The sequence below is a fragment of the Chryseobacterium culicis genome (assembly GCF_900108365.1).
Taxonomy (GTDB): domain Bacteria; phylum Bacteroidota; class Bacteroidia; order Flavobacteriales; family Weeksellaceae; genus Chryseobacterium; species Chryseobacterium culicis.
Genome location: NZ_FNWQ01000006.1, coordinates 230686 through 271797 on the forward strand (window position 1 = coordinate 230686; position 41112 = coordinate 271797).

The 41112-nt window shown below is 36.0% G+C and carries 36 protein-coding genes (1 of these 36 only partly in view); 24 read left to right on the plus strand and 12 right to left on the minus strand.

Going from position 1 to position 41112, the window contains the following annotated elements:
* The 3 genes in view from BLW74_RS19245 to BLW74_RS19255 are tightly spaced (at most 14 nt apart) and all read left to right on the plus strand, a layout consistent with a single transcriptional unit that may run on beyond the window.
* On the plus strand, window positions 1-506 hold the 3' portion of the coding sequence (locus BLW74_RS19245; protein ID WP_089695135.1) for a hypothetical protein. It extends 850 nt beyond the left edge of the window; 506 of the gene's 1356 nt are visible here — the last part of the coding sequence; its start codon lies beyond the left edge, outside the window; it ends in the stop codon at window positions 504-506.
* Between the two features lie 14 nt (window positions 507-520).
* The gene (locus BLW74_RS19250) at window positions 521-1102 is read left to right on the plus strand and encodes a DUF6705 family protein (RefSeq protein ID WP_089695139.1); all 582 of its coding nucleotides are present in this window, start codon (window positions 521-523) and stop codon (window positions 1100-1102) included.
* Complete coding sequence (locus BLW74_RS19255) at window positions 1102-1671, plus strand: DUF6705 family protein (RefSeq protein ID WP_089695142.1); 570 nt, start codon at window positions 1102-1104, stop codon at window positions 1669-1671. The genes BLW74_RS19250 and BLW74_RS19255 overlap by 1 nt, the downstream gene beginning before the upstream one ends.
* Before the next feature lie 74 nt (window positions 1672-1745).
* Here BLW74_RS19255 and BLW74_RS19260 read toward each other — a convergent pair whose 3' ends face one another.
* From BLW74_RS19260 to BLW74_RS19285, 6 genes are read right to left on the minus strand one after another with little or no spacing between them, the layout of a single operon-like run.
* Window positions 1746-2894 (minus strand): beta-ketoacyl synthase N-terminal-like domain-containing protein, encoded by a 1149-nt coding sequence (locus tag BLW74_RS19260; protein ID WP_089695145.1) that lies wholly within the window; start codon window positions 2892-2894, stop codon window positions 1746-1748.
* Window positions 2891-3319, minus strand: a complete 429-nt coding sequence (locus BLW74_RS19265) for an acyl-CoA thioesterase (RefSeq protein ID WP_089695148.1) — start codon at window positions 3317-3319, stop codon at window positions 2891-2893. The genes BLW74_RS19260 and BLW74_RS19265 overlap by 4 nt, the downstream gene beginning before the upstream one ends.
* Window positions 3309-4577, minus strand: a complete 1269-nt coding sequence (locus tag BLW74_RS19270; protein WP_089695151.1) for an ABC transporter permease — start codon at window positions 4575-4577, stop codon at window positions 3309-3311. The genes BLW74_RS19265 and BLW74_RS19270 overlap by 11 nt, the downstream gene beginning before the upstream one ends.
* Window positions 4564-5322, minus strand: a complete 759-nt coding sequence (locus tag BLW74_RS19275) for an ABC transporter ATP-binding protein (RefSeq protein ID WP_089695154.1) — start codon at window positions 5320-5322, stop codon at window positions 4564-4566. Before BLW74_RS19275 ends, BLW74_RS19270 begins: the two co-directional genes overlap by 14 nt.
* A gap of 1 nt (window position 5323) precedes the next feature.
* Complete coding sequence (locus BLW74_RS19280) at window positions 5324-6319, minus strand: BtrH-related acyltransferase DarH (protein WP_089695157.1); 996 nt, start codon at window positions 6317-6319, stop codon at window positions 5324-5326.
* A 51-nt stretch (window positions 6320-6370) separates the two neighbouring features.
* A complete protein-coding gene (locus BLW74_RS19285) occupies window positions 6371-6775 on the minus strand; it encodes a flexirubin biosynthesis protein DarG (protein ID WP_089695159.1) in 405 nt (134 codons plus the stop codon).
* A 301-nt stretch (window positions 6776-7076) separates the two neighbouring features.
* Here BLW74_RS19285 and BLW74_RS19290 point away from each other — a divergent pair, with 301 nt between their 5' ends.
* Complete coding sequence (locus tag BLW74_RS19290) at window positions 7077-7256, plus strand: bacteriocin-like protein (RefSeq protein ID WP_089695162.1); 180 nt, start codon at window positions 7077-7079, stop codon at window positions 7254-7256.
* 484 nt (window positions 7257-7740) lie between these two features.
* Here BLW74_RS19290 and BLW74_RS19295 read toward each other — a convergent pair whose 3' ends face one another.
* From BLW74_RS19295 to BLW74_RS19315, 5 genes are read right to left on the minus strand one after another with little or no spacing between them, the layout of a single operon-like run.
* On the minus strand, window positions 7741-8184 hold the full coding sequence (locus tag BLW74_RS19295; RefSeq protein WP_089695164.1) for a hotdog family protein: 444 nt from the start codon (window positions 8182-8184) through the stop codon (window positions 7741-7743).
* 6 nt (window positions 8185-8190) lie between these two features.
* Window positions 8191-8622: a hotdog family protein gene (locus BLW74_RS19300; protein WP_089695167.1), complete on the minus strand. Its 432-nt coding sequence runs from the start codon at window positions 8620-8622 to the stop codon at window positions 8191-8193.
* A complete protein-coding gene (locus tag BLW74_RS19305) occupies window positions 8622-9761 on the minus strand; it encodes a dialkylresorcinol biosynthesis protein DarB (protein ID WP_089695170.1) in 1140 nt (379 codons plus the stop codon). Before BLW74_RS19305 ends, BLW74_RS19300 begins: the two co-directional genes overlap by 1 nt.
* Before the next feature lies 1 nt (window position 9762).
* Window positions 9763-10677 (minus strand): hypothetical protein, encoded by a 915-nt coding sequence (locus tag BLW74_RS19310; RefSeq protein WP_089695175.1) that lies wholly within the window; start codon window positions 10675-10677, stop codon window positions 9763-9765.
* Between the two features lie 42 nt (window positions 10678-10719).
* The gene (locus tag BLW74_RS19315; protein WP_089695178.1) at window positions 10720-14373 is read right to left on the minus strand and encodes an MMPL family transporter; all 3654 of its coding nucleotides are present in this window, start codon (window positions 14371-14373) and stop codon (window positions 10720-10722) included.
* Between the two features lie 192 nt (window positions 14374-14565).
* Between BLW74_RS19315 and BLW74_RS19320 the strand changes: the two genes are divergently transcribed.
* From BLW74_RS19320 to BLW74_RS19415, 20 genes are all read left to right on the plus strand, one after another.
* Window positions 14566-15570 carry a hypothetical protein gene (locus tag BLW74_RS19320; RefSeq protein ID WP_089695182.1) on the plus strand — a complete coding sequence of 335 codons (1005 nt, stop codon included), beginning with the start codon at window positions 14566-14568 and terminating at the stop codon, window positions 15568-15570.
* Between the two features lie 2 nt (window positions 15571-15572).
* Window positions 15573-16712, plus strand: coding sequence for an EpsG family protein (locus BLW74_RS19325; RefSeq protein WP_089695184.1), 1140 nt, complete (start codon window positions 15573-15575; stop codon window positions 16710-16712).
* A gap of 20 nt (window positions 16713-16732) precedes the next feature.
* On the plus strand, window positions 16733-17782 hold the full coding sequence (locus BLW74_RS19330) for an acyltransferase family protein (protein WP_089695187.1): 1050 nt from the start codon (window positions 16733-16735) through the stop codon (window positions 17780-17782).
* Window positions 17783-18022: 240 nt separating this feature from the next.
* Window positions 18023-21487: a T9SS type A sorting domain-containing protein gene (locus BLW74_RS19335; RefSeq protein ID WP_089695190.1), complete on the plus strand. Its 3465-nt coding sequence runs from the start codon at window positions 18023-18025 to the stop codon at window positions 21485-21487.
* A gap of 161 nt (window positions 21488-21648) precedes the next feature.
* Window positions 21649-22797 (plus strand): hypothetical protein, encoded by a 1149-nt coding sequence (locus BLW74_RS19340; RefSeq protein WP_089695194.1) that lies wholly within the window; start codon window positions 21649-21651, stop codon window positions 22795-22797.
* 55 nt (window positions 22798-22852) lie between these two features.
* Window positions 22853-25426 carry a type I DNA topoisomerase gene (gene topA / locus BLW74_RS19345; RefSeq protein WP_089695198.1) on the plus strand — a complete coding sequence of 858 codons (2574 nt, stop codon included), beginning with the start codon at window positions 22853-22855 and terminating at the stop codon, window positions 25424-25426.
* Window positions 25427-25746: 320 nt separating this feature from the next.
* A complete protein-coding gene (locus BLW74_RS19350) occupies window positions 25747-26121 on the plus strand; it encodes a hypothetical protein (protein ID WP_089695202.1) in 375 nt (124 codons plus the stop codon).
* A gap of 222 nt (window positions 26122-26343) precedes the next feature.
* A complete protein-coding gene (locus BLW74_RS19355) occupies window positions 26344-27414 on the plus strand; it encodes a formimidoylglutamase (RefSeq protein ID WP_089695205.1) in 1071 nt (356 codons plus the stop codon).
* Between the two features lie 3 nt (window positions 27415-27417).
* Window positions 27418-28419: a glycosyltransferase family 2 protein gene (locus BLW74_RS19360; protein WP_089695207.1), complete on the plus strand. Its 1002-nt coding sequence runs from the start codon at window positions 27418-27420 to the stop codon at window positions 28417-28419.
* A 116-nt stretch (window positions 28420-28535) separates the two neighbouring features.
* Complete coding sequence (locus BLW74_RS19365; protein WP_089695210.1) at window positions 28536-29660, plus strand: glycosyltransferase family 4 protein; 1125 nt, start codon at window positions 28536-28538, stop codon at window positions 29658-29660.
* 29 nt (window positions 29661-29689) lie between these two features.
* Window positions 29690-30553, plus strand: a complete 864-nt coding sequence (locus BLW74_RS19370) for a polysaccharide biosynthesis/export family protein (RefSeq protein WP_089695213.1) — start codon at window positions 29690-29692, stop codon at window positions 30551-30553.
* 2 nt (window positions 30554-30555) lie between these two features.
* Entirely contained in the window at window positions 30556-33054 is a 2499-nt protein-coding gene (locus BLW74_RS19375; RefSeq protein WP_089695217.1) for an exopolysaccharide transport family protein, read from the plus strand.
* 213 nt (window positions 33055-33267) lie between these two features.
* Window positions 33268-34158: a type IX secretion system protein PorG gene (porG, locus tag BLW74_RS19380; RefSeq protein ID WP_089695221.1), complete on the plus strand. Its 891-nt coding sequence runs from the start codon at window positions 33268-33270 to the stop codon at window positions 34156-34158.
* A gap of 1 nt (window position 34159) precedes the next feature.
* Entirely contained in the window at window positions 34160-34909 is a 750-nt protein-coding gene (locus tag BLW74_RS19385; RefSeq protein ID WP_089695224.1) for an isoprenyl transferase, read from the plus strand.
* A gap of 28 nt (window positions 34910-34937) precedes the next feature.
* Window positions 34938-37472 carry an outer membrane protein assembly factor BamA gene (gene bamA, locus BLW74_RS19390; RefSeq protein ID WP_089695226.1) on the plus strand — a complete coding sequence of 845 codons (2535 nt, stop codon included), beginning with the start codon at window positions 34938-34940 and terminating at the stop codon, window positions 37470-37472.
* Between the two features lie 8 nt (window positions 37473-37480).
* The gene (locus BLW74_RS19395; protein ID WP_089695280.1) at window positions 37481-38035 is read left to right on the plus strand and encodes an OmpH/Skp family outer membrane protein; all 555 of its coding nucleotides are present in this window, start codon (window positions 37481-37483) and stop codon (window positions 38033-38035) included.
* Window positions 38036-38101: 66 nt separating this feature from the next.
* Entirely contained in the window at window positions 38102-38605 is a 504-nt protein-coding gene (locus tag BLW74_RS19400; protein WP_089695233.1) for an OmpH/Skp family outer membrane protein, read from the plus strand.
* Between the two features lie 70 nt (window positions 38606-38675).
* Window positions 38676-39161 (plus strand): acyl-CoA thioesterase, encoded by a 486-nt coding sequence (locus BLW74_RS19405; RefSeq protein ID WP_089695236.1) that lies wholly within the window; start codon window positions 38676-38678, stop codon window positions 39159-39161.
* A gap of 47 nt (window positions 39162-39208) precedes the next feature.
* On the plus strand, window positions 39209-40072 hold the full coding sequence (gene rfbD, locus BLW74_RS19410) for a dTDP-4-dehydrorhamnose reductase (protein WP_089695239.1): 864 nt from the start codon (window positions 39209-39211) through the stop codon (window positions 40070-40072).
* A 7-nt stretch (window positions 40073-40079) separates the two neighbouring features.
* Window positions 40080-40760: a hypothetical protein gene (locus BLW74_RS19415; RefSeq protein WP_089695242.1), complete on the plus strand. Its 681-nt coding sequence runs from the start codon at window positions 40080-40082 to the stop codon at window positions 40758-40760.
* Between the two features lie 163 nt (window positions 40761-40923).
* Here the strand turns inward: BLW74_RS19415 and BLW74_RS22715 are convergent.
* The coding region (locus tag BLW74_RS22715) for a hypothetical protein (RefSeq protein WP_228424973.1) at window positions 40924-41112 on the minus strand (189 nt) is incomplete at its 5' end.

The window sequence follows — 41112 nt, forward strand, 5'->3', positions numbered from 1 at the left end:
CTACACCCACTACCCAGAATGGTGATCACAGTGTTAACTTTGGAGATCCCTCTACCATGAATGGAGCTTACCACAACCATACAGGAACAAAAGTAGATATATTTTCTGCAACAGATATTGCTACTTTAGTAGAAATTGCCAGATATCAGAATGTGGGAAGTGCAGGGAATGGATATGTTGGAATTATGGCCCCAGGTGGCATACATTATGTAATATATTTCAATGGAGGTTATGTTGACTATCCATTAAGTGCCTATAATGAGTTAGATCTCTTAGCATGGGATACTCAACAATTGATATTAATGTATGGATTAATGAAAAATAATTCTTTTGTTAGTGGACAAGGTACATTGAATTTTAAGGGATTAGAACAAATATTCTTTGCTACCTTAGAAAAAATGGGATTACAAAATAAAGTTACTTTACAAAAAATAGAAGATACTAATCCTTCTACAGTAATTCAAAATACTGATGGAACGACAACAGATATTCCTTGTAATAATTAATAATTTAATAATTTATGAAAAAAATATTATATATAATAATTTTATTGTTTCTTACAATAGATTTTTTTAAAGCTCAAAATATTTTACCATTAAACAATTCAGATTATGCTGCTGTTGAAAATTCGTATTTTAAAGATATAAATAATGAATTGGATCCCTATATTGGAACATGGAAAGCATCTTTTCAAAATAAAATAGTGACTTTATTTATAAATAAAGAGTTTAAAAGAGCTTATGAAGCTTGGGGTAAGAATTTTTATAAGGACCAGCTTATTATGAAATATGAAATTAGAGATAATATGGGATTCATTATCGAAAGTAATTTAAATATTAATTACTCTGAAGATAATTTAAAATATTTTATACAAAGCTTAGGTACTAATATAAAAGGGAATAATGAAATTGATTTTCTTTTTTCTGGCGGAAATTGTGGTATTGGTTTAGGTTTTATATATGTGAAAAAAATAGCTGCTAATCGAATTAATTGGAGCTATTATCCAGGAACAAAAACTAGGAATGATATTAATTGTCCACCAAATCTAGATTATACAATTTATCTGCCAGAGACAGAGAACTTAATATTTATCAAGCAATAATGAGAAATTTATTGTTGATATTAGGCATTTTGACATTGTTATCATGTAAAGCACAAGAGCAGGTGCTTCCATTAAATACTTCAGTATTTGGAGCTGCTGAAAATTCATATTTCAAAGATTTAAATGATGAATTAAATCCCTATGTAGGTACATGGAAAGCCTCTTTTCAGGATAAAACTATTACTCTACAGATTTCAAAACAAATAAAAGTAGCAACTAAAAATTTCAATAAGAATTATTACACAGATCAGTTATTTGCTAGATATGAGGTTAAAAAGAATGGTGTTGTATTAGAAAGTACATTGAATAAAGATTTTACAAATGATATAGGACTTTCTATGAGAAGCGTCTATACTCAGAATAATGGAAATAGTGTTACTTTACTTTTTTCCGGAGGAAATTGTAGTGTTGGAATCGGAACTATTGTTTTGAAAATGAAAGGTACTGCTCAGTTTTTTTGGGGGTATTATCCTGGAACAACAACCCGAAATGATATCAGCTGTCCACCTAATCTTGATTACACAATATATTTGCCAGAGACAGAGAATTTGATATTTACAAAGCAATAATGAAAAAATATATTGGTAATAATTTGCATTAAATAAAACAATGAAGGATGTCTTTAAAGACATCCTTCATTGTTTTAAAAAATTACTTTTTCAAGCACAACAGCCGCGTTACATCCTCCAAAACCAGAAGCGGTCTTTAGAATATATTTTATTTCTGCAGTTTTGTTTTCTTTAATGATATTCAAAGGCTGGGTAACTCCCGTTTCTTCAAAATTCTTTGAGGGAAGTACAGTGCTGTGAAGAGCGCTTTCCATAGAAATAATACTTTCCAGAAGTCCGGATGCACCCAGGCAATGGCCATAATATCCTTTCATACTGTTAAGAGGAATATTCTGGAGATCCATTCTGTTGAAGGCAATGGCTTCCATTTCGTCGTTATATAAAGTTGCGGTTCCGTGGGCAGAAATAAAATCAATCTGTTCCGGAGAAACATTCGCTTCATTCATTGCATTTCTGATGCTGGCATATAGGCCGTCTCCCGTTCTTGAAGGCCCGGAAATATGATTGGCATCGTTTACAGAAGAATCTCCAAGTACTTTAAATCGTAATTTTTCGTTTTCAGAAGGTTCTGAAGTGATATAAGCTGCAGCTGCGGCTTCACCGATATTGATTCCGTCCCTGTTTTTATCATAAGGTCTGCAGGCTCCGGAGCCGATGGCCTGAAATGAGTTGAATCCTGAAATCACAAATTCAGAAAGCTCATCACCTGCGATAACGAAAGCATCTTTATATTTTCCTGCCTGAATCATGTTTTTAGCGACGGAAATAGCCATCACCCCTGAAACACAGGCATTGGAAATGATGATTGGTTTTGTTTTGAATCCAAAGAAATCTGCAGTTTTTTCTGCTAATTTAGACAAATAAACCCCTTCCGGTAATTCAGACTGGTTTTTTAGCAGGCTGATATTTCCTTTGGTGGTGGAAAGGATGAAAGCTGTGTCTTCTGATATGACATGCTTCTCAACAAGAGGCTGTAAGCTTATAAGAAGCATTTTTTCCAGTCTTGTGAAATCATTATTGTTATTTCGGGAGAAGATTCTGTTGAATTCTTCATTCAGTTTGTCAGAATCAATCATGGACGCATAAAAAGCATCCTGATTGTCTATGATTTTATGTAGAGCAACTCCGGACTGTCCTTCTGAAAGGGCTTTCCAGTTTGAACTAACATTGAAACCCAACGGAGTGACACAATTATAGTCTGTGATATAGATTTCCTTCCTCATGATAATCCCATTTTATCTTTCCAGTTTTGAAAAAACTCCGGATTGTACAGGCACAAACTCCCGTTGCTATCAAGAAATACCTGAATGGTTTCTCCACTGCATACCAATTGGTCTTCCTGATTAAAAAGCTCGTACCGGTAAATTAGTTTTGCGGAAACAGAATTGATAAAAGTGGTCACAATTCTGAATGTTTCTCCATATTTTAAAGGAAGAAAATGCTCACACGTACTTTTTACAATGGGCGTTACAAATCCTGCATTCTGAATATCAAGATAGGTAAGACCATGCAGACGTCCGAAAGCTTCTCTTCCGTCCTCAAAATACACGATATAATGCCCATGCCAGACAATTCCCAGCGGATCTGTTTCATTGAATCGTACTCTTATTTCTTCAGTACAGGTTAATATATTTTCTTTAGACTGCATTTTGTTTTTTTTCGTAAAAAATAGAAATGGCTACGGTGGCTATGTAGAATAAGAAAAGGAAAACCAGTTCTTTGGCAATTCCGCCAATTCCGCTATTTCTTAAAATAATATCATAATAAGCATTCAAGCCCCAGTTCATGGGAGAAAATCCGGCAATAGTCTGCATGAATTCCGGCATGAGAAATACAGGTACCCAAATTCCGCCCACAGCAGCTAAAACCACTACAGAAGTGGCTCCAAATGGGGCAGACTGTTCCTGGGTATCAGCAACAGTTCCTAATAAAACGCCAAAGCCTATCGCTGCCAATCCTGCAAAAAGAGTGACAATTATAAGCTGGAACATTTTTCCGGACACGTCAAAAGCGGGAAGATCCATATAGGGAAAAAGATAAATTCCTACGGCAACCATCAGTAAAAACTGAATGATACAGATGATCAGATAGGTGAACGTTTTTCCTAAAATATGGACAAAATACGGGGTAGGGCTTATTCTGGCTCTCACACTTGTTCCCTGGCTTTTTTCTTTCACAAGGTTAATGGATAAGGGCACTACAATGAAGAAGATTGCAAAAAGAGTCCACGCAGGGACATTATGCTGAACGGAATTCGGCATGACATCCATGGCTCCTTTTTTGGGTGTAATTTCTTTAAAGCTGATCAGGTTTTTATTTTCCTCAATATTTTCTGTGGTTCCCAGCTGATCCTGAAATGCTTTATAGATCTTTTTATTCTCAATCTCAAAAACCATTTTGTTGACAGAGTTCATCACAGAATTCTTAAATCCGGCATTGGTAGCAGGGTCAAAGTATAAATGAATTTCTTTGGCCTTTGGAACCGCTGTTTTTGCTTTTGCAGAATCTCCTTCCAGCCCAAATGAGCTTACAATAGTCTGAACTTTAGAATCAATATTGGAATTTAAATCTTTCGTTAAATTTTCCGGAATGACAATCGCCATTTGATATTCTCCTGAAAAAACAGCATCCTGAGCTGATTTTTCATTAAAATTGGTGAGCAGTTGGAATGTTTTGCTGTTTTCCAGTTCTGTTTTTATATTTTTTGAAACTTCAGATTTGTCCTGATCAATAAAGATAATAGGAATCTTTGAGCCTTCAAGGTTTTTAAAGGTAGAATCCTGAATAAGGGTAATGGTGACAATCAAAAGCAAAGGCATCACAAAGATGATGACGATTCCTCCGATATCTCTTTTCAGCAGAAGAATTTCCTTAATAAAACTTCTCCACAGTTTATACAACAACATCTCTTAATTCTTTTCCGGTTAATGAAATGAAAACATCTTCAAGGTTTTCAGCGCTTGCTACTCTGTTCACGAGTTCTTCAGGGGTTCCTACAGCATGAATTTTTCCATGATCGATGATGGCAATTTTTGTACAGAATTCTTCTGCTTCAGAAAGGTGGTGGGAAGTATAAATGATACAGGTTCCCTGTTTATTTAAATCTAAAAGATAATCAATGATTGCTTTTTTAGACTGAACATCTACTCCTACAGTAGGCTCGTCCAGGAATAAAACTTTAGGATTATGAAGTGTTCCGGCGATGAGGTTACAGCGTCGTTTCATTCCTCCTGAAAATTGGCCTACCTGCTTGTTGGCAAATTTTGACAGTCCCATAATTTCCAGGGATTCATCAATTGCTTTTTTAAGCTGATTATGCTTTAAACCGTAAAGGCTTCCAAAAAACATAAGATTTTCTTTCGCTGTCAGGGTAGGATATAAAGCATATTCCTGCGGAACAATACCGATAATCTGCCTGATCTTAAAACCTTCTTTCTGCGGAGACAGGCCATCAATGGTAAACTGTCCCGAAGTAGGTTTGATCAATCCTGAAAGCATTGAAATCAGTGTTGTTTTTCCAGCACCGTTAGGTCCCAGGATTCCGTAGATTTCATTTTTGCTGATGCTTAACGAAATATCATTTACAGAAAACTCATCAGAATTTTTATATTTCTTGTATAAGTTTTTGATCTCAATCATATTTTCTGCCATATCAGATCGCTTTTCTCAGTTTTTTATAGAAAGCCTCTTCCAGATCTGCAATGTGGAGCATTGTTTTGGAAAGTTCGTTGTAAATATTGCTTTTCGAGTTTCTGTTTTTATAAACGCGCGCAATATCCACGGCGAAATCTCTCCAAAGATCACCAATGGAAGTAATTTCTTTTGATAATTCCTTCAGCTCATCATTTTTAAGAACAATTGCTGCTTCCTGAAGAAATGCTCCATAAATAAACCTGAATCCTCCACCACCGGTTCCAATTTCCTCCTGCATTCTGATCAGCTGTCCCAAATAGTGATTTGTTACTTTGGTTCCCTTCTTTTCAGCCCATTTCGGAATGCTTTTGGCTACCCATCTCATTGCTTTTACTCCAATAATCGGTACGGGTGCGAGCATATTTTTACAGGTATCTTTAATTCCTTTTTTGATGGCTTCCTCAAGATTTACATTATCCGGTACATAAATAGGATAGTACATATGGCCTTTCGGAGGGAGTGCTCCTTTGGCATATCTTACTTTTTCCAGCTCTGCTTCAGAAAGAGTGGTTACATAATCCATTACCGGGTCACTGATGAGGAATTTTCCGTCTTCTTTTCCATACACCACAAGGTTATGGGCATTGAAGTGAAACTTATATTCTTCTGGGAAATAAGTAAGGTTGAAAACGCCCACCTGAAGTCCCGTAGGGATATTTTGTTCCAGATTTCTTTCAAGAGCTTTTTGGGCATCTTTAGGATTTGAGAATTTTTCTCTTTTGATTTTAATTCCTAATCTTTTGGCTGCTTTGCTGAAAATAGCACCCGGCATCGGACGATAGCTGAAGCCCGGCGCAAAATTCACCTTTAAAAAAGGAAGATAGACAAAAAACAGCCCGGAACCGATCCCGAAGATCATGGGTTCGCTCAGTTTCAGTCCTTTATTTAGCAGTAGATTAGAAGCAACACCGTTTTCGCAATGCGCAGTCTGATGGTGTTCAAAGTTTAATTTCATTCGCTGATTGTATCTTTTCGCTGGTCAAATGAATCGGGCATTCCCGTTTCATTATTTTCCGTTGAAGTTTTTTAATTCATCCACTGAAATACCGAATGCATCGGCGTATTTTTTCAGTGCATTTTCGCTTAGTGTTTTGAATACTTTGGGTTTAAAATGTCTTTTCACCCTCCATTGCCACATTCCTACATAAGAAGCAAGGACCCCCAGATCCATTTTGTTCAGTTCCATAAAATAGGCAATTGGACTTGCTGTATTATTGGCAACGTTTTGTTTTGCTTCCTCAATTCTTTCATAAATAAGTTCCATAGATTCATCCAGAGCAGCTTTCTTGGCATCCCAGCCCGTACTGTTTGCTGTCGTGTAGTTGTCATTCTCATCCGTTACATACAGAACTTCGGTCATGTTGGCGGATTTCAGGTTACTTTCGTCTTGAGGCAGGTCTTGTTTTTTCATCTAAATAATGTTCATTTTTTTAGATTACAGATGGGAAATAATCACCTGTTTTTTGATTCTTTTAATCAGGTGGCTAAAATAGTGAAAATACATTATATGGTTATCGTAATTACGAAAATCAGGTATTATTACCTTTTTAAAGTGTAATTATCTATGAGGTTAATACTGTAGTGTATTAGGATATGTTAAATTATAAATATTGTTAAAATAGTTGATGATTAATGATTTTTTGCTAATTTTTTTGGTTATTTTAATTATATTTGGTGGTCTCAATAATTAAAAAACTAATAAAACAAAAACCATGAAAAATTTAAGACAACTTACAAAAAATCAATTAAAAAAAGTAAAAGGAGGTTTAACTGCTTATATCTCGTGTGCCAACGGAACAAATGGGCAGATACGTAATGTAGGGGTTAATACCGATATTGCCACTGCCGCTGAGCAGATTTGCGGTGGAAATGATTACGAAGTTATTATCTAAAAAAGAAATTAAGTAAACTTCAATAAAGAAACATGCTGCTTAGATTTTAAGCAGCATGTTTTCTTTTATACTGATTCTGAAGAATTGTATACTAAATTTTGTGGTTAAAACTGTTTCTCTCTAAGGATCAGAGTTTCACGGATTTTGTGAATGTTTCACGTGAAATAATTCATCTGATAATGAGATTTTGCTAATTGTACTAAATTGATTATCAGTTGATTTATGAAGAGGTAGTGAATGTGTAAATAAACAAAAAACGGACTTTTTTATCTAAGGTTTTTATAATCAATTCAATAGGAGTGGGCTTTAGCCCACTTATAAAAATGAGGATCTCAGATGGCTTTAGCCAAAACCTATATTTTAAACACAAATAGCACAAATGAATGACACAAATTTTCACAAATCTATTATAGAATATGAAATGAATAACTAGAAAAAGCTGCACAAAAAGTACAGCTTTCTATATCTATGTTCAATTGAATTTTTACGATTTTACTTCCTGAATAAACAAGTTGATTTCCGCTCTGATCAATAATTCATCATTAGTAAAGGTCTCACAAAAAATGTGGCAGATGTTTTCAAACTGTGAAATAAGAGAGGCTTTGGAAATGATTTTGTCATTCACTTTGGGAAGGGCAAATATCTCAATCTTCTTAATATTGGTAATAAATCCGATTACTTTTGTGTCTGCTTCGGGATTTTCGAAGAAGCTTTGCCCAAGAATGGAAGAGCAGGTTTGTGCGAGGTTTTCAATTAATCCGGCTTCTGCGAATTCATTGTTATGAACAAATACATTGTCTTCTTTTATTTCAAAGGAAGTCACCACTTTTTCCTTGGTCAGTTCCAGGATATAATCCGCCATCAGCATCGGTTCGCGATGCGGTAGAAAGTTGTGTATATTAATGATATTTTCTTCCTTTATTTCCATTCCAGTTTATTTTACAGCGGTTTTCATTTGAGATTTTGCAATTACTTCACCGTTTAATGTCGTAACGATATCCACAAGGGTAACGCCCATCACTTCATTGAGGATGGTTACCTCAGATTTCAGATGATCTCCTGTTTCAGGTAATGTAAAAGCCTCAAAGGATTTAATGGCTCCGATATATCCCGTAGGCGCATCTTTCCCCAGAAGATAATATTTATATCCTGTGTGCAGCGCAACGCTCTGTGCCTGATGCTCAATCAGCCCTGAAGCCTGAAAGAATCCGTCCTGTATAAAAAGGCTGTCTTCTTTTATTTCAAATCCGGATAGAAGATGATTTTCAGAATATTCTGATAATTCATGAACCATCACAAAAGGGAAACGCTGCGGAATAAGACTTTCTACAAAATCTTTATCGGATGTGGGCAGTATGTTCTCCATTAGCAGACGGTTAATAAAGCACAAGAATAAGCAAATCTTCCACTCTCAGGAACACAAAGAAGCACTTTTTCTCCTTTTTTCAGTTTTCCTGAATTCATCAGTTCTTCCAAGGCAATAAAAATAGATCCGGCTCCGATATTTCCCACCTCGGAAAGATTATAGAACCATTTCTCTGCAGGGAAATCCATACCTTTTTTAGCAAACTCTTCTTTCAATCCGTCTTTGAAATATCCTGAAGAAATGTGAGCCAATACGTGGTCAATTTTTTCCGGATCCAGATTGTGTTTGTCAAAAGAAGATCGTAAACTTTCTGCTCCTTTTACAAGGATGTATTTATCAAGGATTTTTGTATCCTGTTTGATTGCGAAAATGGACTGTTTCAGCCATTCGTCAGAAGGATAATCTGCCCATGACTTCAGGCTTCCGTCTTCGAGTTTGTCACATCCCGCATACATACATGCTTCAATTTCGTGAGCATAGGAATAGAAATCTATGAATTCTACCTTTAAGGAAGTGCTGTTTTCTCTGGGTTTGTTTTCTAAGAGGAAAGCACCTGCTCCGTCAGAAAGCATCCATCTCAGGAATTCTCTTTTAAAAGCGATGATCGGTCTTTCTTCCAGTAATTTTAAATTTTCAGCTTCGTGGTTGAATTTATCTGCGGTCATCCATGCAGACATTCTTTCGGAACCTGCACACACTGCATTTTCCTGTACTCCTGCCTTTACCGAGAGAAATCCGTAGTTAAGGGCATTCATCCCCGAGTTGCAAAGTCCTGTTGATGTATTAATCTCAATAGATTTTCCGATGTTCAGCTCACCATGTACCATAGAAGCGTGAGACGGCTGAATCTGGTCTGGTGAAGTAGTTCCTACAGATAAAAGCTTCATGTCTTCCTTTTTAAAGTTTTCGTCAAAAAGTCCTTCTATAGCTTTTGCAGTAAGCTGTGCGTTAGAGTGTGTAGGGTTTCCTTCTTTGTCTAAAGCGTAATATCTTGTTGTGATTTTATTGTTTCTCAGGATAAGTGATTTTGCTTTAGATGGCGCATCATTGATAAGCCCAAGATAAGTCTCCATTTCATCATTCGCTACCGGCTCATTGGGTAAGTATTTTGATGCTTTTGTTATAAATACGTCGTACATTCTATTTTAAATTAATTCCTTGTAAATATCTTTTTTGTTTTTGTCTTTTAAACCAAAATATAGGGGTGGTAAGCAGGTGTAAAACCAAAACGACAGGGGAGATAATCCATATCGCTGCCATCAAATATACCTTAAAGAATTTTATCAGCAATGGACGTTTCTCTTTTTTCTTGATAATCAGGTTAGACCATACTGTAAAAATTTTGTTTCCTACCTTTTCTACCCGTACCAGAAATGCACGGATTTCAATGGCTCCTTTTTTCACAAGCTCGGGCTGTACATTCTTAAGATCATTATTCTTAAAATGTCTTTCAATAATCTCGCCATACTTTACCGATCCTGAGATTTCTTCATCGGAAACACCTGCTGCAGGCAGCCATCCTGATTTTTCTTTCTGTCCTGTGGTGAGCCATCGAAGAATGGTCAGTACGCTGGTATAATTATCATGCCTGTCTACCAAAGCAATGTTGCCTACAAGCTGAGCCTGTAAATCTCTCAGATAAACTTTTAATTTTTCCTGGGAAAGCATCCACATATTTCTGGTTCCGGAAATGGTAACTACAGGAGTATCTTTAAGGATACGTGATGCGTAGTCACTTTTTAAGAATGAAATTATAGGAATTGATGGTGTGAGATACCATACCTGGTATCCAAAAAGAATAAGGTCATACTTTTTGTTCAGAATCTCTTCTGAAGGCGGTACGATTTCTTTGGGAATCTGTAAGTAAGACTCAGGAAAAGTATTGAAAAAGACGTCCCCCGGCCACGGAAAAGGAAAGTCTTCCTTTAGCCGGATGTTGTAATATGTAATATCATAAGCATCCTTTTGAGCTTCAAAAGGTTTGGCTATGTTTCTCACAATATCTTCGAGCTGCCCGGTTTGTGAATAATATATGACAAGTATATTTTTCTTCATTAGTTTTCGTTAGTGTTTACAAAAGTATGTTTTTCCTATTTATTATTTAGGTTTAAATACCTTTAATGATTCAGAATGAAATTCCAGTGTATAGTTATCAATTTCAGGTAAATTATTTTTTGTATTTACAAAAATGATTTTTTCAGGAAAAACATGAATATCATTCATCGTAAAATGATCATCCGAGACCAGAAGTACATCAATCTTTTTATTTACTTCAGAAAGGTCTTTTATATAGTGTATTTTTCTTCTTTTTACCAGATAGCTATGCGCTGCTGTTGCTCTTTTATCATCATTTTTTATCAGAGAAAAAACTCTCCGGCCGGCCTGGTATAAAGTTAATAAAGCATCTTTCTGTCCAAAATCATCCGCTATATGCAGAATGTTGGCTTCTTTTGGAATGTGCTTATTCAGTTCGAAATATACTGATTTATTGGCATTAAAGTCTTTTTTTACATCTTCTACCACATCACCGTCTTTATAAAGATAACTCAGGAATAATTTGTTTTTAAAATAATTTTCATCCTCAATCTCCGCCCTCATTTTTGCAAACTCCTCCCTGAAATAGGCATTAATCTTCTTTGTCCTTTCAGAATAGCTTTGGCCGAAGCTCATATCATCTTTGCTGATTCTGTTTCCTACTTTTACGGTAATGCTTCCGTCATAAATAATAAAATCTCCTTTCGGCAGTACTTCAGCGTTTCCATGAATATAAAGCGGTACAATATCCAGTCCGAACTGTTCAGCAAGATAAAAGGCTCCTTTGTGGAATCTTTTTACATCATTGGTGTAGGAGCGTTCTGCTTCCGGAAAAACGACAAGAGAATATCCCTGTGCAATTTTTTCTTTCAGTTGATCCATTCCGTTTTCAATTCCCTGTGAAACAGGATAAAAGCCTAGTGCCTTAACCAGTTTCCCAAAGACAGGAGAATCATATACCCAGTCATTCACAAGATAGATAATCTTATGGGTGGTCATTGCTATGGCTAATGTATCCAGGAAAGACGTATGGTTGGCAATAATGACAGCCGGCTTACTGAAATCTTCATTTGTATTTTTAATGATCTTCTTCTTTACAAATGGATTAGAATAAAGGACAGAAGTTAAAAATCTGGCTAAAATAAGTTTGATCATATTCAGCGTTTTCCCTTGGGAATTTTTAACGAAGAAGCTTCCGAAGGCTGAAAATAGAAGTCCTCCAACTCCATAATATAAAAATGAAAAGACAGAGTTAAGGAACAGTCTCAAAGTAATAGGAGACAGACCTTTTTTTGCCCGGTTGGTGATGAATAATCTGAACCAGAAAGGGTATAGGGTGGAGGTAATAATAATCACAGAGAACATTCCTATCAGGGCAACTAATGCTAAAGAATGCAGTGCAGGATGCTTGGCAAAGATGAGTGATCCGATAGAAAGAATCGTTGTAAAGACTGCAAGAATAATAGAAGTTCTGTAGGTGGGTAATTCATTTTTTCCTGTAGTGTGTTCTTTTTGCATGGCCTGTGTAAGGAAAATACTGAAATCATCGCCCACTCCAAATACCAATGTGCATACAACGGTACTGAAAATATTCAATTCCAATCCTAAGAAATAAAGAATTCCTGCTGTCACCACTCCGGTTAAAACAATCGGAAACATGGTAAGCACTGTTAATTCAAAATTTCTGAAAAATACAATAATGGTCAGAATAATTGCCAAAAGAGAGTAATTGATCAGCGTGTTGAAATCTCTTTTCAGTAATCCCAGAAAATTTTCGTTCATCTGCTGGCGGTCAATGGCAATCGCGTCATGTTTCTTCTCAATATCTTTAATGAAAGCGTCTCTTTTATTCTCGTCTACTTTTACCACATTCGAGACTGTATAAAAACCATTTTCATTGTTCATGAATTCTGAGATCTGAAGGGCTTTTACTTTTTCATATTCTTTCAGAGTAAGTGAAGAGTAATGTTTAGACAAGACTTCATTGAAGTTATCGAAAGCGCTGCTGTTAAACCCAAATTTATTTCCGTTGCTGATCAGCTCAGAAAGAGTTTGTTTTTTCTTGGTGTCATCCCAGAAGCTGTTCCATTTCTCAATCCTTTTTTGCTGGTCTTTTTCGGAAAGAACAATACTTCCGATGGAGTTGTAGCTTAATATTTTGCCCTCCTTCTTTTCTTTTTCAAGGAAGCTGCTGAGTGCAGAGTTTCGGCTCAGTGCCTGTTCTTCAGAATCACCATAAGAAATGGTATAAATAGATTTTGAAGTGATATCAGAAAGCTTCTGCAGTTTTGCTTCGCTTATTTTCAGTTCTTTTGGAATGTAATTCAGATCACCAATATCTTCATTGAAGCCCACATGCCTGAATCCGAAAAGACAGGCAAGAATTATAACAGAGCATACTATGATGAGCGGTTTGTTTTTCTCATAAGGATAAGATCCGATTTTGTCAATAAAATTGGTATTAAGGTGCTCTCCCTTTTCTTTGGGTTTATAGAGCTGAGGGACAATAATTAAAGCTGAAACTGAAGACAGAATGACTGTAATAGCGGCGAAAAGCCCAAGATCCTTTAAGGCTTCAGAACGTACAAAAACCAGGCATAAGAATGAAACTGCTGTGGTTGCACTACTTAATACGATAGGTTGTGTAATTTCTTTATACAGTTCCTCAATATTATTATTGTGCTTATAATGCGTAAGAATATGCAGGGCATAATCTATTGTAATTCCAATCAGGATAGCCCCTACACTTAATGAAATGGCTGAGATTTTATCTTTGATGAAATAAAGAACCAGTAAGGCAAGCAGTACGGAAAATACGGTGGGCAGAAAAACAATAATCGGAGTAAAGATGTTCCTGAAATAATAGATCAGAAGAAGCAGAAGAACTGTCATAGAAATGACTACCGTATTCTGAATATCTTTTTTGATTTGTTTCGCATTGGCAACAGCAATCACCGGAGAACCGAAATAACTGATTTCTGTTTTTCCATGAAACTGCTTATTAATTTCGTCTTTTACTGTCTGGAGCTGATCTATAAATGCTTCATTGGCCTTCGTATCATTGCTTTTGTTTTTAGGATCAATGAAAAGCAGCAGGTTTTTTCCGTCTTTGGTTACAATATAGCTGTCTTCCAGTTTGAAATCTTTACTGATGTTCAGGGCATTCAGTTTTTTGATGCCTAAAAAAGTAAGCCCCAGCGGATCTTTTTTAATGAATTCCTTTGTAACAAGACTTGTGGGAGAAACCAAAGAGATATAGTTATCCTCTACCTGTCTGGCAATGCTGTCTTTCTGAAGCTTTTGCGCAATTTCCCCGTAATCATTTTCGTTAAGGAATAAAGGTAAATTCTGATTAACAAAATCAAATGTTTCCGATATTTCATGATCATTCACTTTGCCTTGCACTGAACCTATATATTTCTGTAAAGGTTCTATTTTCTTCAAAAATGTATCTGCAGTTTCAGAAAGCTGAAAATGGTCCTCGCTGGATTTGTTTTCTATGATAACAATGATCTTGTCCGAAAAATTAAGCTGTTTTAGCACCTTTGCTGTGAGATCGGATTTTTCATTTTTAGGAATAATCTGATTAATGTCTTCTTCAAAATTGATCTTTGACGCAAAAAAAAGGCATAAAACGGCCATGCCCAATGCTGTGAGTGCCGACAGGATTTTATTTTTGGAAATCAGATAATATAAAAATATAAAAAAGCGATGCATTGCATTTAAATCAAGTCTGCAAATTTAATTTTTTAAGCATTAGATCAAAATAGTTCTAGATAAGTTTTGACTGAAAATCAATAAAATATTCTGTAAAGAATAAAAAAATACTCTACTTTTGCAAAAGTTCCCTTTTAAAAAAATGTATTTTAAATCACAATTATTATTAAAGAATAAGAATCTGTTTTAGATATGTTGAAAAAAAATGATGAAAAAATAAACGGATTTCTATTTGTAATAGTACTTCCGCTGCTGTTGTTTTCCATGTCCTACTATGGATTTGAAACGTCCTATGTTTTATGGATAAAATCAGCAGATAAAGCTCCTGATTTTATATTTGAGTCAGTATATGCCTACAGGGTTATTCCCAATTTTCTCAGTGTGTATGTTACTGAAGCATTCACATTTATAGTAGAAAATCATCTTCCGTTCCTGAAAGACTTTCTTTCGAAAAGCGGTTCTTATTTTTATCACAGTACTTTTATCATTAATGCTTTCTTTTTTATGCTTTCCTGCAGTATGCTGGATAAAATAGTAAAGATGAAGCCCGTAGAGCTTTTGATGAATGTACGGGTGAGAAGACTGGTGCATTTCGCCGCGGTTTTCTTCATGGTTATTGTACAGTATGTTCCAACGAACTGTGATTCTATTGCGGTTTTCTTTTATTTGTGGGGTGTTCTTCTTACCCTCAGATATTTACATGAGAAAAAAAAAGTAAACCTGATCGCCTTATGTGCTGTTGTATTTATTTCAACGTTTGTAAGGGAGACTTCCTGTCTGAACATTGCTTTTTTTGCTGCTGTTTTTCTGGATTGGAGACAATTCAAAAATAAAGAGTACAAATTTGTTAAGGATACAGTCTGTGTAGCCGGTTCTTTCTGTCTTGCTTATATAGGATTAAGAATGACAATTCATCAGGCGGCTTCTTTTATGGAAGGAATTTATATCGTTAAAAACTTCACAAGTCCGTATAATTTGGCAGGGCTGCTTTTTGGTGTGCTCGGTATTTATTTTACTTATCAGCTGTCTTCCGAGGAAAGTTCTCAGTTTATTCTTAAAAAATATTTATTTTTCTCGCTGCCGTATCTTTTTATGATTACTTTAGTAGGGCTTTTTTGGGAAACAAGACTTTTTATGCCACTTATTCTTACGGGGATTGTGGCATCTACACACCAGTTTAAAAATTTCATACCGTAACGATGAGTTTATTACACCCTTATTATATCATTGCAATCATTTATATGGTGATTTTTAGTTTTCACGAAGTATATTCCGGGAAGACTAATAAAACGGCACTTTATATCCTGGCCGCATATCTTGTTATTCTTGCTGGGTTTCGTAATGACGTAGGACCGGATTATGGAAGTTATAAAGGTATTTATATATATTCTGACACCAAAGATTATGTAAGTATTATTCTGGCAGCGCTTTCACTTAAAGGTCCTCAGATCGTTGAGCTGGAATGGCTGTATGTGTTAATTAATAAAATTTTACTCAATGTTTTTAATGCGCCCTTTTATATGCTCACTTTTGTTGTGGCTGCGCTTGTAACGTTTTTTAAGACAAAATTTGCTGAAGAGAATTCATACTATCCTTTTACATTTCTGCTTTTTGTTTTTATTCCCGGATTTTTTATCGGAGAGAGTGGGCAGATACGACAAAATTTAGGATGCTTTATAGCCTATTATGCCATACGATATATTAAACAGCGAAGAGTTTGGATGTATCTTTTCTGGATCTATCTGGCAGCCGGAATTCATAATGTGTGTTATCTTATGATTCCGATGTACTGGATTGCCCGTGTGCCGCTTAATAAGATGTGGATGATTCTCTTTATCTTAGCCTCAATATTCATGTCGCCATTCGAAGTTTATAGATATTTTGGAGATTTTCTAGGTAATATTGCATCAGAAAGTGCTTTGGTAGAGGGTTTTAACGGATATGTGGATGAAAGTGTACAAAGACTAAATGGTGGATTTGGTGTTCCTGAGGCTATGCTGGCTATTTCAACATTTTTCCTTTTTGTGTTTGATACGAAAATGAAAGAAAAATATCCTTACTACGAGTATCACAGAAATTATACCGTCATTGGGATCTGTTTCTATTTTATTTTTAGGAATAACCCTATTTTCTCTTCCAGATTAACAGGAGCTTTTCTTGCGTTCTCTTATATACTGATTCCAAATACAATGTTTGTGGTTTCTGCAGAAATGAGAAAATTAATCCATGCATTCATTATGGCCCTGGTTATTTTTAACTTTGTAGTATTCTCATCTTTTAGAAATATTAAAGCCGGTCGATTTACAATAGAGCTTTACAAGAACCATATTCTTCCTTAGGTATTTTATCTTTATTATTTATGTCTGTTCAGAAAAATAGAATTTTAGTTTTAGATGGTTTAAGAGGACTTGCTATTTTGTTGGTTTTTCTTTTTCATGGGTATTATATTTGGGGTAAAACCTATCCTTTCGGAGATTTATTTAAGGATAATATTCTTGTGAGGTATGGAGACCTTGGGGTTCAGTTGTTCTTTTTAATATCTGGTTTTGTGATTCTTATGTCATTGGAAAAAACGTCCGGTTTCATAAAGTTTATCAAAAACCGCTGGATACGGCTTTTTCCAAGCATGCTTATCTGTTCTCTGATTATTTTTTTTACCGCCGGTTTTTTTTCTGAGAGACCTCTGGGTATTCCGGGTTGGAAATCTTTACTGCCGGGGATTCTGTTTGTTGATGAAGGCTTGCTGGAACGTATTTTTAAAACTGATTTTCCCGTTTTGGAATCTTCATTCTGGTCTTTATATATAGAAGTGAAGTTTTATGCCATTTTCGGAGCATTTTATTATATGTTTAAAAGGAATCTTGCGCTGCTGGGCATTTTTATAATTTATCTGGTTGCTGTTTCCTATCAAATTTTAGAGTTCCACCATCTGCTGCCTGCCGGATTACTTCCGTTTAAAGCATATATTGGAAATTTTGTGTATTTCGGATGGTTTGTGTCTGGAGCTTTGATTTACATTTATTATAATAGCCGGGATAAAAGATACTTATATGCATTTGTAGTGGCTACAATATGTGCCATGTTTTATATGTACAGGCTGCAGGATATGACACGAAATCTCTATCTGATTGTTTTGATTCTCATTTTTCTGGGAGCCCTGTTCTGGAAGCCTATGGAAAAGTTTTTCTCGATGAGGCTTTTCACTTTTGTTGGTTTTGTGAGTTATCCCGTATATCTGCTTCATGAAAACATGATGATTTCGTGGATGCTGAAGATCAATAGGTATGTTCAGATCCCCTATTCGGTTTTACCGGTTATTTCTTTCGCACTGGTCATTCCTGTTGCTTATGTGGTTGCAGAATATCTGGAACCACCTATTCAGAAGAAATTAAAATCTATTCTTAAATAGTAATCATTCATTTTGCCGCCAAACCCTTGTACGGGCTTTCCGAAAGCTTTCTTATCAGAGCGCTTAAATGATGTTTTTATCTCTTGTTAATTTTGAATTATTAAATTGTTATTAATAATATTTTTTTTGGTAGATTGTTGTTCATGTAATTAATTTATGTTGTAATTATTTATATTATGAATTGATATTTTATATCAAAGGCGCAAGAATTGTATTCGCTTTTGTTTAAAATTCAGTCGCATGAAAAAACCGGTATTAAAAAAAATAGCAGCAATTATTTGCTTAGTGTTGGTGTGCATCTTCTCTATCAATGCCATAGAGTTTAAAAAGCAGGAGAATCTGACAGAAAAAAAACGGTTAGCTTCTCAGGATACTATGATTCCCCGAAATTCTGAAACCCCTGCAAAAACAGACATTCAAAGGGTTTATTTTGATGGAAAAGACTGGGCCAAAGCACCTAACAGTTATCTTTTTGATCCCAAACAAAACAGCGAGGGCCTATATATTCCTGTAAGAAAGGCTTATGTTATGTGGAAATATGATCAATTTCTGGGAGGTGTAGGTGTTCCATTAGGAAATGTTACTGCAGATGTTCTTTGGGAAGACAATCCGGGTCTTATAAAATCGGGTTCAGGATATCTTCTGGAGATAACCGGAACCGGTGAAAATGCTAAAATAAAAGTTCCAATCAATAAATCCAAAGAAGGAAATGCGGTAATAGCATTAAAAATAAACAATGAAATTTTCTGGTCCTGGCACGTTTGGGTTACCGATAATCCTGAAAACGGCTCCACCTATAAAAGTTTCCCCGGAGTATCAAGACAAAAAAGCGACGGCACGGTAGAAATGATTCCTGATTCTGAATGGATATGGATGGATAGAAACCTTGGGGCTGTCGGCAGCTCTATCACCGGCACAGAATGGAATAAAAATGGAGGATTGCTCTATCAGTGGGGAAGAAAAGATCCTATTCCGCCTTTGGTTTTAAGAGGAGATGATTTTTATGAAGTCTCCGGATCAGTAGGAAGGGTAAGACACAGAGGAGCCAAGAACTTTACAGGAGCCATCAAAATTGACGATATCAGAAAATTTGTACTGCTCTCCAATGCAGAGGTGAACAGTAATATTAAACTTTCAATAAAAAATCCGCTGAGTCTTATTTATGTTTATAAAAATGATAACTCAGGTCCCGCCTATTACAATAACAATGCTGCGTTAATGGTAAACTGGTTTGGAAGATCAACTACCCTTCCGGATTCAAGGCTTTCAGAACTTAATTTATGGTCGGATAATTCTCAGGGTAAAATTGGAGTAAATTATAATTTAGATAATAATGCAAGACCATATAGAGATAAATCGGCCTACGATCCTTGTCCCAATGGATGGAGAATTCCGTCTATGCTGGTAGCAAATTTAGCTTCGCAGGCATATGTAGATGATATAAGAATAGATTTTTCCCCCTTTGGAGTAAGAACCAATATGGGTAAAAGTACTTTCGAAAACAATAAATACCACGTAATAAAACCTACTGATACCAATACTCCGGCTTATATGCAAGGTTTTAAATTATATGCTAATACAGGATTTGATTTATCCAACGTCGGCGGTTTTAATATGGGAATTTTTCCGGGAACGGGACAGGTAGGATTAACAGTTCACCAGGGGCAGTATACAGACCAGCATCATTCCGCACTCTGGACAGCTACAATGATGAAGCATTTTGACAGCAGTCCGACAGTGGGAGCCAGAGCCCTGTTTATGGTGCCTGATAAAGGACAGCCAGATGTTCCTGATGCTGCACTTCCTTCTGTTAAAGGAAGATATTGGTATATGCCTCTGGCTGGAGGGGAAACTTCCGGAGCCAACGGATGCAGATGTATAAAAGATCCCTTATATCTGGTGAATAACTATGACTTTCCTACAGAATATTTAGAGCCTGCTGCAGAATTTAGAGAAGGATTGAATAATCCAAATACCTATCAGATCGTAAAAAGCGCTACGGCAGCCACGTTGGAAATTCCTGTAAGCAAAGCCTTTTCTGTTCAAAGTGAGATCTTAAATAATAAAGAAATTCTTAACCCGGCAAATTTTAATAATTTAAAAGTAAATGTACTCTGGACCACTAATCCTGAGCTGATCAATAATGTAACGATTCCTGGCGGATCTCCAGGCTCATTGTCCGGAATCGCAACTGCTAAAATTGCTGTTGCTATCAGCCCGAATCAAAGCGGAAATGCCGTAATAACACTGCATAATGGAAATATCACAAATCCTGTATACTGGAGCTGGCATGTATGGGTTACAGATACTCCAATTGGCTCTATTTCATATATTACGGAGGTTCCTAATACTGGGGTGACAAATTATGTTAACTATGTGGAAAAGGGAGCAAGCCCGCTGAAGACAGATTTTATGGATAGAAATCTTGGAAGTACGGAAGCCTTTCCTGCAGTTGCCAATCCACTGACGCCAACCGCTGATGAATTATCGAAAATTAGAAATGCTGCAGGACTTCAGTACCAATGGGGAAGAAAAGACCCGCTCCCTTCTTTACAATATGCGGATGGAACATCTTACAATATATTCTTAGGAAACACCGCTGATAATGGCTCCGTAACTTATACAACACTTACTCCTGCTGCGTATAATAATCTTCAGGGAAGTTATATGGTACCCTTTAATACATATACGAATGCAGCTAACGCCAATGTGACGGCATCTGATAAGATAGCCGATAAAATAGCAAAAGTTTTACTTTTTTCAGTAAGAAACCCACTCGCTTACATGATACCCAGTGCTTTGGCTGCCTATAACAGTTCAGCGCCTTTGTATACCAATGGTACAGACTGGCTTGCCAATGAACCCAACCTTGCTCCGGACAGATGGGGCAGAGGGACTGAAAAATCTCCTTTTGATCCTTGTCCGGAAGGCTGGAGAATTCCGGATCTAACAGGTGTTTCTATTACTTCATATCAGGATTTTGGAATTACTCCATGGTATAAGAAAGATAAAAATGTAGCAACATCCTACACTGTTGCTTCAGATTATTTAGGAACCAGAGTCAGAAACTCTGCCAACACCACGCTGGGATATATGTTCACTAATCCTGCGTATCCCGTAGGAAATTATCCTAACTCGGGATCCAGGGGATTCCGAAGTGTAACTGCCAATCAAACTGCCGTAGGAACTTATAATACAATCAATTTTCTGTATCCCGGAATCTGGACAGGAGCCCTGCTGTCAAATTATATTGGAAGACCCATTAACCTGCTCTTTGATGCCGCTTCTACGAATAATCGTATGATTGCCTTTCATGATAATAATGATCCCTATTTTGGAATGAGCTGCAGATGTGTAAAGATGAAATTTGATGCCAACGGAGAAGAATTGGGGCCAATTCCTAAAGACCAGATCACTTCATTACCTGCATTAAAACCTTCAAATAACTCCGGCACTAATAAAGTAATCGAAACAAAGGATAAAGACAGCAGAATTATTTTAGTACCAAATCCCGTAAAAGATATTCTGTATATAAAAGGAACAGAAGATAAAACATACCGGTATCAGATCTATTCTGTATCTGGCCAGCGGGTACAGGCAGGGAAATTTGAAGACGGTAAAATAAATGTCTCCGGCCTTGTTTCCGGTGAATATATGGTGATCCTTAATAATTCGGAGGCCGTTATTAAAATTATTAAATATTAAATTCGGTCTTTATAGAATATTTATAGATAGGAAAATTAAATTATCAATAAGTATTTGAAAATTCATAATTTTGAGCACACATTCAAGATGATGTATAAAAAAGGAAAGAAAGCAGTCCAACGTTTTCTTTCCCTTTTTTCATAAAAAATTGAGAAAACACTATGAAGATTAGAAAAGTTGTTCAAAATTTTAATATCAAGATTTTTATCTACTTTCTGATAATTATAACAGCCCTTTATACCCTCGCATTTACGTGGATATTCAATCTTAAAGATGACGGATATATCCTTGCCGACTGGCTTATAAACTATCAGGATGGCGGTTTTAAAAGAAGAGGACTATCCGGAAGCTTTTTCTTTATTTTGCAGGATCTTACAGGGATAAGGCTTAACTATATCGTTTATTTTTTTCAGTTTTTAATTATCAGCGGATTTTTTTGGATATATACAAAGTTGGTAAGATATAAGCTGACAGATTTTCTGTACCTGTCGCTTCTGCTCTCCGCTATTGGATTTGTGGGGCTTTTAAATACAGTAACTTATGTAGGGAAAAAAGAATTTATCGTATTTTTTTTATTTGCTTATTTTGTATACTTGCTGGATAATGATAAGCTTTCCCGCACCAAAGAATTCATTTTCTGTCTGCTGCTTTTCGTCAGTACATTATTGCACGAAGTGACACTGTTTTATATTCCCTATTTCGCGATTGCAATGTACGTGAAAACGGGAAAACTGGAGTATAAGAGATATATAAAGTTCTTTGTGGCAGTAGGCGTACCTGCGCTGCTGATCATGCTCTTCGGTAAAAATGTAAATGAAGGCATGTCTCTGGAAATGCTAAATAACAGGGGAGTTCATCCCACCTACGGAATTTTTTACTGGAATATTGACGAAAGACAATACATAAAAGAACATGCTAATGAATACATACTCTATTTTATAAGTTTGGCGATCAGTTTTTTTCACATCGGGTATTATTTAAAATATCTAAATGGGAGAAAGCTTTTATCTATATTGTTAATAGGAGCATTTTTGTTCTCGCTTCCTCTTTTTTACCTTGCCATAGACTGGGGAAGATGGATGTATATCCACATGATGCTTATGATCGTGCTTTTTACCCTGTTATTAAGGAAAGGAGAATCAGTATACGCGTTTGAGCCTATTATTATCAGCCCGAAATTCTATATAACATTAGGCATTATCATCCTTTCATTACTCTATAGAGTCGAGATGTCCGGATACGGTTTTACGTTCGAAGGAATACTCTATAGAGCCTTTGTTGCTCCCCTGGAATTGCTAAATAAAATTTGATTATAAAAAGTATATAAATAAAAAAGGTTTACTTTTGCAAAAATTTTTAGTTAGAATGTCGAAAAATTTAGTAATCGTAGAGTCCCCGGCAAAAGCAAAAACTATTCAGAAATATCTAGGAAAGGATTTTGAAGTGAAATCCAGTTTCGGGCATATCCGGGATCTTCCTAAAAAGGGAATGGGGATAGACCTTGCCACATTCAGTCCTGATTACGAAGTTTCAGCAGACAAAAAGAAACTGGTAACCGAGTTAAAGGCTGCCGTAAAGAAAGCCGACATGGTATGGCTGGCTTCCGATGAGGACCGCGAAGGAGAGGCTATTGCATGGCACCTTGCCGATGAATTAAAATTGAAGCCTGAAAACAGAAAAAGAATTGTTTTTCATGAGATTACCAAAAATGCCATTCTAAAAGCTATCGACAATCCCAGAGATATTGATCAGAACCTAGTGAACGCCCAGCAGGCAAGAAGAGTGCTGGACAGAATCGTAGGTTTTGAAATGTCACCCGTTTTATGGAAAAAGGTAAAACCAGGTCTTTCTGCAGGAAGAGTACAGTCCGTAGCAGTAAGATTAATTGTTGAAAGAGAAAAAGAGATCCGCGAGTTTACGCCTAAGGCAAGTTTTAAGCTGGACGGAATCTTTCTTAATAAAACAGAGCAGGAAATTGCTGCCAAACTGAAAAAAGACTTCGAAAAAGAAGAAGAAGCAGAAAAATTCCTGGAACAGGCTAAAACTACAGAATTTAAAGTTCTGAACGTTGAAACCAAGCCTGGTACACGTTCCGCTTCAGCTCCTTTTACTACTTCTACATTACAGCAGGAAGCTTCATCAAGATTAGGGTATAATGTAACCAACACCATGCGTCTGGCACAAAGACTTTATGAAGAAGGATACATTACCTATATGAGAACAGACTCTGTAAACCTTTCTCAGGAAGCCATTGAAGGAGCAAAAAAACAAATTATTTCAGAATACGGAGCAGAATATTCTTCTCCGAGAAATTATACTACAAAGTCTGCTTCAGCACAGGAAGCTCACGAGGCCATACGTCCTACAGATTTCGGAGTGAAAAATGTGGCTGATGCACAATTAAACAGATTATATCAATTAATCTACAGAAGAACACTGGCTTCTCAGATGGCTAATGCTAAAATTGAAAAGACAGTAATCGAAATAGGAAATACATCATTGCCGCATCATTTTGAAGCACAGGGAGAAGTAATTATCTTCGATGGTTTCCTGAAAGCATACGGTATCGTAAAGACAGAAGATGATGATGAAGAGAACAATGAAAAATTGCTGCCGAAAGTAACCGTAGGAGAAGTATTGAACTACAAAACCATTACGGCTACTGAAAAGTTCACAAGACCAAGTGCAAGATATACAGAAGCCGGACTGGTAAGAAAACTGGAAGAATTAGGAATTGGAAGACCTTCTACGTATGCGCCCACAATTCAGACTATTCAAAATAGAGAATACGTAGATAAGAGAGAAATAGAACCGAATACCCGCGAGGTGATCAAAATGTCTTTAGCAAAAGATAAGATTAAAAAAGTAGTTCTCGAGGAAAAATTCGGAGGAGATAAAAATAAATTTGTTCCCACAGATATTGGTGAAGTAGTGAATGACTTCCTGACAGATAATTTCAGAGAAATTCTGGATTATGGCTTCACGGCGAGAGTGGAGGAAAGCTTTGACGAAATTGCCAGCGGAGACCAGAAGTGGAAAGAAATGATGACGAATTTCTACTCGAAATTCCACCCAAGAATTGAAGATGTAGAAGAAAATGCAGACCGTGCTACCGGTGACAGGTTATTAGGAGTAGATCCGAAAACCGGTAAAAATGTTCATGCAAGAATCGGAAGATTTGGAGCAATGATCCAGATTGGAGAAACAGATGACGAAGAAAAACCGATTTTCGCGTCATTAATGTCTGGGCAGAATATTGCAACCATTACTTTTGAAGAAGCTCTCGAATTATTCAAATTGCCTTTTGATTTAAATGAAGTTGACGGGCAGCCGGTTTCAGTAGGTGTAGGTAGATTTGGCCCGTATGTAAAATGGGGAGAAACGTACATCAGTATCCCGAAAGGTGAAGATCCGCTTTCTGTAGATCAGAAAAGGGCAGAGGAAATCATCAATGAAAAAAAGGTTGCTGATGCTCCTATTGCCACTTATAAAGGAGAACCCGTAACCAAAGGAACCGGAAGATTTGGTCCTTTCATCAAATACAAAGCTATTTTTGTAAATGTTCCTAAGAAATATGATTTTGAAAATCTTTCACAAAGCGATATCAATGAATTAATTGATGCTAAGCTTGAAAAAGAAGCCAACCGATACATCCAGCAATGGGAAAAAGAAAAAATTTCCATTGAAAACGGAAGATGGGGGCCTTTCATCAAATTCGGGAAAGCCATGTTCAAAATTCCAAAGAAAGCAGACGATACAAAATATGAAGCAGATGAATTGAAAGAGCTTTCTTTAGATGAGGTTAAAAAATGGATTACAGATCAGGATCCTAAAGCCTTTGCCGAAAAGAAAAAACCAGCTGCTAAAAAAGCAACTGCCGCAAAGAAAACTGCAACAGCGAAAAAACCGGCTGCAAAGAAACCAGCTGCAAAAAAATAAATTGTATTCAATACCATAGAAAAAGCACAGATGTAGGTCTGTGCTTTTTTCATTTATCATCATTAAAAAATAAAAACGGAAGGTGATAACAGTCGGGTAAATTTCTCTATATGGAGATTTATCTTCGGAAAGGATGATGCTTACTGTGCTCTAAGTATAAATACTGAAATTGAAAAATCCGTACTAAAACTGTGATATTCAGTGTTTTAATTCTGTAGTTTTACATCGTAATATTACAAACGGTGGAGCTCAGAAATCACTTTAAAAACGAGGCGGATTCTGAAAAGCCAAACGAGTAAGAAAACTAAAACTATAAAATCATGGCAGAATTTAATTTTAGCGAAGAAGCTATCTCAAATGCATTAGAAGCAGCAAAAAGATCACACGAAGACAGTCAGGCAAATCGTCGTTCAGCAGGAACAGACTCAGATGTAAGCCTTGCCAGTGCAAACGCTGGCTACCTTCTGGTAACAGCAGAGTGTATCTCAATTACGGTGGAGAACAACAAAGTTTGCATCAACTTACCTTTAGGTTTCGGGAAATACTGTTTCAGTATTCCATTAAGTATTCCTAACGGAACAGCCGGCCAGGCGTGTCTGGCAATTTGTACTACCTGGGGAATTCCAACAGGAGTTAGAGTTACTATTGTTATTGCCGGAATAACAGTGATCAGCCAATCATTCGGGAAGTGCTAATTAGTTAGTACACGAATTAGAATAAAAAGTCCGTCTCATGCCTATATGAGACGGATTTGTTGTTTAAAAATTTGAAATCTGAAATGCCTTTTGGAAAATCGCCCAACCCTTTGCAGAGGCCATTTTTGTGAACAAAGTCTGCTACATTCTACTCAGTTCCCATGTTTTTTGTATGTTTGTTACCTCAAGAAGTTAATCAATTATTACATTTCAAATTAAAATATGGATTTCGAAGACTTTATCATTTCACCAAGAAATTTCAAAACAGAAAGCTGGCAGATAGGAAGTCGGATTACAAAAGATATCAGAGAAGACAGCATTGTTCTTCTGTTTGTGTCAGATTACAGAGGTGCGGGAGGAGATGCTGAAGTTCAGGATTTTACAGCAGTAAGAAAAGAGTTTTATAAACTTTCGCAAATGGATTTTGAAATTCCTGTAGTGGATCTTGGAGATCTGGTCTCCGGGAAATCCGTTCAGGATACCCATTATATTTTGCAGGAAGTCTTATCGGCATGCCATTATAAAAGAGCCATTCCGGTGATCATCGGCGGTTCCAATGATTTTGCCTTTTCATTATTTTCCGCATTGAATTTCCATCAGAAAAATAGCAATTATACCCAGATCAGTAATATTATCTCGCTTCAACAGGGAGAAACCATTAATGAGCATACTTTTTTAAGCAAAATTTTCGGAGCTAAGAATTTCTCCATTAAAAATTATCATCATCTGGGCTATCAGAAACATTTGAATGAAATGGATTCTGTAAGGCTGATTAAAGAGGTGGAATTTGATATCATCCGCCTTGCTGAAATGATGAATTCTACAGAAAAAACAGAGCCATTCTTCCGAAAAGCAGATCTGGTTACCGTAAATTGTGATGCTGTGGAAAGTTTCAGTGAGCCTTTTTCTATGAATCCACAGGTGAATGGGCTTAACCGAAGGGAAATCTGTGCTTATATGAAAGAAATCGGATTAAGCGAAAATCTGAAGTCTGTAGGTATTTTCAATTATAATATTTACTCGGAAAACCAGTTGAACCACCAGCTTTTAGCTCAGATGCTGTGGTATCTCATTGAAGGTATTAATATCCAGCATTCACATCCCAAAGAAAGACATTACGAGCTGTTCTATGTTTTGATAGACGACAGGCAATATGCATTCAAGCGTGATACTTTCAGCAATTTGTGGTATTTTGGAGATGACGAAAATATAGAAAACTGCATTCCCTGTTCCAGAAAAGATTTTGATGAAGCTAAAAAGGGCTGGCTGAATGCAAGACTCACGAAAATTTAATGTATGACAAATGTTCCCTCAAAAGTATCTGTTATTGTTCCCGTTTACAATGTCGAAAATTATTTGACAAAGTGCCTTGATTCACTGGTGAAGCAGAGCCTCTCTGATATTGAGATTATTGTAGTGAATGATGGAAGCAAAGATCATTCTGAAAAAATAATTAGAGAATTTGCACAAAAATATCCCGAAAAGATAAAAGCTTTCACCAAAGAAAACGGTGGCTTAAGCGATGCCCGGAATTTTGGGATAGACAAAGCTGCCGGGGATTATATTGGCTTTGTAGATAGTGATGACTATGTTACCGAGACCATGTTTGAAGAAATGGTTCATTTGGCGGAAAAGCATCAGGCAAAAATGGTGATCTGTAATATTCAGAAAGTGGATGAGAAAGGAAGAATTGTTCAAAAATTGACACAGCTTCCCAATTTGCCGGAGAAAATAGAGCTTAGTAGAAATCTTTCTATTTTCTCAGATATAAGCTATTTTGCATGCAATAAACTGTTCAAAAAAGAACTTTTTTTTCAGAGAAGATTTAAGAAAGGAATTCATTTTGAAGACATTCAGCTTATTCCCCAGCTCTTGCTGGAATGTGAAACTATTGCTCAGACTCAGAATTTTCATTATCAGTATCTTGAACGCTCTGATTCTATCACAAAAACCCATACAGAAAAGGGTTTAGACATATTGAAGGCCGTTGCAGATGTAGAAAAAGTCTTCAGTGAATCCCCATATTCCGACAAAAAAAAGGAACTGAAAAACTTCCAGATATTTGAAGGAGTTTATTCATTTTTGGCCTATTTGGCTTTTGTAAAAGAAGAAAAAATATTCTATAATATGTCAGATCAATTAAATCTTTTCATGAAAGAAAGACAAATAAAAAATCAAGATATATTACGATATAGTCGTTTTGGTAAGAATTATATTTTATCTTTGCCGTTGAAGAAAAAAATTTTTTATCTGTTGTTTTTTGCAGGTCAAAAAAAGCTGATAAGAAAATTAATTTAGTAAACACAAATGTAAAGTGCTGTTGTTTCGGGCAATAGAAAATAATGATGAAGTTCTTGCTAAGTGCTGCATTATAATTTTTTATTGGGAGACACGAGTGCTGAATAAGAAAAAGAATGAAAAATTTTGAATTGTTCTTAAGCGGATCGGGAATACCTATTTTCTACATAAAAATAGGATTAGGCTTTGTATTCTCCTTTTTAATAACATTTTTCTCCATTCCTACCATTGTCAAGATTTCAAGAAGAAAGAATCTGATGGATGAGCCTGGAATCAGAAGTTCCCATCTTAGAGAAATTCCCAACCTTGGCGGAATCGCCATCTTTTATTCAATAGGAATCTGTGCCTCTATTTTTGCATATGAGCTCTTTGATCTGTATAAGTTTTTATTTGCCTCACTTATTATTCTGCTCTATGTGGGAGTTATGGATGATATTGTGGTGATGAGGGCTTACAAGAAACTGGTTGCCCAGGTGATGGTATCAATGCTTGTCGTAATTGGCTCGGATATCAGAATCCGAAGTTTATTCGGGATATTTGGAATATTTGAATTAAACTATATTATAAGTGTTCTTTTCAGTATCATAACCTTTATTATCCTGATTAATGCCTTCAATCTGATTGATGGGATAGACGGACTGGCAGGCGGATATTCAATTATTTGCAGCGCATGCTTTGGAATAAGCTATTACCGTCTGGGAGAATATAACTATCCGCTGGTTGTATTGTCTGTGATCATTATCGGAACTGTGCTGGCATTTTTATATTACAACCTGTCGAATTACCGTACCCGCAAAATATTTATGGGAGATACAGGATCTATGCTGCTTGGCTTTTTGCTGGCGTTTACTTCTATCTGCTTTATAGATATTTTTATTGATAAAAATCTTGCAGATGTGCCAAGATATCATCTTCAGTCTGCACCCGTGATCGCAGTTGCCATCCTGATTCTACCTATTGTAGATACCTTAAATGTGATTTTTATAAGGCTTTATCATAAGAAGTCACCATTTGATGCAGATAAGAATCATATTCACCATAAATTGCTGAAACTGAACCTCACTCATAGAAGATCTACCTTTTATATTATCCTTTATTATGTCATGATTGTTGGGATCGCTTATTATTTGAGACATATTAATGTAAATTTACTATTATTGGTGATTCTATCTCTAGGATTTTTAGGCGCTTACCTGCCTGATTTATTATATCGATTAAAAAATAAAAAAATTAACAATTAAATATTACTTTTGTAAACAATATATTATATATGATGAAGAATTTTAAATATTTATTTTTAATATTCCCTTTTTTACTTAGCTCATGTATCACCACAAAGGATGTAAGGTACCTGCAGCCTAGTGAGAGTCTGGTTATCAATGAGGAAGGACTTGTTCCTTATAACATTCCTATCTACAGAATTACTAAGAATGATATCCTTAATTTAAATATTGTGACAACTCCAAAGGGAGATGCTGCACAATTTTACTCTTCTTACAACACCTCAGGAGGCATGAACAACGCAGGAACTACAAATTCTGCAGCATCCACCGGAGGTGGTGCGTCCTCCGGAACAAGAGGCGGAAACATGAATTTTTATTTTAATGGATTGAGAGTTGACTCCAATGGAGACATTAATGTTTTCGGAATCGGATATATAAAAGCTGAAGGACGAACACTTGATGAAATTACGAAAGAAATACAGGAGAAGGTCAATGAAAATTTTCAGGAAGGAAAGTCTGAAGTGCGCCTGAACACAGACGGTATTACGTATTATATTCTTGGAGATGTAGAAACAACCGGACTTTCAGGAGAAAAAGTAGCTCATAAAAATACACTTACTATTACTGAAGCATTAGCGATCAATGGCGGGCTGAACAGAACTATTGATAAAAAAGAAGTTGTTATCCACAGAAAACTCCCTGAAGGAGTAAAAATTGCCAAAATTGATCTAACCCGTGAAGACCTGATGAATTCTCCTTTTTATTATGTACAGAATGGAGATGAGATCTATCTCAATACAAGAGCGAAAAGCTTGAACGGATTCGGAAAAGATCCTATTCAGACTCTTACTACAGGAGTTTCAGTAATTACTACTGCGTTGTCTATTTATTTACTTCTAAAAAATCTTTAATCATGATCCCTGGAAAAGACACGCAAGCAGAGAAAAACGATGTTCAGAAAGAGAAATTCGGCTCTTTTGCATTGTTTGATATAGAGCATTTTTTAAGAAGAATTCTTAGAAACTGGTATTGGTTTGTCCTTATGCTATTTCTTGGGTACGCTATTTCTTGGGTGTACCGTAAATATTATGCACAGAATATATATTCTTCCAATTTATCTTTAAGTATATCCAACAATACCTCAAGTTATTTTACGCCTAACCAATCCATCAATTTTATCTGGGGGCAGGGAGGAAATCAGGATGGAATTTATTTGAAGAAAATGCTGCTTTCCCGATCACATAACGAATTTTTGGTTAAAGAACTCAATCTTTTTATCAATTATTCTACAAAAGGATCAATCAAATCTACCTATTTGGATAAAGATGACTCGCCGGTTTCTCTTGAAATTGATAAAAAACATCTTCAGCAGATTAATTATCCAATCACCTTATTGCCAAAAAGTAATGGAACTTATGAAGTAGTGCTGCCTGAAGAAGGGCAGTCTACCAACTTATATAGTTACGAAACAGAAGGATTTCAGAATATCAATAATTATGCAAGGCCATCTAATAAAATCATTAAGGTTAATGAATGGTATACCTCTCCAAATCTGAGATTTAAACTGGTACAGAATCCTAATGCCACTAAAATGGCGCTTGATAATATTATTGTTAGTTTAAATTCTGTTAACCAAACAGTAAATGATATTGTTTCTACCATAGGTGTGGAATTTGATAAGGAGATCGGTACCATTATGATTATCAGCAAAAGTGGTTATAATCTAAACAGTACTGTGAACTTCCTGAATAAGTCAGTGAATGAATTACAGAAAAAAAGACTCGAAGATAAAAATATTGTTAATAAGAACACAGAAGTCTATTTGCAGGGAAATCTTGATAATATCCGTAAAAAGCTTGATTCCAGCGCTGCTGTACTAAACTATTTAAAAACATCTGAAAAGCTTTATAATATAAAAGACAGTGACGAAAGGTCTTTAGCCAAAATAAAAGATCTTGAAACGAAAAAAGCTGATATTGTAAGCAAACTAAGTTCACTGAACAATATCAGAAATACCATTCAATCGCAGAATTTTGACAAAATGATTGCCACCAATGCGGCCGGTTTTGAAGATGGTTTCTTTACTGCTACCGTGAGTGAGCTTAAAGCTCTGTATGCAAAAAGACAAGAGATGGCTTCCATCTACAAGCCTAATTCTGAACCCATGAAGGAGATCAACAGGCTCATCAGCGAAGCAAAACTGGGCTCCAATAACAGCTTAAAGAATTATTATACCAAATATTATGATGAGATCAGCAAAATTGATCGTGAAATAGCCAATGCCGATTCGGATTTAGCCACTTTTCCTGAAAAAGAAAGAAAATATCTGGATGCAGAAAGGGGGTATAACATGATTGAGTCTACGTATAACAGCCTGTTATCAAGACAAAATGAAACACAGATGAACGTGGCAACCAATAAATCTGATATCACAGTTATTGACCCCGCAAAAAATCTGGGACAGGGCCCGATTGGTCCTAATGTAAAACTGACAAAAATGCTCATCATTTCAGGTTTACTGCTGCTGCCATTTTTATTTATTCTGATTGGTGAAGTGCTTGATAGTAAAATAAGAAATATCAAAGAGCTGCTGAGCGCTACGAAAATTCCACTTCTTGGAGTTATCGGAAACAATAGCAATGAAAATATGCTTACTGTTCTGGAGCAGCCGAAATCATCCGTATCAGAAGCTTTCAGAGGAGTGAGAGCCAATATGAGATTTCTGATGGATAATGAAACCGAGAAAGGAAAAGTTATCCTGATCACATCATCCATCGGAGGGGAAGGAAAAACTTATGTTTCCATCAACCTGGCATCTGTAATAGGATTGAGTGATAAAAAAACAATCTTATTAGGGATGGACCTTAGAAAACCAAAAATCTTCGGAGATTTCAAGATTGATAATAAATATGGTATTTCAAATTATCTTACAGGAGAAGTAGGTATTGATCAGATTCTCAACAAAACAAAAATCCCGAATCTGGATGTTGCTACTTCAGGACCTATCCCGCCCAATCCTTCCGAGCTTCTAATGAGCCAGAGAAATATCAGATTTATAGAAGAACTGAAAGAAAAATACGATTTTATTATTATAGATTCGCCACCCGTAGGTCTTGTGGCAGATTCATATGAACTTATGAAGCATTCTGATGCCAACATCTATGTCGTACGTCACGAATACACAGAAAAATATATGCTGAAAATGATTACGGAAAAGTATCATAATGGCGAAATTGATAATCTTGGACTTGTTTATAATGATTATAATACAAAACAGGGCTATGGTTATGGCTACGGTTACGGCTACGGCTATGGTTACGGCTATGGATATTTTGATGAAGATAAAAATTATAAAGAGCCTTTATTGATCAGAATAAGAAATAAAGTACAGGTATTATTTAATAAAAAATAAAGCATTAAACCTCCATTTAATGGGGGTTTTTTCATATTTAGGGTATTTTCATTCTATGAAAAAAAGAATATTTTTGCCACTTTGCCGTTTACTTTATAACAAATTATGTTTTTTTGTTTATTTTTAACTAAACATTAAGATTATCATTAATATAAAAATGTTTTATATTTGCAAAAATTAAATTTTAAAATAACCATAAATCCATATTCTTTTATGAATAAAAAATTATTGTTTAGCTTCCTTGCCTTCCTTGGAGTGGTAAGTGTTAAAGCACAAAGAAACGAATTGGGAGTTCGTCTAGGTATGAGTAACCTAGTGGGAGATGTAGGAAGGACAAATTATATTTTACAAAAGCCGTTGGATTTAAGCAGAACGTCAGATTGGGGCATCCCATTTTATGGTGGTATATTATACAGATTTAATTTTAACCCGCATCAGACTGTTAGATTGGATTTAGGATATAACCAGATTCAGTTTAGTGACAAAGCGGCAAAAGAAGATTATAGAAGAAATAGAAATTCATACGGTAAAAATAACGTATACGAAGCGAGTTTAATGTTTGAATATAACTTTTTTCCGGTAAATAACGAGCAGATCAGCATGCTGAGCCCATACATCTTTGGTGGTGTTGGTGCCTTGATGTTTGATGCTCCTAAAGCAACTCTTATCAATGACTTCAGAAGAGATGCAGATGGCGTAGCACAGGCTCCAATCAATGAATTGGATTTTACCACGACTACAGAGTATTCATTGGGAAAAAAGGTAACCGTGCATATTCCTTTCGGGGTAGGTTTGAAGTATAAATTCAACCACACCTGGGCAATATTTGCAGAAGCTACATTCAGATATACATTAACGGATCAGTTGGATCACAGCAAGATCCTTTCCAAAGATGTAAAAACTTCTTATAATGCTGATATTCTGGATCCTGCCACGGGCGGTTCATTATTGCAGTCAGGAAATTACTACGCGGTTTCTAAAGAAAGAGAAGCAGAGTTTATTAATAAGAGAAATATCGGAGATGGAAGATCCAAAGACTGGATGAATACTTTCAGTTTAGGACTTACGTATTCGTTCGGAAGACCTCCGTGTTATTGTGAATAATATGTCGTTGATTAAAAATAAAATAAATTCTGAGAATTTACCAAAACACGTAGCCATCATTATGGATGGTAATGGAAGATGGGCAAAATCTCGTGGCGAAGAAAGAACGTTCGGTCACAAAAATGCCATTAATGCAGTAAGAAATGCCATTAATGCATGTAATGAGATTAATATCCCTTACTTAACCCTTTATACATTCTCTTCGGAAAACTGGAGCCGTCCAACAGAAGAAGTGAATACCCTTATGAACCTGCTGGTAGAAACCTTACTGCTGGAAGCGGAAGAAATCTTCAGCAAAGGATTAAGGATGCATGTTATAGGGAACCTTGAAAAACTGCCCGCTTTAGTAAAAGAGCAGTTGGAACGTGTGGTAGAACTTACAAAAGAAAACACAAAAGGAAACCTTGTATTGGCGATAAGCTATGGCTCACAAAATGAAATACTGGAAGCCGTGAAAAATATAAGTTCTGATGTAAAAGAAGGAAAAGTAGAAGTAGAAGATATTAACGAAAGTTTATTTGAAAGCTATCTTTATACAAAAGATTTTCCTCCTGTAGATTTACTGATCAGAACCAGCGGTGAAATCAGAATAAGCAACTTCCTGCTTTGGCAGATCGCTTATGCTGAATTACAGTTTTTAAATGTTCTATGGCCGGATTTTACCAAAGATATCTTCTTCCAATGTATTGTCGATTATCAAAATAAGGAAAGAAGATACGGTTTAACCGGTGAGCAAGTAAAAGGCCAATAAAATTTTAAGAAAAGAAAGACTCGATAAAATGAAGTTTAGACTATTACCCATCATGATGTTTGCTGCTTCTGCACATTTTTATGGACAAGTAACTCCACAAGACAGCACAAAAGTAAATAATGCTGTACATGCAGAAAATGAGGCAGGAACTTATACACTTAAAGACATCGTTGTAGATGGGGTAAAAAAATATACACCCGCTCAGATCTTAAGATTTACAGGGCTTACAAAAGGAGAAAGTGTAGATATTCCAGGACAGAAAATCAGCAATGCTGTAAAGAAACTTTGGGATACCCAATCTTTTTCTGAAGTGGAAGTTTATGTTCAAAGCGTTGAAGGACAAACTATCGTTCTGAGATTTTACCTTCAGGATCTGAAAGAACTTGGAGAAGTAAAATTCGCAGGAAAAGGAATCGGTAAATCTAAAAGCGAAAAACTGGCAAAGGATAATAACCTTAAACCGGGAACTAAGATCACTCAGAATTTAGTTTCAAGCCTTAAAACCAATGTTCCGAAAGATTACATTAAAAAAGGTTTTGCTGATGCTAAAATCACCATTCAGGATAAAGTGAATGCAGGAGATCCTGCTTTAGTAGACTGGACCATCAATGTAGACAAGGGTAAGAGAATTAAAATTGACCATATTGAATTTGAAGGAAATGAAAATGTAACCGACAGCAAGCTTAGAAACAAAGCTTTCAAAGAAACAAAACAAAAACGTTTCGGTATCGGCGGTATTTTGAAATCCTCAAAGTTCATCGAAGATAAATATCAGGAAGATAAGCAGAACCTGATCAGCTATTATAACTCCCTGGGATATAGAGACGCAAAAATCGTTTCAGACTCTGTGTGGAGAAACAAAAGAAATAACTACGAAATCAATGTAAAGCTTAACGAGGGTAAAAAATATTACATCGGGGATGTTACGTTCACCGGTAATACCGTGTACTCTACAGAATACTTACAGAGATTATTAGGATATAAGAAAGGAGATATTTACGATGCGGTAGGATTCAACAAAAAAGTTGGAGAAGACGGAGGTAAGGAAGATGACTCAGATATCAAATCTGTTTACATGAACAATGGTTACCTGTTTTCCAACGTTACACCGGTTGAAAAATCAGTATCCGGAGATGCCGTAAACCTTGAAGTTAGAATTAATGAAGGTGAGCAGGCTACCTGGAACAAAGTAACATGGCAGGGTAATACCACCACCCATGACCACGTTATTCTAAGAGCAATGAGAACAAAGCCGGGAGAGCTATTCAAGAAAACGGAAATTAAAAGAACATATTTCGATTTAGCAGGGATGTCATTCTTCGATCCTCAGCAGATCGGCCAGGATATCCAGCCAAATCAGGTAGACAATACTGTTGATATTAACTGGAAATTGGTAGAAAAAGGTTCTTCCCAGGTACAGCTGCAGGCAGGGTACGGTGGGAACAGCTTCATCGGTACGCTGGGACTTACTTTTAATAACTTCTCATTAAAAAATTTCCTGAAGTTTAAAGACTTCAAACCGGTACCTCAGGGAGACGGGCAAACCTTCTCTATCCAGGTGCAGGCAGGACAGTACTTCCAGAACTATGGAGTATCATTTACAGAACCATGGTTATTTGGTACAAAGCCAACAGCCCTTTCTGTAAGTTTGAACAACTCCAGAGTAAGATATACAGATCAATACGGAGCCGCTCAGAAGCTTAATATCTTCTCCGCTTCAGTTGGGTTAAACAGAAGATTAGACTGGCCGGATGATTATTTCTCGCTTTATACTGGATTACAGTTCCAGAAGTATGACTTCAATAACTATCCATTCCAGTTTGGAAAAACTACAGAGAGTTATGGTTCAGCCAATAACTTCAGTATTAACTTAGGGTTGAGTAGAAACTCTGCAGGTATTGACCCAATCTTCCCTACAATGGGATCCAATGTGGAGCTTTCAGCAAAACTGACTCCTCCATACTCATTGTTTAAAAAGAAAGATTACTCCAGCATGTCAGCTATTGACAAGTATAAGTGGATGGAATTCTATAAGATTAAGTTTAAAGCAGATGTTTATAATGAAATCATCGGAAAACTTGTCCTTAGATCTTCTGCTGAAATGGGATTCATGGACGGATACAACAAACAGTTGGGTGCTCCGCCATTTGAAAGATTCTACATGGGAGGTACAGGTCTTTTCGGAGGAAGATATGACGGTAGAGAATTAATTCCTTTAAGAGGATATGAAAACGCTACTACAGAAGGAGGACAGGCCGAAGATATTACGCAGACAGGTGGGGGTACCATTTATAACAGATTTACCCTGGAATTAAGATACCCGATCTCAATGAGCCAGACTGCTAAAATCTATGCACTTACATTCGCTGAAGGCGGTAACGTATGGAACTCATGGAGTTCTTACAGCCCATTCCAGTTAAAAAGATCAGTCGGAGTAGGGGTAAGAGTTTACATGGGAGCATTTGGATTGATCGGATTTGACTTTGCCTTAGGTCTTGATAAAACATTATCAGGTGAGAAGTCCGGATGGAGAAACCACTTCTTGATGAACCAAACATTATAATTACAAATATGAAGCACTTTAAAATAACTTTCACATTCATATTACTTTTGCTTTTTGGACTCAACAATGCCCAAAAAATAGGAGTAGTGGATACTAATGAAATTTTAAATAAATTACCTCAGTATAAAGAAGCAGAAGCAAGACTGAATTCTCAGATCGATACCTGGGAGTCTGAACTTCAGAACCTTCAATCTGAATATGAAAGAAAAAAGGCCGCTTTTGAAAGTGAAAAAGTATTATTGATAGGAGATCAGCTTAAATTAAGAGAAAAAGAAGTTGTAGACCTTGATAAAAATATCAAAACAACTACCAGCTTACGTTTTGGAGCTAACGGTGAAATTACAAAACTGAGAACAAACCTTGTTTTGCCTTTTCAGGATCAGATCTGGGGAGCCATCAAAACAATGTCCGAAAAAAATGGATTGGGCATAGTTCTTGATAAAAGCAATAACATTAGTGTTATTTTCCTTCAGTCAAAATATGATTACACCGAAAAAGTATTGTCTATTCTGTTGAAAGGAACAGACAAGAAAGAAAAAACAACTAGCAAAGGAAAAAAATAAATTAAAAAATTAACTTTTGCTCTATTTTAAAATCTAAAAACAAATTAAATTATTTATTTACCAGTTATGAAAAAATTAAGTGTATTATTTGCAGCAGTAATGATGGTTGTATCTGTAGGTATGGCAAAAGCTCAAAAAATTGCTACTTTAGATGTAATGGGAGTTCTTAACGCTATGCCGGAGAAAAAGAAAGCAGATGCTGATCTGAAAACATTCTTAGATACAAAACAAGCTGAGATTAAGAAAAAAGCTGATGCAGCTCAAACTAAATTCCAGCAATACCAAACAGAAGCTCCGAAAAAAACAGCTGACGAAAACGCAGCAAGAGAAGCTGAAATGAAAAAATTATCTGAAGAAATCCAGCAAATGCAGGAAAAAGCTCAGAAAGATCTTCAGGCTAAGCAAGATGTGGCTTTCGGACCAGTTGAGAAAAAACTGAACGACGCAGTAGAAAAAGTAGCTAAAGCTAACGGATACGACTATATTATGGATGCTAACTCAACTGCATTCCTTTATAAAGCAGGACCAGATGCTACTGCAGCTGTGAAAAAAGAACTAGGAGTTCAATAATTTCAGCAAATTAAGAAAGATTTATAAAACTAACCATCTCTATTAGAGGTGGTTTTTTTATTTTTGCAGAATGGAAAAAGAAGTATCAACTACGGTAAAAGTCAGGTTTAGTGACTGCGATCCGATCGGACATTTGAATAATGTAAAATATCTTGAGTATATGTTCAATGCCAGAGAAGATCATGTAGAGACATTCTACGGATTTACCTATGAAGAATATACCAAGAAGACCGGCTGCACCTGGATCGCTATTCAAAATGAAATAGCTTACTTAAAAGAGGTAAGATACAATACGCAGGTGGTCATCAGCAGTAAAACCATCGATGTGCAGGACAGAACAGCAAAAGTGGAAATACTGATGAAAAGCTTAGATGAAAAAACAATTCATGCTGTACTTTGGGTAACGGTTATTTATTTCAATGTTAAAACAAGAAAATCTGAGGTTCACCCTCAAGATATCAAAGAAATCTTTGATAAGTTTTACGTAGATTTGATTCAGAAGGATTTCCAGTCCAGAGTAAAATTTTTAAGAAGTCAGAATGCCAAAAATTCTTAGGCAGCAATTCTTATCACATTCCAGGTTTTAAAATTAATAATAAATAAATGAAAAAAATAGCAGTAATAGGAAGCAACGGACAATTGGGAAACTGCATCAGAAAAATAGCTCCTGACTTCGAAAATCAATATGAGTTCTTGTTTACAGACTCGTCTACTTTAGATGTAACCAACGAAGACCAGGTGAATGACTTCTTTTATGATAATAAGCCTGATTACTGCATCAATGCGTCAGCATACACAGCAGTAGACCTGGCAGAAACTGAAAAAGAGAAAGCCTTTGCAGTTAACGCGGACGGTGTAGCCCACCTTGCCCAGGCGTGTGCAGATTATAAAGCTACCCTGATTCATGTTTCAACAGACTATGTTTTTGACGGAACCACAAATCTTCCCTATTCAGAAGACGATTTTACCAATCCAATAGGTATTTATGGAGAATCAAAAAGAAAAGGAGAAGAACTGGCATTGGAAATTAATCCTAAAACAATTATTCTGAGAACCTCATGGCTGTATTCGGAATTTAATAAAAACTTCGTGAAAACAATGCTCAGTCTGTTCTCGCAGAAAAAAGAATTAGGAATTGTTGCAGATCAGTTCGGGCAGCCTACCAATGCAAATGATCTGGCAGAAGCTATCATCAAGATCATAAAGGCTCCACAGAAAACATACGGGATTTTCCACTTCTCAAACTATCCGGAAACAACATGGTTTGAATTCGCACAAAAAATTGCCGAGTTTTCAAAATCCACGGTAAAATTAAATCCTTTAACTACCGAACAGTATCCAACTCCAGCCAAAAGACCTGTCAGAAGTACAATGTCTCTGGATAAAATAGAAAAAGCGTATACAATAGAACCCAAACATTGGGAAAATAGCCTGGAAGAATGTATTGACATACTTTCACAACAATAATATATATATGAAGAATATCGCAATCATCTTTTCTATATTGTGTATCCAGCTTTGGAGTGCACAGAATGTTTATCTTACAAAAGTGGAGAAAACAAACGATAATACAGACAAATTTTTCTACAGAAAAGAAGATGCTACAGAAGATGCTGTTTATTTGGGAGAAGTAGAAGTTCAGGGATTTTCAAAAGATGATGCATTGATATTTTCATTGGTTTATAAAAAAGCAAAAGAGATCGGAGCCAATACATTTCAGTTAAGACCTTTTGAAAATGTTGATGGAACACCTCAGGCTTTTAATGCTGCCAATTATAAAGTAGCATTATATTATACCCCTAAAGAAAAACTAACCGCCCGTCACGGAGAGATGTATATTTTCGCTTCCTCTGAAAAAGATCAGAAAATAAGCATCAATCGTAAAGATTATACCATTTCTCCAAGATCATTTTTAAAGTTAAAAGTAATCCCAGGCGAAATATACACTATTTCAACCAAGAAGCTTTTAGGTTCCACCGTTAAAATTCAGCCCAAAGCCAATGAAGATAATGTTTATTTTCAGATTTCATCTTTAAAAGTAAAGTCTGATAATTCAGGATCGGGTGGTTTAAACCTTAAATCAGGAGATATTATTGGTCTTGAAAAGTCCTATGCAGAATTCTTAAGTGCCATCTACCAGGAAAGCAAACCTTAAAATAGAACTATAATAAGCATATTGTGGGTTTTAATTTATATAAATTTAAATTGAGGGCTTTTTATTTAAAATTTTTCTTCCTTTGAATCAGGTTCTTAGGGCTGAATATGAACAAAAGGTAATTTTTATGTTAAATAAACTTGTTTTGCGTGTTAATAAGTTGTTATCTTTGCCCCACTGAAAACGAGAGTTGATCAGTAAGCGCAGGAGAGCTTTTAGATAAGCATAAACATGATGATACTTCATAAGAGAGACTAAAAAAAACTTTTAAATTTTTTGAGAAAAGAGTTGTGGTTTTAAAAATAGTTATTATCTTCGCAGTCCCAATTACAGGGAGCGCAGGAGTATAGGA

Coding starts and splice junctions, on each gene's coding strand:
- BLW74_RS19350 (WP_089695202.1), top strand. CDS start 25,747: ATGGCAGAATTTAATTTTAGCGAAGAAGCTATCTCAAATGCATTAGAA.
- BLW74_RS19280 (WP_089695157.1), bottom strand. CDS start 6,319: ATGAAATTAAACTTTGAACACCATCAGACTGCGCATTGCGAAAACGGT.
- BLW74_RS19310 (WP_089695175.1), bottom strand. CDS start 10,677: ATGAAGAAAAATATACTTGTCATATATTATTCACAAACCGGGCAGCTC.
- BLW74_RS19400 (WP_089695233.1), top strand. CDS start 38,102: ATGAAAAAATTAAGTGTATTATTTGCAGCAGTAATGATGGTTGTATCT.
- BLW74_RS19305 (WP_089695170.1), bottom strand. CDS start 9,761: ATGTACGACGTATTTATAACAAAAGCATCAAAATACTTACCCAATGAG.
- BLW74_RS19320 (WP_089695182.1), top strand. CDS start 14,566: ATGTTGAAAAAAAATGATGAAAAAATAAACGGATTTCTATTTGTAATA.
- BLW74_RS19330 (WP_089695187.1), top strand. CDS start 16,733: ATGTCTGTTCAGAAAAATAGAATTTTAGTTTTAGATGGTTTAAGAGGA.
- BLW74_RS19335 (WP_089695190.1), top strand. CDS start 18,023: ATGAAAAAACCGGTATTAAAAAAAATAGCAGCAATTATTTGCTTAGTG.
- BLW74_RS19355 (WP_089695205.1), top strand. CDS start 26,344: ATGGATTTCGAAGACTTTATCATTTCACCAAGAAATTTCAAAACAGAA.
- BLW74_RS19265 (WP_089695148.1), bottom strand. CDS start 3,319: ATGCAGTCTAAAGAAAATATATTAACCTGTACTGAAGAAATAAGAGTA.
- BLW74_RS19315 (WP_089695178.1), bottom strand. CDS start 14,373: ATGCATCGCTTTTTTATATTTTTATATTATCTGATTTCCAAAAATAAA.
- BLW74_RS19290 (WP_089695162.1), top strand. CDS start 7,077: ATGAAAAATTTAAGACAACTTACAAAAAATCAATTAAAAAAAGTAAAA.
- BLW74_RS19300 (WP_089695167.1), bottom strand. CDS start 8,622: ATGGAGAACATACTGCCCACATCCGATAAAGATTTTGTAGAAAGTCTT.
- BLW74_RS19365 (WP_089695210.1), top strand. CDS start 28,536: ATGAAAAATTTTGAATTGTTCTTAAGCGGATCGGGAATACCTATTTTC.
- BLW74_RS19385 (WP_089695224.1), top strand. CDS start 34,160: ATGTCGTTGATTAAAAATAAAATAAATTCTGAGAATTTACCAAAACAC.
- BLW74_RS19415 (WP_089695242.1), top strand. CDS start 40,080: ATGAAGAATATCGCAATCATCTTTTCTATATTGTGTATCCAGCTTTGG.
- BLW74_RS19360 (WP_089695207.1), top strand. CDS start 27,418: ATGACAAATGTTCCCTCAAAAGTATCTGTTATTGTTCCCGTTTACAAT.
- BLW74_RS19405 (WP_089695236.1), top strand. CDS start 38,676: ATGGAAAAAGAAGTATCAACTACGGTAAAAGTCAGGTTTAGTGACTGC.
- bamA (WP_089695226.1), top strand. CDS start 34,938: ATGAAGTTTAGACTATTACCCATCATGATGTTTGCTGCTTCTGCACAT.
- porG (WP_089695221.1), top strand. CDS start 33,268: ATGAATAAAAAATTATTGTTTAGCTTCCTTGCCTTCCTTGGAGTGGTA.
- topA (WP_089695198.1), top strand. CDS start 22,853: ATGTCGAAAAATTTAGTAATCGTAGAGTCCCCGGCAAAAGCAAAAACT.
- rfbD (WP_089695239.1), top strand. CDS start 39,209: ATGAAAAAAATAGCAGTAATAGGAAGCAACGGACAATTGGGAAACTGC.
- BLW74_RS19255 (WP_089695142.1), top strand. CDS start 1,102: ATGAGAAATTTATTGTTGATATTAGGCATTTTGACATTGTTATCATGT.
- BLW74_RS19340 (WP_089695194.1), top strand. CDS start 21,649: ATGAAGATTAGAAAAGTTGTTCAAAATTTTAATATCAAGATTTTTATC.
- BLW74_RS19275 (WP_089695154.1), bottom strand. CDS start 5,322: ATGGCAGAAAATATGATTGAGATCAAAAACTTATACAAGAAATATAAA.
- BLW74_RS19250 (WP_089695139.1), top strand. CDS start 521: ATGAAAAAAATATTATATATAATAATTTTATTGTTTCTTACAATAGAT.
- BLW74_RS19370 (WP_089695213.1), top strand. CDS start 29,690: ATGATGAAGAATTTTAAATATTTATTTTTAATATTCCCTTTTTTACTT.
- BLW74_RS19285 (WP_089695159.1), bottom strand. CDS start 6,775: ATGAAAAAACAAGACCTGCCTCAAGACGAAAGTAACCTGAAATCCGCC.
- BLW74_RS19375 (WP_089695217.1), top strand. CDS start 30,556: ATGATCCCTGGAAAAGACACGCAAGCAGAGAAAAACGATGTTCAGAAA.
- BLW74_RS19295 (WP_089695164.1), bottom strand. CDS start 8,184: ATGGAAATAAAGGAAGAAAATATCATTAATATACACAACTTTCTACCG.
- BLW74_RS19325 (WP_089695184.1), top strand. CDS start 15,573: ATGAGTTTATTACACCCTTATTATATCATTGCAATCATTTATATGGTG.
- BLW74_RS19270 (WP_089695151.1), bottom strand. CDS start 4,577: ATGTTGTTGTATAAACTGTGGAGAAGTTTTATTAAGGAAATTCTTCTG.
- BLW74_RS19260 (WP_089695145.1), bottom strand. CDS start 2,894: ATGAGGAAGGAAATCTATATCACAGACTATAATTGTGTCACTCCGTTG.
- BLW74_RS19395 (WP_089695280.1), top strand. CDS start 37,481: ATGAAGCACTTTAAAATAACTTTCACATTCATATTACTTTTGCTTTTT.